This window comes from Ligilactobacillus apodemi DSM 16634 = JCM 16172 (genome assembly GCF_001434405.1).
Lineage (GTDB): Bacteria > Bacillota > Bacilli > Lactobacillales > Lactobacillaceae > Ligilactobacillus > Ligilactobacillus apodemi.
In genome coordinates this window covers 288,358-346,028 of the sequence record NZ_AZFT01000053.1, presented here as the reverse complement: position 1 = coordinate 346,028, position 57,671 = coordinate 288,358, and the positions used below count along the sequence as shown (strand labels likewise).

The window sequence follows — 57,671 nt, the reverse complement described above, 5'->3', positions numbered from 1 at the left end:
ACGTTTGTGTTCTTTGTTCTTTACTGTTTGACATTATAATTCTCCAATCATTAATTTTTATACAAACATTTTTGATAATAGTGTTTTTTTCAATACTTTTAGGTCATCTAACTCACGCTGATGAAGGGTAATCAACTCATCTAAGTGCTTAAAATACTTAGCAATTTTAATTTGCTCATTAATCGTTGGAACACGTAAATATATTTTACTTAGAGCTGGAAATTTCAAATTCCAAGTATCAGACGTCAATCCTTGAGAATTGATTCTAAATAACCAAATAACATCACTTCGTTTAAAATATTGCGCAAAGAATTTAGAATAAATATCTTCTTTTGGCTTTAAAACAGTGTATGCTGGGCTTAAAATACCATTATATGGAGAATAGCCACTTGCCCCTTGCCACATTCGCATTGAATTATACGCAATATCACCAACACGTACTACTTTATAATTTGCCTTACTTGAGCTAGAAATATCTTTTCTTTCTAATTCACTAGCCTTAATAATCCCCGAATTAATTGTTACAGAAATCAACTCACCTTTTTCTGATCTTGATGATCTTTCTTCAAAACATTCTCCTATCCTTCGCAGTTCCCAAGCGTCCGCAAAGCCTGAAAAACGTATTTCCGGGTATTTTTCATCATTTTTTGGAAACATTTTTGACAATAATGTTTTCTTTAATACTTTCAAGTTATCTAACTCACGCTGATGAAGGGTAATTAACTCATCTAGGTGCTTGAAGAATGTGCCGATTTTTTGTTGTTCTAACTTATTTTGTGGAACTGTAGTTATAGCATTTTTTACATCATTGGAATTAATAGATTCAAAAGTAGAACCTGTTACAAATTTATTCCAATATCCACTATTCTTCATTTTTTTCAATAATTGGTATATAAAGCTTGATCCTGTCAAACTTGCTACGCCTCGACCAATAACAATATCATAATCAGTAATTCCAACATCGCCTACCGGGGCTCGTACACTTAAAAGAATATTACCCTTGAATGCTTTTTTTGTAATTTGTGTAGTCCAAACTCTCGGTACTACTTTACCATCTTTTATATCAGCATTTCCTTGAACGAGGATATAGTCCTTTGGATTATTAGTATAATTAGCAGAGTTAGGAGATTGTCCCATTGTAATATTTGCAACTTCCCCCAACTTCCGCAGTTCCCAAGCGTCTGCATTATCACCCGCAAATTCCCTAAATCTAACTTCAGGAATATTTCTTTTTTCTTCTTTCATATCGTTCTCCTAACACCATTTTTGATATCATATCTCCACAAAAAATCTCATTTTACATAATTGTTAATTTTTCTAACACTATTTTTGCATAAATATTTATATTTTAGCACAATGCCTATTCTTCCTTCGTTGATTGCTCTAAAATTTCTAATGTCATTTGATCATTGTATTTGATCAAATCTAAATATTTTTTTCTAACTGCTAAAAGCTCAGCGTAAGCTTGACCTATTTTTTGTTGCTTTTCGATCGAAACTTCAGGTATGGTCAGTTGTTTTAAATTATTGATTGGGATTTTTTGAACAAAACTACTGACTCCTTGAGTTTCTCGTTCCTTTTGCCTTTTCATCTGTCGATTTTCATTAAATAAATAGATAAAAAAACGTTTATCTAACTTATCATTTAGAAACTCCACTCTTAAAAAGTTCATCGTTAATATCTTTCCAACACTCTCTGGACTTACGATCGTTGCCTGTTGCTTCATATTGTTGATTATAACGTCACCTGCTCTTAACGTAAAATCACCCTTTTGTTCTCGACCTAGGATATTATTTGGCAAAGGAGTTCTCAAAAGATCTTTTTCAAAATCTCTTTGATCATATAAATTTCCTCGATCTTCATTTCTTATCCGTGAAGAATTGATACCCTGTGTGATCTCAACAAAATCTTTTAGTTTTTTCTTCATCTATTTACCCCTTAAAAAGAAGTTTAACTAAACTACAAACGCAATTGTAATTTAGTTAAACTTCAAAGTCAACGATCAATTTAAAAATTATCTCCTATTTTGTAAAGGTTCGATCACCTCATCGATAACTTTGGTATATGCTGGCTTGAGCGAACGTAAATACTTCAATTTAGGGAGTGCTTTTTCACCATAATATTTCTTATAAGCTTCATAGTCACGGGAATTATTGAGTTCTTGTTCACCTAATTGTCTCTCTTTTCCCTTGCGATAATTCTTGACCACAAAAGCAAGTTCATCATACCCGACAAACCACTCATCGGCTACCTTTTTGATCGCAGTTGCAATCGTCTCTTTGATCATACTGTCTAAAATATTTGAAACTGATTGTCCAACATACTTAGTTGGATCGATCTGGATATCGAGCCATAAATTATTGATGATCTGCGCCAAACCTGAATTACTTTTACTTAATTCAGCAATATAATTATCAACGGCGACCTTATCTTTTTCCGGAAGTTCCTTGATATTTTTTTCGTCATCAGGAATAAGTGTCTGGATCAAAGATAAGATGTATTCATAATTGATCTCATCTGTATGAACACTTTCTAACTCATACATAATATCTAACGGGATCTCATTTCCATCTTCAGATCCATCTGTTTCGCCACGGCGTTTTAATTCTTCGATCACATTTTCATACGTTCCGGATAGCTCTTCGATCATTGACGCCTGTAAGCCATACTCTGATAAAACTTCATCCTCATCGTATTCTGAATAAACTTGGATCGATGAAAAAGTTTTATCGAACTCTTGATATGCTTTCGCAAATTTTCGCAATCTTTCAGTTGAAGAGCTTTCTATATCGATCGCATTTTCAGGATCAAAAGTCACATATTCTAAAACACTTGTCACTTTTTCATCAAATTTAGCTCTCTCTTCTTTCCAAGTTGGTGCAAGTACATAATCACCCCCACCGTTAGAATATAATTTAAGTGCGTCATCAACAGATTCTTTGAATTTATCTGGTTTTTGAAATGTTACGATCTGTCCGTAATTCTTAAAACGATCGAATAAGCGATTAGTTCGACTGAAAGCTTGGATCAAATCTTGTGGATTCATCGGTGCCCGATCAATAAATAACGTTGACAAACACGGGGCATCAAAACCTGTCAATAATCGATTTACAACGATAACTAGATCCAATTGTTCATGTCTAAAACTATAACGTTCTTTTTTACGTGCTAGACGATCATTGATATCAGCATTATATGCTTTAATATCAGCTAAGGAAAAATGCGTTTTAAATTCATCATTATATGCCCTAAGAGCCTCTTTCATCTTATCTTGATTTTCAGAACTCTCTTCTTCGTTTTCAGTGACCGAATAAGTTATCGCAAATTTAGGGAAATCTGGTAAGGTCCGTTTAACTTTTTCACTGATTTTAAGCCTTGGCTCCTCACCATTTTTGATGCGTGTCAATAATTCAAAATATTTTTGAGCGATCGGAATACTTTTGACCGTCAAAATAGCATCATAAGTCTTACCGACACCATTTTGAAAACCTAATTTTCTTCTCGAATCATTGAGGATCGACCTTAAAACTTCTATCATGTGTTCTTCTTGTTCATAGACACTATCCGGAATAGCATCTTCATCATTAGCGTCTCCAGAAATAACAGTATTCTTATACTCGACTTGAAAACCCAGCACCGCCTTATCATGGATCGCTTCTTTAACGGTATATTCGTGCAGTCTTTTGCCGTATTGCTGCTCTGTTGTTTGGGCAAGATCACCCTTTTGTTGACGTTTATTTTCTTTAAAAATCGGTGTCCCAGTAAAACCATACCATAATGAATTAACAAAGAACCTAGTTAGATTTCGCTGGCGTTCGGGTGAGACTGAACGGTGACATTCGTCAACAATAAAAGCCACATTTAAGTTTTTGATCCTGTTATATTCACGTTGATATTTTCCTTCATCAAATTTTCGTAGCATCGTATTGATCTTTTGAATAGTCGTTACTATCACTGTTTTTTCATCAGAATATAAACGTTTGATCAAATTTTTCGTGCTATCAGTTTCATCGACATCGATCACATCATTTTCAGCATATGAGGTAAAACTAGATATTGTTTGTTGATCCAAGTCAGTGCGATCAACAACAAAGATCGTCTTTTGAATTGCCGGGATCTGTAACAAATTACGTGCTACTTTATAGCTCGTCAATGTTTTGCCTGAACCAGTGGTGTGCCATACGTAACCACTTTTTTGCTCCTTACTAGCTTGTTTGATCGCTTCGATAGCATGAACTTGGTACGGACGTAATAAGATCAATGCTTTTTTAGCATCATCAATCACGGAATATTGCATTACCATTTGATGCGCCCGTGGAATAGAGAGCACGTTTTCCGTAAACTCCAGTAATTTAGTGATCGGTTTATTGTCCTTATCGACCCACTTAGTCAAAAATTGATCATTAAGCTTGTTTTCCCTTGATGCTGCAATATAGCGAGTATCACGACCATTTGAAACAACAAACATCTGTAACGTTGAATATATCCCTCTAAATTTACCTTCTTTATCATATTTTTTAATTTGTCTAAAAGCATCCATAAATGGTGCAGAGTGATTCTTTAATTCGATATGTATCATTGGTAACCCATTGATCAATAAAGTCACGTCTAAGCGCCGATCTCGATCTTCTGTCGCTACTTTATCACGAACTACTTGATTAACAACCTCGTAGCTTGATTTTCCTCCTGCAACATTATCACGCCACAAAACTTCCAGCCTGATCGTTCCGAGGTTAGCATCTTCACGCTGGACTTGAACTTTGGCTATCCCATTTTCGCCTGCGATCCATTTAGCCGCATCATAGTAACTATTAAAATTAAGTTGATTTTTGATCTGATTTTTTTCCTGCTCGGTCAATGGTACTCCATCAAGCCGAGCTACATTATTTTGTTCAAGTTTCTCAAAGAAATTCTTCCATAACAACTCTTCAGTCTTTATATCTGGCCTGTAAGTCCACTGGCTTTCCCCTTGCGTAAGTTGTTCGATCATATCATTTTCTATCTCTAATTCAGGTGTATATTTACTCATCTTTACCACTCCCCACCACAAAATTTCCATAGCTATTATAGCATAATCACACTGAAATTTAGACAAATTACAAAATATATATCGATTTTTCTTAATTTTTACTGACGCTTGGGAACTGCGAAAGCTAAGTAATATACTCACTGAGAGGAATGTACAACATCCTCAAAATGAAGAGTACACTTTGGTTTCATTTACGGTTGAAAAAGGAGTTACTCCTAAAACAGAGCGTTATGAACGTGAACAACTTGTTCGAGGAGATAAATCTGCTAAAAAATATAAAGTAACCGAGTTAGATGATATAGTCTACAATCCTGCTAATTTAAAGTTTGGTGCAATAGCACGTAATAAATATGGTAAAGCATTGTTTAGCCCAATTTACGTAACATTTGAAGTAAATGGCTTACTTGCTCTTCCTGAGTATGTTGAAAGAGTTGTTACACGACAAGATTTTATTCAGTACTCATTGCGCTATCAACAAGGGACAGTATATGAACGTCAATCAGTTAGCCCTGAGAATTTGCTATCAATAGATATTTACTTACCTTCTATTGAAGAACAAAGAAAAATCGGTCAAGTATTTGATTCTTTAGATAATCTCATTACCCTTCATCAGCGTAGGTCTAAGATTCAGCATATCTCATCTGATGCTGTAAAACTTGATTTTATGCAGTTTATCTTTAGTCACGTAAACCATCCTCATGAAGTAAAATGCTAATTACTTAGTCCAGATAGCGAACGCATGACTAAATCAACGTCTTTGTTTTCCAATTCTGCAATAATATGCAAGTATGTTTTTTGAGTTGTTGTCATACTTGCATGCCCCAATCTTCGAGCTACACTGGCAATGGATACCCCTGCAAATAGTAATAACGATGCATGCGTATGCCGTAAACCATGAATCGTTATTACAGGGATCCCCACATTTTTACAATGTCGTTCTAAGCGCTTGTTAGGTGTTGAATTCCAAACTTTACCTTTCACAAAAATCGGTTCGTCTTTTGGTAACCCCTTTAATAACTCGGTAAACTGAATCACCGTCTGCCAATCAATTTGAATTTTCCGATTAGAGGTAAAATTTTTAGTCGGCATAAACCCAGTATCATTTTTATAATCCCAGGTCTTATTAACGCGCACAGACTGATGTAAAAAGTCGAAATCATCTGGTGTTAGTGCTAGTGCCTCAGAAAAGCGCATCCCCGTTTTAGCGATCAACAAAATCATCCAATCCCAATTAATTGTCGGACCTAAATCTAAATCACTTAGAAGTTTGTGAACTTCAAACTGATTTAAAAATTTTTGCTTCTTTTCTCGGGGCGTTTTTCCCTTGATGATCGCCTTACGTGTTGGATCACGTGCGATCCAGCCTTCATCAACCGCATCTAAAATTGCTGCTTTTAATTGGTGATGAAAGTCCATTGTTGTTTGGCGTTCGTGATACTTAGCGTAATCATTTAGCAACTGCTGGTAAGTTGTCCGATTTAATTGACACATCTCCAAATCTGGAATCAACTTCACGAGCCATTGTTGTGTCATTTTGTATTTTTGCATGGTTACTTGACGGATCGCGCCTTCTTTATAAATCTTGATCCAACGAGCATAATATTCATGAAACAATTCGTGTTTAGTATTCTTAGTATTTTCCATTCTTATTTCCCCCATAAAGTATACTCATGAGGATGGCTTACGTTACTAAAGATCAGTTTTAGTTTACTACTAATTTACTAATTTTTAGCTATCAAAAATACTTCCTTACCTAAATAAGCAATGTCAATGGCAGATAACCTGTGTACTAGTGCGGGCGTTTACTCAACTTATATAATGCTAAAAATAATATGCTTGATCACAAAAAGACTAGTAGACTTCAACTACTAGTCTTTTTATCTATATACTTATTGGATCTAACTTTAAAGAGAAAAATATCGTCCTTATAACCATACAAATATATCTCTTTGCGTAAAAAAACACTCCCCACATTTCTGTAGGAAGTGTTGTCCGGTTCAGCCATATCAGTTGACCGACACCCGCATTTTTTTAATTAGCGTAATTGAAATGTTGTGTTTGACTCAAGGGATAAAGGGTGAACTGTTCACTTTCTAGATCGGCTTTATGCATATTTAAAGCTGTGATCTGACTATCTTCATACGTCTTATAATATAAGATCCCTTTATCTTTGTTATAACAAGCAGAATAGATCGTATATTCATACTTTCCTTCGCTCACTTCACAACAGCCTCGTTGTTGTTCGATCGCACTTAAAATATGGAAACCTTGACTGACACTAGAACTTTCATCTGTTTCACAAACTGAATGTGCTTTAACAAAAGCTGCTTTGACAAAACGTGAGCTCGAAGTCAAATCGCCTGGAAGACCTAAAGTTCCCATCCCACGACTGTATGCTGGTAGATCAACCGTCGGATCAAAAGTATTTTCAGGCGTTTTAGCCGATAGGCCTCGATAATTGTTCAAATTAAATAGTTGCTTATCAAACGTTGGATTATTGGTCATCACACCCACGGGATCATCATAGACTTTCATGCCATCAGCCAAAGTCTCGACCACGATCGTATTATCTTCACTGTCACTGATGATCCAGTGCAATGGAGCTAACGGTAGATCAGCACTAAATGCTTCATTGACTAAGTTGATCTTAGTCAACATTTCCTTAGCTTCAGCCACGTTTTTACATTGTCCTAAAATGTATGGAATAAATTCAAATGGAGTCACATTATCCATCGCATGATCAAAGTCATAAAAGACGGCATTGCCTTCAAAGTTCAAACCAGCCATAGCTAAGCCATGCTCGTTGACGGCATCATAAATAAGTGGCGTATTGTCAAAAACGGAAGTCAAACCGACCATTGCATAGTGTTTGCTCAAAGCCGGTAATTTTCGCAATTCAAAAACATAATTACGTGGGATGATGATCGCTTTTTCACCATAAGAGAGCTCATAATCAAAATTTCTCCCAAAATAGTGATCCTTTGTTTTAAATGATACTGCAGTACACATATCTATTTCGCTTCTTTCTGTAATTTAGTCAGAGTTTTTTCGATCCAACAAATGATATTTTGGACCCCTTGATTATCCTTTAGATCAGTCATCAAGATCGTCGCTTGTCGTTGTTTAGCTGCTATTTTAGCCCGTAACTTAGCTAGATCAACTCCGCGATATATAGCTAGATCGATCTTATTTACTAAAAACAAGTCAGCACTTAAAGTTGGTCGCACCTCACTTGCATTAGCATCGATCAAATATAGCGTTGCATCTACTGGGATCAAATAGCGACTCGGTCTTTCGATCAAAGCCTAGTTAATTTTACCACTAAGACGCAATTGATCCAACTCGTCTGCCAGCCCTATATTTAAAGGTGAGACGTAATTTAGATCCTCTACTGTAAAAACACCATCACTTAACGTGGCTAGCGAATAGCGCTCACTAAGCATCGCCTGGATACGTTTGATCAATAAAGTTTTGCCAGCACCTACTGGTCCACAAATGCCTAGTACCAAAGTTTCATTCTTAGTCATTGCTTGCCCCCATGTTAGATCACGGTCTAGCTATTTGGATTTAGCCAACTATCACCGTCTTTATGAGGATATACATTGATACTTGCACCGTGCAATAACAACTAAACGTACAATAGTTAACGTAAATTATCAAATCAGCCTGACACTCTCATGCCTTACAAGTAATAATCTACGCCATAACACCGCCTAAAAATATTCTTTGTTTTTATTTGATCTCAAAAAAACGTGTTTTTTCCTTAAATATCAAACATTTTCTTTACTCAAAAAATTTAGATTCTCCGTGCAAAGCTGTTCATTTTCGATGGTTCGTCCCCCTTTTAAAATCAAATCAAGCTAAAAAAACGCCAATTTATATAAATTAAAAAAATTTCTTGTTTCGTCATTATTTATAATAAAAATAACTATAAAATTATGAAATATAACACTTTTCAATGAACCAATTATTGGTCGTGCGCAACTTTAAAGCAATATTGCCAAAGTTACCAAAATCATTATATAATTTGATTGTTTAAAATTTTATAAGAACTTAAGATTTATCATTGGAGGGGATCTACCATGCATAATGAACAACTCTTTGATCATAAGAGTCTACAGATCTATTCTTTATTACTATTGCTACATTTACATAATAATCACATCCATAAATCTGAGCTCTGTCAAGCACTCAAGATCACTTCTCCGACCTTAAGTCAGCTGACCGAACAGATCAATGGATTTGATCCCCAGTTATTGACTATAACACGCCATGAGATCATTTTGGATCTTCCTTATAGCAGTCAAGCAGTTCAGAGTTTAAATAAACAGATCTTATCTTCATCATTACGCTTTCAACTCTTAGATCTTTACTTTAAACATTCAACGTTGACCCGTGAAGAAACAGCGCGTGCCTTAAATATCAGTTTGACTTCTACTAATAAATTGATCGGTGAATGCAATGAACTTTTACGCGAATTTAACTTAGAGATCAAACAAAATATGCTGCGTGGTACTGGATCACAGTTCTTTTATTTTTATTTTAATTTTTACTGGAACAACCATGCTAAAAGCACAGCTCTAAGAGAATTTGTTATTTCTGACCATGGTTTTAAAGCGTACGCCAAAGAAAAACTTGGTTCTCAGTTGAGCATCATTCAAAATGATCAAATCAGTCTATGGCTATCTTTACTCAGTAATAAACATGAATTGATCCAAACTTATTTTAGTAAACAAAAGTCAAGTACACTATTTTTTGAAGTTAAAGTGACTCCACTTTATCAAGCTTTAACAAATTATTTCAAGCAAAATTGGTTTTTTTTAGATCACGATCTAGCTGAATATTACAGCTATTTGACGTTTATTTTTTTAAACACTTATAATATCATCAGTTATCCGGTCACTGAGATAAATTCATTGTTTAAACATTCAAAATGTCAGCAATTACTTGAACAGGTCACGACGATCTTGACAAATAGCTATAATTTCAACAATAATTTCAATGCTTTGCGCAGCAGTCTTTATTTTACGATCAATAAGCTTTTATTGCTTGACGGTTACTATTACTCAAATACTATCCTCAATCTTGAAGCAAAAAAGGAAGCCTCGCAACCTTTCGAAGAAAAAGTTATCGCTGAGATCTTAAATATCCCGCTAGCACAAAGCTTTAACCTCAATACTTATAAATTACAAGCAATCCGTGATAACCTCAAAATGATGATCTATCCTCATAAAAACATGAAGCGCCGTTGCATCAGTATCGGAGTCGTCTCACAGCTTCCGATCGCAACGCGCTATGCATATATCACTGAGATCCAAAACATTTTAAGTAAAGGGCACAATATCTCAGTCAATGATTATCTTGAACAAGCACACTATGATCTAGTGATCACTGACTTTAATCTCCAAGATCTCGCTAGCTTTAAAGCACCGATCCTATATTTAGATGACCTAGAAGTGCCAAATAATGTAAAATTGCTCGAAGAGGCGGTCTCCCGGCTCGAAAGTGAAATGTACCAACCTTTACTTTTAAACTAACAAAATGACCTCCACTAGCGTCTAAAGCGACGTATTGGGGGTCATTTTGTTAGTTTAATTTTTGCGCTCAAAGATCATATACGCGTGCTTTCCATTATAAGGATGGCGACTGGTCAATTTGCAAAATCACTAAATTTTGTTTTTAAAACTACTTTTAGGCCTAAGTAAACAGCTAACAGCCCTAGCAACATATTAAGAGCGATGTATAACAATCCCACTACCACCTGCGAAGCATCAAATAAATTGACGATCCCATCAGCAACATCAGCAAATGAAGAAAAGGTCGTTAAACCACCACAAAAACCCGTTGAGGCCAATTTGCCAAATTCAGCTGAAAGTGTCTTTTTAAATAATCCAGCTGAGATCAACCCGATCAAAAAACAACCGCTAACATTAACGACTAAAATAGCGAAAGCCTCTGAAACACTAAGTCCGATCAAGGTCTCACAAACATAGCGCAAGGTGCCACCAAAAAAGCAACCACAGCCAACAAGCAATAATTCTGTTGATTTTTTCATTTTTCAACCTGATCCTTATCTAAAATAGCTTTCCAAGAGCTAGGCCTAAATAGACACAAACTAAGCACAACACCACACTACCACACCAATAAAGCACAGCATGCCCTGTTTTACCTTGTTTGAAGTACTTAAATAGACAAGGCTTTACCTTCTTTGCAGTTCTGGTAATAAGCTTTCTAATTGTAGGCTTGATGTATTTGGTAAGCTTAGCTCCCACTAAAGAACGCTATTTTTCGCTTTCGCTTTTTTGCTTACTTGGCGGGATAAAAATATTTTTTCTTACTCACTTTGATCACCTTTTTTGCTCCACTAGGCTCTTTACTAACAGGTAACTGTGGACATAAAGGTCCTGAATTAAAGAAATATGCTGAATTTTTTCCGTATATGATCGGGAGAAATGTAGTTGATGACCGCAATAATACTACTGAACTAGAAAAGATCTATCAAATAGCCGACAGCCAAGGCGCACTTTTGTTAAATGATAGTGGCTCTAGCTATAAGCAACCAAATACCGTTGCCCGTGAACTTACCAGCGTCATTATCAACACTAATTACTTGAACCTTTATCCTTTAAGAGATGTTCATAATAAAAAGATCATTCCTGATCCAGCATCCCAAAAATTAGTTTTGGTTTTCCCTGATACACCTAAAGATTTAGTCACTAAACGACTCAAATATGAGCAAAGAAATGATCCGATCGCACAAAAATATGGTATCAAAGTCTTTTACTCAAACCCTCGATCCAACCAGAACTTTAAAAATATCGTAACTGGTAAAAATATGGCAAATGAGATCATTATGATCGTTACTCCAGGAAACATCGAGCACGGTCTTACGCAATACCACCTCAATATCTTATCTGGCTTTGCCAATGATAGCTTGCTTTTACCACTTAAAAAAACTTCTTTAGGCAAACTGTCTCAGCAATGGGAGCCGATCCTAAAAAAATATAATTTAAGTGATAATGTTGCCCAGTTGATCCGTTATGATCGTGGTGAGCTTGAAGAGCTACGTCAAGGATTTGGTGATCTGTTAGCGCATTTTTATGAGCAACTTTTGCTCTGGCTGATCGTACTTGCGCTTAGTTTCTATTCTTTGCTCAGTTTTTTTAAGAAAAACCGCACTCAGATCGAACTAAAAAATACGTTTGGTTATTCACGCTTGCGAAATTACTATCCTTACTTAGTAATGCTTGGGCTCCAATACATCGTAATGCTAGCTTTTTATCCAGATCAAAATATTCCAAAAGCGGTATATCTTGTCGTTATTAGTTTGTTTTTTGTGCTTGAATTTTTCATCTTAAATCTCTTTATCAGTTACTTAGAAAGTGAGGCTAAAAAAAATGTCAAATGCTCTCATCTGTGTAACAGATCTGACTAAAAAATTCAAAAAAAAGTGCGTTTTTTCAGATCTTTGTGTAAATTTTCCGAAAAATCAGATCACTGTGATCTACGGTAAAAATGGTTCCGGTAAATCAACGCTCTTAAAGATCTTAGGCGCGATCGAAAACTATCAAGGTAATGTCTATTTTAACGGGCAAATGCTTCCCAAAGTTGGGTGCCACAAAGCTACTTTATATCGGCGCAAAAATGTCAGTTTCATCTTTCAAGACTATGGTTTGATCAAAGAAGCTACGATCAAAGCAAATTTAGAACTTGGAGTTGCTTATAGTAAACTCAAACATCGAGAAAAAATCAATAAGATGCAAGCAGCTTTGGCAGAAGTTGGTTTAAATTATTCCTTAAAGACTAAGGTTGCCGTCTTATCTGGTGGTGAACAACAACGGGTCGCTATCGCTCGAGCATTGTTAAAACCTGGTGAACTCATCTTAGCCGATGACCCCACCGGTTCACTTGATCTTGAAAATCGTTCACTCGTCTTTTCCTTGCTCCAAAAGCTAAAGGAAAAGGGTAAAACGATCATTATGGTCAGTCATGATCCATATTTTGAGCAGGTCTGCGATCATATCGTCAAACTTTGATACCTATTGAACTATTAAACATCTTGCCTTAAGAAATATAGTCTAAATAGAGTGTCCAACTTTATGGGTTCACTTCACACGCTTTTCAGATTTTTTGATTTAGAAAACTTGCAACATCTTCACTTTTTGAGTAAAACTTATCACAAAGAAACGAACGGAAGAGGAGCGCCGTAATAAAAGAGGCAGTGAGTTGGATACTATGAATATAAACGAATATATACTTTTAACAGCAAAAAACAATATGCTATTAAAAAACTCAGTCATTGATATCGCAACAATTATGGGACATACACCCACTCATCCTATCTCTTCACATATTTTTTGCCTAGAATTCAATTTCACTCAAGAAGATCACGATAAAATACTTTTAAAACTAAATTTATTGTCTGATAAAAAAACTTTAAATTTAGCAAAAATCCGCTCAGAACTAACAGTTGTGTCCCCGAAACATCAGAACTATTCGAAGAAATTTTTAAAGGTATGCTCAAGATATTTTTAAAACAATTTGACATACCTTTAACCATACCCGAACTAAACTAAAATAATTCAGCGCTCGTTTTTCGAGCGCTGTTTTTCATATTGCTCTAAAACACTTTTCCCGCGCTTATATTTCACTCCATCAGTAGACTCTCTAAAATCTCGCAATTCATTTTCTAACCTGTCTATTTTTGTCTTTCTAGCTATAAGATTTTGAAGTACAAAAAAACATCACGCTATCAAGTGATACATGATGTTTCAAACGTTAGCTATTTATCGATCCCAGGTGCTTGATCTAATTCAGCACTTACCATCCAAATTTTCTTTTCGATCTCAGTTTTAAAACCGATAAAGATATCTTGCGTACTGTAATCTTTTTCCTTATCGCTCACTTCGATCCCTTTTTGATATAGCTCTTCAAGATAGCGATAGCCGGCTAACAATTTACTTAAGTGTTCCGCAATCGTTTTATCATAACTTCCTGGTTCGTCTTTGATCCCCGTATGCTCAGTCATTTCACGAAGTGTTGAATATGGGGCTCCGTCAAGAATGATCAAACGCTCTGAGATCACATCAAGTTGATCATTGATCTCATCCATAAACTGATCCATCAAGGGATGTAACTTCAAAAAGTTAGTGCCACGCATATACCAATGTGTTTGATGAATGACCATCGACATTTGGCTCAAATCTGCAACAAGTTGATTCAAAACTTTTTTTGTTTCTCCATACTTCATGTAAAATTCCTCCCAAGATAAATTAGAATATTTCTACATAACTCACTATAACATTAATTTATCAGAATTTCTAAAAATTGAACTGGAAAATCAAGACGCATTTATCAAGATATTTTTCCCAATAAAATAACTAATCTTAAGCTAGTTACCCCAATAATATTTTAGCAATTGACCTAGTTCTGTCATAAAAAACATTCACTTGATCTTCTCTAGCTTGTTTGCACATCACAAAACACGCAAATTAAAGGCTCAGTTTTTGAGAACAAAGCTAAATTTAGTCCACGGCTTAACAAAATCAAGTAACATCAATTCTTCTGGCAAGATCTTGCCCACTAAGTTCTTACGTGGATCTTGATGTGGTTCTAAAATTATCTGCAATTCATTTTTATACTTACCAAAGTCATCATTTCCGATCACTACATCCCCCACTTGAAATTCTTGCCTATTATCGTGTGGTGGATTAGCAGCATTAGCATACTTTACCCTTACTTGCGTTGAACGTACCGCATTTGCTGTAATATCACCACGTCTAAAGTGCATCGGATCAGCTACGATCTTTCGCTCGAGCTCTGTTGCATTAGAGACAAATTCGATCCCTAAACTCAATTTATAGCGCTCACTAGTTGCTAACTGTGCTAATTCTTCATCTGATGCATACGCATTACCAATAATCACCGTGTCGATCAGACCGGTCGCAAACAGGTGTCTTGCTTGTAATTCAAGAGACAAATGACGATGCATCTCTAAAGTCGGCAAACCATCATTTATATCCCATGGTCCAATTTTTGCCTTTTGACTGGTCACAAAAGCGGCAGTTTTGATCCCTTGGCGCTTGAAACGTTGACTACAACTGACAAAAAAATCATAAGGCAAGGCCGAACCCGCTTGCGGATAAAAATTATGACACCCATAAATGAAAGGTTTGTTGGCCTCATACGATAAAATATTGTCTAAATATGCCACATCATTGCTCATATTGAGTTCAAGCGCTAAACCTTCAGGATTGTAACTCAGCATTGCTTCCTTACTGCCATCGAATCCTTCATCTAAGCGAATACCATCTGCACCTAATTTAGCGAAAAAGCTGAGGTCATCATAAGAAATACCTAGTTTGTCAAAAATCGTTGGTGCAATATCTAAGATCACTTCAAACCCCAGTTTCTTGGCATACCCGATGATCTCACTGAATTTTTGACTAACTTTTGTCTTATTGTTTACCTCTAGCATACTGATAAAAAGACGGGTATATCCTAATTTTGCAGCCTTTTTTAGATAACTCTGATCAGCCTGAGGATCACTGTGGTCAGGATAGATCGAAATACCTAATTCACGTTTCATCTTTTTCTCCTTCCAACTTATTCCAGCCCGTTTTGGCTAACAACTTCTTTAAACCAATACCCCGATTTTTTGATCGTTTTCAGCTGTGTATGGATATCATTAGAAATAAATCCGTAGCGATTCTTATAAGCATTGAGCCACGACCAACAATCGATCGGCGTCCACATATGATAGCCAAAACAATTAGATCCCGCCATGATCCCTTTATGCAACCAGCTCAAATGTTCACGCACAAAATCGATCCGATAGTTATCTTCGATCATCCCAGAAGAATTTTTAAAGCGCTCTTCATTAGAAACACCCATCCCATTTTCTGAAACATACCACGGAATATTACGATAATTTTCCTTGAGATCAAGCGCAATATCATAGAGTGCCTGCGGATAGATCTCCCAACCACGATCTAAATTGACTCGCCGTCCCGGTAGATCGTAGGCGTCATAATAACGATCTGGCATCCAATCTCCGACCGAATCTGGCGCAATCTCTGGCGCTTTAACGCGATTAGGATGGTAGTAATTGACCCCTAAAAAATCAACCGTATTATTTTTTAGAATTTCTTTTTCTACATCATTTGTTTCCCATAACACTTTATCTTTAGTCAGCAATTCTTCTAGTTCAGCTGGAAAATGACCATAAACTGCAGGTTCTAAAAACATTTTGTTATTCCAAAGTTCTGCAATTCTAGCTGCTTCTTGGTCTTTTGGATCATCTGAAGCTGCATAAGTCGGAGTCAAATTTAGCACGATCCCGATTTGAGCATCTTTAAGGGCTAATTTACGAAATGCTTGAATCGCTTTAGCCGAAGCGAGATTTAGATTATACGCAACTTGTACGGCTTTTTTGCTATCAACAATATTAGGATAATGGAATTGGAAGAGATATTGGCCTTCCACTACGACCATCGGCTCATTATGCGTAGTCCAAAATTTGACTCGATCGCCAAATAATTCAAAACATTTTTGGGCAAATCCAACATACAATTCGACCACTTTTTCTGATTCCCAACCACCATATTTTTGATATAGTTCAACGGGCAGATCAAAATGGTGCAAATTGATTACAGGCGTCATCTTTTCAGCGATGATCGCATCGATCACATTATTATAAAATGCGACTGCCTCTTCATTTACGGTATTTGTTTCTAAATCATCGATCAAGCGACTCCATTGGATACTTGTCCGTAAACTATTCATCCCAATTGAGCGCATCATTTTAAGATCTGCTTGATAGCTATTGTAAAAATTAGATGCTACATCGGGACCAACATGGTCATAAAATTTTTCAGGTTCAATCTCAAAGTGATAGTCAAAGACATTAGCGTGCTTTTTATTAAAACGCCCTTCACTTTGCGGGCCAGAAGTTGCGGCACCCCACCAAAAATTCTCGGGAAATTTTTTCATGATATTTTCCTTTCTATGCGATTACGCTTGCTGTTCTTTTTTCATTTCTTGTCTAGTAGCTAATGAAACAAATGGGAGATATATCACAACCGAAATAACCAAGTTAACTGCAGCTAAAATCGCTCCTGCAAAACTTTGTGTTGCTAGAAAACCACCAATGATCGGAGGAGTTACCCACGGAGGCATGACCGTAGCAACTGGGACCCAACCAAAACTCGTAGCAAAATATGCGGTAGTTACACAGACCATCGGCGTTAAGATAAATGGAATAAACATGATCGGATTTAAAACGAGTGGCAAGCCAAACATTAAAGGTTCATTGATATTAAAGATCCCAGGGGCTGCAGCTAAGTTATTTACGACCATATAAGGTTTGTTGCGTCGGCCGACTAAATAAATAGCAATGATCAGCCCGATCGTTACCCCTGTACCACCCATGTTGACAAATGAATCAATAAATGGCTTGTTTACAATATAAGGTGCTTCTTTGCCAGCAGCTAAAGCATTAGCGTTGGCTGCAATAGCTGGCGCGTTGATCGCTTGCATAAATGGATCGATCATATTGGCACCATGAAGCCCAAAGAACCATAAAAACGGTGTGATAAAGGCAATAAACAAAGCTGAACCATATGAATTTGCTAAGCCCATAAATGGTTCTTGCACTGCAGTATAAAAGGCGGCAAACATATCTTTGACACCAAAAGCGGCGATGATCGCTGCTACTAACCCAAAAATTGAAATCGTGATCATTGCTGGAAATAAGGAAGCAAAGGAAGTGGCAACTGCCGGTGGAACCCCATCAGGCATCTTGATAACTAATTTTTCATTTCCAACTAAACGAGTAAAGATCTCAGCAACTAAGATTCCCACGATCAAAGCAATAAATAAACCAGATGAATTCATCCCAGTCGTTGCTGCTCCTAAAGTGAAAAATGAAGCAACAGAGACGATTCCGGCACCGATTGGATCTTTACCGACACCTTTAGCTAAATTGTAAGCAACTAAAAAGGCGATAAAGACGGATAACACCCCAAAGGTTCCGTTCCATACAGCGGCACCAAAGCCAGTCCACGAAGTTCCACCAAAAATACTTTTCATAAAGTTTTGGAAAGCTGGGATCGGTAAGTTATTGAACATGACCGCTAAAGCCCCTAAGATCATTAGTGGCATCGTAACGGTAAATGCATCTCTGATCGCTACTAAATGACGCTGATTACCGATTTTTGATGCATATGGGATGAAGTATTTTTCCATAAAATTGATAAATTTGTCCATTGTGTCTTCCTCCTGATTCTGTCATAAATCATTTAACTTAAAAATAATCATAAAAACGTTGCTGCCCCTTTGGAAAAATTTCAGTTTCAAATTTTTTAGTTGCGGTTACTTTACCTAGAAAAAGTCCTTCTGCGAGCGTTAAGTCACCTAATAATAGTTCACTCCAACTTTGAATCGAAGCTTTTAACTCTCCCGGCTGATCGACCTTTTTACACGTTCCCTGCTCAAGTTGCCAACTGCCAATATTCCAAGGGCATTGCTCATCTTCGGTCACTTCAAGCACAATTTTTGCTTGATCTAATAAAATATGGGTAAATAATTGCTCAATATCGATAATTCGACTCATCATATAAGGGGATAAGGTACACGAAAGTTCTTGTTGTTCGCTAAAATAATGCTCAAGTATTTCATTTGCTGGACCATGATAAACGATCTCTTTAAACGACGAAATATGCGCTTTCACGTAAGTCAGCAGTTTACGTACAGCAAAATCATCTTCGTATGCGAACTCATCGATCACAAAAGTTGCTCCTTGCATCCGATAAATGAGATATCCTTTGGCAACATTTGCATCATTAAAGGCAACTGCATAAAAACGCCGGTCATAGTACTTATCTAAGCGTTCCCACCACCAAGCTTCACGGACAACCGTCCCAACTTGTCCAGGTAATAATTTTTGATAAAGTGAACAAATCGTGGGTTTTAATTGGTGCCAAGAGCCACGTTTGATGGTTCCATTGCATTCACTAGTCAAATTTGTAAAAGCTTGTGCTGAAATCCGGTACGTTTTTTGGTGGCTCGTAAATTCATAACCAAATTGGCGGTAAAAGGCTGCTGAAAAAGGTGCTAGTTGCGAAATTGCAACACCCTGCGCATAAAGATCACTTAACAGTTCGGTCATAATATTACTGATCTGCCCTTTTCCGCGATATTCAGGATAACTTGCTACATATCCGACACCTGCCATTTTGAGTCTTTGTTGAAAAAATTGGCTTTCAAAATGATTCGCCATAACCAGATTGGTCAGCTTATTTTCCTGTCTTACACCATAAGCATCAGCATGATCGTAGCGTGTTAGAAAAAGTGAATCATTTAGCAGTGATTGCGGTTTGTCGAAAGCGTATTCAACTAAATCCGCAATTTCAGCTAACGTTTGAGCGTTGCGTGCTAATTTCACATGATCACTTCTTCCTATTTAGCGGCCAAACGTTGGTAAAGCTCAACTATTTCTTTTGCCATATCATTGAAAGTAATACTTGTCATTAAGTGATCTTGGCTATGAACAGCTAGTAACGTAAGTGTCATTTTCTTTCCACTAGCTTCATCTTGTAGTAAGCCAGTCTGAGAATGATGCGCTTTTATCAAAGCCTGATCAGCAGTGGCTAATTTTTCTTTGGCTAAGGCAAAATCACCAACTTTAGCCGCTTGAATAGCTTCCATTGCATCACTTTTAGCGTTGCCCGCATTGATGATCAATCCCATTACCGCTTCTAATTGTTCTTGCTTTATTTCTTCACTCATTTGGGCTATCCTCCTTTAGTTCATCAATCCAAGCGCTGTTTTCAAAACTGCTTCACCATTCATCGTGCCATAATTTTTCATATCAATGACATCGACCGGAATACCTTTAGCTGCTAGTTTTGTTTCAAATTGACCTTTCATAAAACGAACTTGAGGTCCTAATAATAAAACATCGACTGGTTTACTGGAATCTTCTAATTTTGCATCGGCTTCTGTCGCTGAAACTGCAAAGATATCCGTTTCTAGGCCTTCATTTTCAGCTGCCTTTTGCATTTTTGTTACTAATAAACTCGTACTCATTCCCGCTGCACAAACTAACATAATTCTTTTCATGATAAACACTCCTTGTAATAAAATTAAGATATTTTTGCTTTACACTTTATATATAGCAATTTTCGTGCCAACTTTTCACCACATAAACGCCGGTATGATAAGGCTTTTAAGTTACACACAAAAAAACTAGAATTACACACTGTGCAATCCTAGTTCAATTTGATTATCTTCAAGTGTCTTAACAATATAAGCAATATCATCTTCGCTAAATTTGAATGCATATTTCTTTTCCAGTACCGCTAATTGAGTTGCCACATGTTCAAATAACTGATAGTGCTGTTGATGATAAGCTGTAACATTTTCAAATGGCGGTCTAGTTTCATTTTTCTTGATCCGCTCAACTAAAAAGGCAATATGCAAGTTTAAAGCTTGCAATACAGTATTTTCAATGATCAATTCTTGCTTTTTGCGAATCGCTTGGAGCACATCGTCAATTAAAAAGAAGAGCTCTTTGACATCAAATTGTGGCGAAAAATACTGCATTAGCGACTCTGACATTTCACTTACAGTGAGTGTACTTCCTAAGAGATCTTGAAATTCGATGATCTTATCTTTTTTAAACAGATTCATGGCCGGAATAAAAGGAATTTTTTGATAATGAAGTTCCATCGTACCAATGATCGCCACAATTTCTTTTTGCGAAATAATTTGGTCAATACGATGTTTAAAACTTTCACGCTCTAATGATTGCATTTGAATTATCTCAAATTCATCTAAGTTGACCAGCTGCGAAACGACTTCATTTAAGCGTTTTGAAACCCCCTCACCCGTAAAACAAGCAACAATGATCACTTTCTTTTGATCCTTTGGCATGGGTTCTTCCAAGTGAAGCATTGTTTGAAAGATCGAAGTAACACTGCTGTAGATCTCTTCTAGTGACCGTCCCATGATCGCCAATCGTAAACTTTCTAAAACAAGTATCGTACTTGCCATTGAAATTACGCGGGTCCGAATGCCCATCTCATGAAAAATCAAATTCCCAAAATTATTCGGGGAACCCATATCGGTCAAAATAATGAGCCCTTCTGTCAACTCTGCTCTATTTTGCTGAATATAACTTCTAATTTGACCATACATTGCTTCACTTTTTAATGTTAGTGGCATATTAAAAGCTATACCTTTACTTGTCCCCAAAAGTTCTTGGACCGTTTCTAACATACTGGAAGCGGTTGATTTTCCGTGCATAACGACTAACACTGCAACTTGACGTTCCATCGTCGGCTTGATTTCATGCGCATCCATCGTTAAAAACATCGTAATAAAACCAATTTCATCTAGTGGCATCATGATATCATAGACCTCTTCGATTCGATTGGAAAGCTCGATCGCTAGTTGAAATTCCTTGGAGTGATTTCTACGGACATCATTTAAATTAGGATGAGTGATAAGCTGCTCACTTTTTATGCGTTCAATTGTAGAATTAAGGTGTAATGCGAAGGCAAAGCGATTCTTTTCAGTGTATTCTCGCTGTAATTTTTCGGCAGCAAAATCATATAATTCATTAACCAATTGCCATAATTCATCAGAAATGATCTCTTGATAAACATTGGTATGGGAAAGTTCTTCAACATAAGTTTCAAAATATTTATCAACATCTTTTGATATCAATTCACCTAGATCGATCTCAGATAAGTTTTCGCGTCCTAGTTTTTCCAGCTTATAAGTGATCGAGTTATAAACTTCCATGTCTTTACTTGGATCTTGCCCCCAAACGACTTCTTGGGTACCTGGCTTTAAGGTCAAATAGAGATTCTTGTTATCTAAAAAAGGTGTTAGCATATCTTGAACTTCATTGACACGTAATAAGCCTTTTTGAACCACTAATGGGAGCTCATCTTCTCCGATTCTTAATTTTTCTTCGTTATCACTAGTTTGGTGATATAAAAAAGCCTTGGCACAAACTAATTTTAAATCACGTTTCAGCTGACCGATGTTTCCTTCAGCATGATAGAGTAAAAAAGCTAGCAAACTGCGCTTATCGATCGTGATTTCTTGACCTAGACGGTTAGCTTCTTGTTGTAAAAATTCTTTAATGATCGCTAATCTTTCGTCCAAAGAACGCTCCGCTAAAGCAGGCAGTTCGATTTGCATGGGAATCCGCCGGTTAAAGGTCGATAAAAACATTGAACTTGTCTCAGTTGTAGCTCCGATGATTTGGACCGAAGCTTCCTTTTCTTGACTGTCACCCAATGAGCGAAATTTTCCTTTATCAATAAAAGTGAATAACATTTCTTGCCCTTCTGGTGGCAAACGATGGATCTCATCTAGAAATAAAATCCCGCCATCAGCCTTTTCTAACAAACCAGCCCGTGTCTCTTCAGCTCCAGTAAACGCACCACGTTTTACCCCAAAAATGTGCCCAAAAAGTAATTGGGGATTTTGCGCATAATCAGCACAGTTAAACGTAATAAATGGTGCATCTTTAGCCAAAACATTGGCCTCAACGGCAAAACGATACATGCATTCTGCAAACATCGTCTTACCAGTACCTGTCTCACCAAAAATAACTGTGTGTAATCCTCTTGGCGGATATAAAATCGCTGCCTTAGATTTTTGAATCGGATTTTTCAACGAATCTTCGCGCCCAATCAAGTTATCAAAACTAATGTACTTTTTAGATAAATTCGGCATGATTTGAAATTTTACGGGACGCCCGTCAATTTTTTTAACTTTTCCCGCTTTAGTTAATTCATTCAAATAACGACTAACATTAGTCCGATCGATCCCTAAACGATCAGCCAAATCTTTAGCAGTCATTTCAGTTGCGTTTGCCAACAACATTTCTAATACTTCATCTTTTCTCGCCTTCACGATTTTCCTCCCTCTGATTGGTATAAACCAATTTAATTGTAACCCTTTTCTTTTAGATTTTCTAGTGATTCTCCTAGTAGTTTAATCATAAGAAAACTGACCGAACATTTTCTATGTTCGGTCAGTTTTAGTTCTGTCAATCTAGTTATTCAACTTTATCAGCTTTAAACCACAGCCAAACACCCTTAAGCGCAATGACTGCTGTGATAATTCCGATCCACCGTTGCCAAGTAGAATTTAATTTAAAAAACACTACCATCACCCCTAATAAAAATAATATTGCTATGAAAAATAACAACAACTCTCTTTTTTACCTTTCATTTATTTATCACCTTAGATTTTATGTTCGTAAAACTTTAGCCATTGGCTTACCTTGTGCTAATTCATCAACTAACTTATCTAAATAACGCACCTTACGCAAAAAAGGATCAGCAAGCACTTCTACTTGTATGCCACAAACTTTTCCTTTGATCAAATTTGCTTTAGGATTTAGCTTGATTTTAGCAAAAAACTCTGCTAGTGTTTGTGTGCTTGTAATAGTTTGCTCCAGCTCAGTAGTGTCAAGTTGGGTCAGCCAGCAAATAACTTCGGCTAATTCCTCTTTAGTTCGACCTTTGCGTGTGACTTTTTTAAATACGCTTGATAGATCATCACCCATTTCATTTGTTCAAGTTTCTCCATAAATTCGCCTCAAATTTCATACTATATTTAGTTTCATCATATCATAGCCCACAAATAATTAAAAAAATAGCGCTTTTTAAACATATAAAAAAGCAGCTGTTTTCCAGCCGCTTTTATAAGTTATTAGATTATTCAAACATTCGTTTGGCTGCTCGTAATAGAACCCGTGGATCCTTGTCAAAACGTGGATTTTTGACTAATTTACTTTCCGGTACTCCTGCAAAGTGGAAGGCTGCCACTTCACCTGAACGTACGGCACTTTGTTCGGTAAAGACCATTTGATATGGTTGTTCAACAAATTCACCGGTAAAGGCTAAGTTAGTTGAATGTTCTGGAATAACTTCCGGACGATCAGATTTAGCCCGATTATTGAATAAAGCTGAAGCATATGGCATGTAAACTGGAATACAGTTGATGACACTATCCATGATTGCTGCTTCTTTTTCCCGAATGTTGACTGGACCTGGATCAACCTTTGCAAGTTGGCCGATCAATTCTTGGGTCATTTCCTTACCGGTCATTTCAATATATGGCTTATCAACAAATTCACCGTGACGTCTTGGATACAAGAAATAGCCCCAAAGAACTGTTTCATTTGGCTTTTGCGTCGTAAAGTGTGGTTGATGGTGCACAACGATCGACATATTTACATCTTCATGGCCTAATGGTGTGATCGGTTCAGTAGACAAGAAGGAATTTAAAGCATTTCCTGGAACTTGAGTCGTGATTCGGGCAATTTCATTTAACAAAAGATGGTCTTTAGTCGTCAAAGTAAAGCTGACCCATTCAGAGGCCTTGCGATCAGCAAAGAATTTGTCTGGATTACCTAAATTATAGAAATGTTCAGTAGCTTGTTTCCAAAGTGACGAAGCAGCACCATAGTCCATATTTTCTGGAGCTGGCGTGTTGAAGTCACCTAGACTAGCAGAATCGGTGATCGAACCATTAGTAAAGAAGACCGCAGTATCTTCGTCAATGTCAACATGCTTCAGTTCATTAGTCTTAGTATCTAAGATCTCAAGCCCAGTAACTGTGATCTCATCTTGCATTGCAGTATCTTTGAAATCAAAGGCTTGTACCCGGCTGTTCATAATAAATTTACAACCTTGACCTTCAAGATATTTGATCAATGGTAGCATGATACTTTCAAATTGATTATAGCGTGTCCGGTTGACCCCAACTAAATGTTCAATTTGGGAGAATTCATAAATCATTTGATGCATGTAACGACGCAATTCTTGCGCAGAAGATTCCACTCGAAAGGCAAAGGTCGTTTCCCACATATACCAAAAGTTTGTTTGGAACATATGGGGATCATCCTTGAAGTATTCAGCAATCGACACATTGTCTAACTCTTGTTCTTTTTCATCCGGCATCATGACTAAACGGGATAATAACATCCGATCTAAGTTATTTAAGCCTAATTTATGGCCGTCAATAATACCTTTACCACCTTGCATTAAACGCGCCTTATCATATGTCCGATGATGGCGATCAAAATCACGAGTATCTTCGGCGGCAGTCATCCCTGGTTCTGTCACAGATGGAATCCGATCCAAGAGATCCATCAAATCAACATACGTACGGTAGTTAAGCATCCGTCCACCACGGGCAACGTAACCCTTAGTATTTTCCATTGGATGATTCTTGTTCCAATATTGTTCGGCGGCAACAGATGCTGCTGCCCCATCATTTGCACCATGGAGATCAAGGGCATAGAAAGTAATATCTTCGCCTTTCCAATGACCTTCTTGAATCAAATAAACGGCGGCTGCCATATTGGCGATCCCAGCGCCGATCATCACTGCTTTGTTCTTTAACATATCATATCACCCCATCAGTTATTCAAAATTCAACTACATTATAGTTCTCCTCGTACTATAATGCTCGACATAAGCCCTATAAATTAAACAAATTTAATAAAGTGTCGCACAAATTACTTATTTTTCCGTTGAAAAAACTAACTACCATAACTCATAGTTAGCTATAAAAATCCGTTTAATTATTTCCATATGCTGTTAAGATCTCACCTAACAACTGGGTGCCTTGTCCAAAATCTGCCAAACGGATGTGTTCATTGGGACTATGAACTTGACTGCCGGCGTAAGTTACTCCAAAAGCTAAAATTGGTAATTTGAGTGTCTTACCAAAAATTTCTGCTGGACCACCTCCAGCAGAATTAGGTAAATACTTGGTATCTTTACCATAGATTTTAGTGGCTTCTTTAAGGACTAATGCTACAAAAGGATCATTCATCTCAGAGCGAAAACCTAATTCGCCTAACCGATAATGAACTTTCAGATCCGCAAAACCATGTTTATTGAAATGAGCTTGAATCAAGGTAGCAATTTTTTTAGGATCTTGAGATGGGGATAACCGGCAGTCAAGTTTTGCTTTGGCAAGATGCGGAATCACTGTTTTGATACCACTTCCTTGATAGCCTGCATCAAGACCATTGATCGTTAAAGTTGGCTGATTAACAAGCTCAAACTTAGGATCTTGACTGATCGTTTTTCTTAAACCAGCTCGTTTTTTAACCTTCTCAAGATCAAAATCAGAATTTTTAACAGCTTTTATTTCTTGGTCTGATAGTGGTTCAATATCATCATAAAAACCTTCAACTAGCACATGACCTTGATCGTCACGAAGCGTTGCTAAGCCCCGAATAAGGCGCCAAGCAGCATTTTCTGCATATGAAGCTAAAGATGAATGTAAATCAACATCAGCCGTCCTTACTTCAACATCAAAAACACTGATTCCGCGCATTCCACCAACGATCTGGTAATTATCGCTATTATTTTTACCGCCACCTTCCCAAATACAGGCATCTGCTTTTAACAACGCTTTATTTTGGGTTACGATCTCTTCAATTTGTGGACTACCGATCTCTTCTTGACCTTCGACAAAAAACTTAACATTGACTGGTAAGCCACCGTGAGCTTGAAAGTACTTAACTATTAACAAACGCGCGATCAATTCGCCTTTATTATCTGATGCACCACGCGCAAACAGTTTTCCCTCATGAATTGTAGGCTCAAAAGGTTCGCTGTCCCACTTTTCAAGCGGTTCAGGTGGTTGAACATCGTAATGATGATAAAATAAGATCGTTTTAGTTGGATCATTACCATTAAATTCGGCAAAGACGATCGGAGCTGTCTTTGCTCCCAACTTTTTAACACATACTGCCCCAAGCTCACTAAAAATTTGAGCTAAATAATTTGCTGTCTCAGGAAGTTCTAAATTTTGAGCTGATATTGACTTAAATTTGATTAAATCAGCATAATCATTAATATGTTCTAGGGCATATTTTTCTAAAGTTTCTTCCATCAAATTACCTCTCAAAATATATTAATTTTTTTCTAAAGTATATTTAATATTAAAGTAGTTGTCAATTTATCAGTTAGCAAGATTTTCCCCAAAGATGTGTAGTTTTTCTGTGACCTTCGTGTAGTTTTCTCAAAAAAACTACACATTTCACTTTTGCTAAACAAAAAGTAGCACCACTAATTTCGGTGCTACTAAAATATTTGATTTATTTTCTATTTTCTTCAGCTTTTTGCTTTGCTTTTTTGACGAATTCATCATAACGCTCAGGTTCATAAGTCTTTAAATAATCAAGAACTAATGTATCTGGTTCATAGTCATTAAGATCTATTTTTTTATCCATCAAACTTCACCTCTTATCATCACTATCTTAATGCTAGGTGAAAGATGTTGCAATAAAATACACTTAACACCCAAATTCATGTAATAATTCATTCAAGTAGTTTGTTGCTTGCAAGAAATCACTAAGTCTGATATTTTCATCCGCCCCATGATCGTTACTCTTAGCATACCCAACACCCACACTTAAAACTGGTAAGTTTAAACCATCCCCAAACGCATATGCAGGACCAGCACCTGAGGCATTTGGCAAATAACATACTTGATCTGCACCATAGATTTTTTGAGCCACGGCGAATGCTTTTTGGGCATAACTTGAGTTTAAGTCTGTGCGAAAGCCCTTTTGCCCCACAATATAGCGCACTTTTAAATCTGCAAAACCATTTTTTTCGAGTTGTGCTTGAATGACCTTAGCAATTCTTTTAGGATCTTGATTAGGCGTTAACCGACAATCAAGCTTAGCCGAAGCAAAACGAGGTAACACTGTTTTTACCCCCGTTTCTTGGTACCCGGTTGTAATACCATTAATCGTTAAAGTTGCCCCATTAACTAATGCTCGTTTAGGGTCAGCGGTCAAAAATGGGCGCTTTAAGCCGGTTGTTTTTTGAACTTCCGCTTGATCAAATGTGTTGGTTTGCAAAATTTTTTCTTCATTTTCAGTCAATTGATCAGCATCTTTATAAAAATCTGCTATTAAAATATTGCCATTGACATCACGTAAGCTAGCTAAGCCTTGAACTAACCGCCATGGCGCACTTTCAGCATAACTTGCTAAAGAAGAGTGTAGGTCGTAATCGGCTGTTTCTACAGTCACTTCAAATGCAACTATTCCGCGTAATCCACCTGTAATCTGGAATTTTTCGACTTCATTTTTGCCACCACCTTCCCAGATACAAACATCAGCGTTAAGTTTCTCTCGGTGAGCTGCAATATATTCATTAATATGGGCACTCCCGATTTCTTCTTCACCTTCAACAAAAAACTTAACATTAACTGGTAGTTCCCCTTTTTCCTGGAGATACTGAAGCAATAACAAGCGTGCGATCAATTCACCTTTATCATCCGATATGCCACGAGCAAAAATTTTTCCATCCCGAATAACGGGTTCAAACGGATCGCTAGTCCACCGCTCTAACGGTTCAGCCGGTTGGGTATCATAGTGATTATAAAATAGGACCGTTTGGGCTTTATTGGCAGCAAATTCGGCGAAAACAATTGGATTACCACCTAATTCATCCCATTTTTCAACTCTTGTTGCACCTAATTGTTGGAATTTTTTTACTAACCACTCACTTGTTTGAACGATTCCAATATCTTGGGCGGCAATCGTTTTTAACCGTAAAAGATCATAATAATCAGCTAAATTTTCATTTACATACTCTTCAATACTCATTTGCTCACCTCATTACTTTTTACCAAATGTCTCCCAAGCTGCGACACTACCACCTTTAGAAGTCTTTTCGATCACTTTTTTAGTTGCTTCAGTTTGATAGGCTTTAACAATTTTTTGATATGTTTTATTATTAACATCACTCTTGCGTGCGGCAATCACATTTACATATGGTTTAGAATCCTTGTTTAATGGTTCTAGATAGATTGCATCCTTTTTAGGGGTTAAGCCCGCATCGACCGCTACCCCATTATTGATCACAGCAGCGTCGACCGATTGGAGTGAACGAGCAGTCTGTGAAGCATCTAGCGCCTTAATGACTAAATGCTTTTTATTTTCAGTAATATCTTTCACAGTAGGCGTGTCCCCACTACCTTTTTTCAACTTGATCAAACCTGCAGTTGCGAGCAATTTTAGAGCTCGTCCACCATTTGTTGTATCATTTGGGATCGCGATAACAGCTTTATCCTTTAATTTTTTGACACTAGTCACTTTTTTAGAATAGACCCCTAATGGTGCGATCACGGTATTACCAATGCTAGTCAAAGTTGTTTTATGTTCTTTATTGTAGTTATCTAAAAATATCTGCGTTTGAAATGAATTCAAATCAATATCGCCCGCGGCTAAAGCTTTGTTTGGCTGATTATAATCGGAAAACTTTACATATTCGAGGTTGATTCCTTCTTTTTTCAAGCGTTTTTTAACGCTATCCCAAACATCTGTATCCGATCCGACCACACCTAATTTGACCGTTTTTTCAGCCGCATTTATTTGTTGAACTGAAGTTAACCAAAATGCTAAAAATGCCCCTACAACTAAAATATATTTAAATAATTTCTTCATGATTTTTACCCCCTATTTATTGATGAGAAATTTTCTTAATAATTAAATTACTGATAAATTGACTTAAAAATACTAAGATCAAGATCAACAGAGTAGCTACAAATGTTACATCATTTTCGAAGCGATTATAGCCTTGTGAAATTGCCAAATCACCTAAGCCACCGGCACCAACAGCACCTGCCATCGCAGTTAAGCCGATCAAACTGATCATTGTTAGCGCCGAAACTCTGACTATCCCGACCAAGCCTTCTCGTAGATAAACGCGACAAATGATTCCCAAACGACTAAGCCCCATTGCCTGAGCTGCTTCGATCAAGCCCGGATCAACTTCTAATAGTGCAGTTTCGACTTGGCGTGCAAAAAAAGGAATTACGGTAGCAACTAGTGGTACTAAAGCAGCTTTAGCACCGATCGTTGTTCCCACAATAAATTGAGTTATAACTGCTAAGAGCGCAAGTAAAATGATAAATGGGATCGACCGAATCAAGTTCACAAATTTATCTAAGATCCAAAAAAGAGTTTTATTCTCATACAAGCCACCCGGACGAGTTACTACTAAGATCACCCCTAATATTAGACCTAAGCCTCCACCAAAAATTGCGGCCCAAAAAGTCATATAGATTGTCTGAATAGTCGCATCAACGAATATTTGTGGATCACTGACAACATTTGGTAAATATTTTTCTAACAAAGCTTGCATATAATGCCCTCCTCTTTAGTCACTCGTATTAAGTAGTTTGACCTTAACGCCTTTACTATTTAAATACGCTAAACTTTCGCTTATTTTCTTTTTTGAACCAACTAAACTGACGATCAGTTTTCCGACTGGAACTTGTTGCAAATATTCAATATTTCCATATAAGATATTGGCTTTGATCTCAAAACGTTGATATAAATCTGCTAAGAGCGGTTCATTCGTTACTTTTCCGGTATAAGACAATTCGACCAATGTTTCATCTGGACTCAAAGAACTATTTTCAATAACTTTATGTAAAATATCTTCTTGGCGAAAAGCTGTTGCAATAAATTTTTTGGTCAATTCAGTTTTGGGTTCATTAAAAACTTGTAACACCTCTCCTTTTTCAACGATCTGTCCATTTAACATTACCGCTGTTTTTTGACAAATTTCTTTTACAACTTGCATTTCATGCGTGATCAAAATGATCGTTAAATTTAACTTACGATTTAATTTTTGAAGTAGTTTTAAAATTTGTCCCGTTGTCTTTGGATCTAGTGCGCTGGTCGCTTCATCGCAAAGCAAAATCTTAGGATCAGAGGCCAACGCTCGAGCAATGGCAACCCGTTGCTTTTGACCACCGGAAAGCTGACTTGGATAAACATTGATCTTGTCTGTCAGGCCAACTAATTTAAGTAGCTCTTTTACTTTAGCTTGTTGCTTTTCTTTAGTAATTCCTTGATATTTAAGCGGAAATGCTACGTTTTCACCGATCGTCCGTGCTTCTAACAAATTAAAATGCTGAAAGATCATCCCAATATCTTTTCTTTTTTGCCGCAACTGCTTTTCTGCTAATTTTGTTAAATCACAACCATCAACTAAAATCGTTCCTTTAGTCGGTCGTTGTAGCAAATTGATGACTCGCACCAAAGTACTTTTTCCTGCGCCTGAGTACCCAACTATACCAAAAATCGTTCCATCCTCGATCGTTAAATTAACATTTTTTACTGCATCAACCTCATCTTTCTCATTTTCATTAAAAGTGACTGATATGTTTTTTAATTCAATCATTTGCATACTCCTTTCCCATCAGCACAAAAAAACGCCCCGTAGCTAGACTGCTACAGGGACGTTATCACGTGTTACCACCCAAATTTATCGGACATCTCACAATGCCGACCTCTACAGGTACACCGCGGAAATGCAGTAGACCCGTGAGCTATAATGGGCTCAACCCATTCTTGGCTAGCATTTGCTCACCAAGACATCTTGCTCCAAGACCATCTTCGCTTAATTACACCGTATCTATTCTCAGCAATTTATAGACTCTCTGTAATTGGCGCAAGTTAAGTTACTCATCTTATCTTCGCTCGTTTGTGTTATGTTGATTATAATCATAAAAGCAAGTTATAATAATGTCAACACTTTTTTCAATTTTTATTAATCATCTCCAAAATTCTAAATATTTGCATATTTTACCTTAACGAATTAAGATATTTTCTGAAGGAGTTGATAATATGAATTTCAAGCGTACTTTGATGTTAGGACTAACTTGCTTTAGCCTTGGAACTGTAGCTACTATCACTTATCAAGCTAATTTCTCACAAACAATCGTTAAAGCGGATACGCAAAGTTCTAGTTCATCTGTACCAGAAGTTAAAACTGTATCAAGTAAAAAATTTAAAAAAGTTAAACTTGGGATGAGCAAACGTCAAGTAGTTGATATTATTGGACAACCCACTATTGATAACTATGAAGATTCACTATGGACCTTTAGCACTAGTGATGGGCAAGTAGTCTCGCTTTACTTTAGCAAAGATTCACTGGAAAACATCACTGATAGTTCCTTGATCAGCACTAACAACAGTGTTAAAAAGTCGACTACCAAAGAAACTAAGAAATCAGCCGTCAATAAAGCATTTGCTACATACCTAAAGAAAGTTCATGAATACGCTAAAGCTGGGCAAACAGAATTTTCTTGGTCAACTATGATCAAAAAGATCACATTTGACGGTGATGATGAAGTCAAGATCCAAACACAAAACGGCTTTGCTGAAACGTCAAGCACAGAGAAAAATGACATTGCTAAAAAGCTAGCTAAAATCAGTAAATCATTTCTTCATCGCTATAATTCAAGCAAATTCGACCTTGAATTCTACTACAATAATAAAGAGATCGGTAGCAACAAAGGAAATTCATTGACAAAATTTGAATGGAAAAGTGAATCCGATACGGACGACTAAAAATATCGTTAAAGTAAAAGACGAATGAATCGCTAATATTCACGATTCATTCGTCTTTTTTAATCACCTATATAAGATTTAAATGACGGTCTATTAATCTTCTTTTCGACTGTATGTTTCAATGTCATGTAAGATAAGATTTCTAAATTCATCTTGAGTCATTGTTTCAGTTTTTTCACTACCATATTTACGTACAGTTACTGTCCCATCGGCAACTTCTTGATCACCAACAACTAAAGTATAAGGTGTCTTCATCACTTGGGCTTGACGAATCTTGTAACCCATCTTTTCATTGCGATCATCAATGCTTACACGGATTTGATGTGCCCCCAACTTAGAACTCAATTGACGCGCATAATCTAAGTGCAATTCGTTTTTAACAGGGATGATTTCAACTTGTTTTGGTGCTAACCAAGTTGGGAACGCACCTTTATACATTTCTGTTAAGTAAGCTGTAAAGCGTTCCATGGTTGAAACGATCCCACGGTGAATCATAACTGGACGGTGTTCTTCACCATCAGCCCCTGTGTATTTAAGATCAAAGCGTTCAGGCAATAAAAAGTCCAATTGGATCGTTGAAAGTGTTTCTTCGCCACCAAGTGCAGTCTTTGTTTGAACGTCTAACTTAGGACCATAGAAAGCAGCTTCACCTTCTGCTTCAAAGTATTCTAAGCCAAGATCATCCATGGCAGCTTTCAACATACGTTGGGATTTTTCCCACATTTCATCATCATCGTAATATTTGTGAGTATTTTCTGGATCACGGTAACTCAAACGGAAACGATAATCTTTGATGTCAAAGTCGTGGTAAACATCAACCATCAATTGCAGCGTACGTTTGAATTCTTCTTCGATTTGATCAGGCGTTACGAAAGTATGACCATCATTTAAAGTCATTTCACGTACACGAGAAAGACCTGTCAAGGCACCTGATTTTTCATAGCGGTGCATCATTCCAAGTTCTGCGATTCGTAATGGAAGATCACGGTATGAACGAATATGGTGGTTATACACTTGAATATGAGATGGGCAGTTCATTGGACGTAATTCAAGCAATTCGCCATCGCCCATGTCCATTGGTGGGAACATGTCTTCACGGTAATGATCCCAGTGACCAGATTGCTTGTAAAGATCTACGTTAGCTAGGATCGGTGTATAAACATGTTCGTAGCCACGTGCAACTTCTTTATCGATGATATAACGTTCGATCGTTCGACGAATCGTTGCCCCATTTGGCATCCAGTATGGTAAACCAGCACCAACTTTAGGATCAACAAAGAAAAGATCTAAGTTATTACCGATCACACGGTGGTCACGTTCATGTGCTTCTTTACGCCGTTGTAATTCAGCATCAAGATCTTTTTGCTTATAAAAGGCTGTCCCGTAGATCCGTTGCAACATTGGGTTACTTGAAGCACCTTTCCAATAAGCACCCGCAACTGAAAGAAGTTGGTAAACTTTGATCGCACCAGCAGATGCTAATTGTGGGCCAGCTGAAAGGTCAACAAATCCATCTAAAGTATGCGCTACAACTTTGCCATCGTTATCAGCAGCGATTTCTTTAACTAATTCAGTTTGATATTCATCACCGGCAACTAATTTCAAAGCTTCTTCTTCAGTATATTCAACGCGTTCGATCGGCAAGTTTTGTTTGATGATCTCGTTCATCTTCTTTTCGATCTTTTCAAAATCAGCTTCAGCCACTTGACCAGAAACATTATCTGTATCAAAGAAGAAACCGTGTTCCAAAGCTTCACCTTGACCAAACTTCATCTCAGGATAAAGGCTGTGTAAAGCACTTGCTAAAACGTTAGCGGCTGTTTGCCAAAGAACGTTCATTCCTTCGACCGAGTCTTTCGTGATGATTTCAATTTCACCATCAACGGTTAAAGGTTCGGTATAATCAACTAACTTACCGTTAAATTTACCAGCAACAGATTTTTTAGCTAAACTGATGCTAATTGATTTAGCGATATCTTCTGTTGTTACGCCAGCTTCAAATTGCTTAACAGCGCCATCTGGAAACTTCACATTGATTTCTGACATTAAAAATTCCTCCTAAATTTGACAAACAAGACGCTAAAAGACGCCCCTAGTGCTACTAAATAACACTAGGGACGTCTTTTAAACGCGGTTCCACCCTATTTCAAGGTCAATTGACCTTCTCAACTCGTCTTTAACGGAAACGAACCGGATCACCTTTGCAGTAATCGTCTTAATAAAAGTGGTAAGCGTCACGTTAAGAGACTTACAGTCAAGGTCTCTTTCCCTGAATTGATCAGCCGTTTGTCTTTTATGATTGTAATTCTTATTTAAGCACGAAATACTATAAATTTCAAGTACCTAGTACAAAGTTATGGATTTCGCCGATTTTTGCCTACGACATGATATTGTGTCGCTAAAAACTTGATGCGCTCCATGATCCGTTTAGCTTTTAAAGGTTCGGCTTCTCCCCGATTATTGACGGTCAGGTACTGTTTTTCGAGTTGTTCGAGCGAAAAATTTGAGCTAAAAAAGGTTGGTAATTCCTCTTGCATCCGATATTGTAAAATCACACCTAATACATCATCACGTAACCAACTGCTTAACGAATCAGCCCCAATATCATCGATCATTAAGACCGGTGCTTTTTTTAAGCGCTCAATATATTCATTACTCTTATTTTGTCCGATCGAACCCTTGATCTCAACGGCAAAGGAAGGGAAATGGACTAATGTTGTCTCATAGCCCTTGCTAGCCAGCTCATTTGCAATCGCAGCTAGCAAATAAGTTTTCCCCACACCAAAACTCCCTTCTAAATAAAGCCCTTTATGAAAAGTCTTAGGATCTTTTGTATAACTAGCGATAAACGCCATCGCTGCTTTTAAGGCTTCCATCCGTTCATCACTACGATCATAATCTTTAAGCTGAGCTTTTCTAACACTGCGCGGTAAATTAATCGTTTTGACCCGTCTTTCAAGTGCCTTTTGTTCACGTTGAGCAATTAATTCGGCAGTAGGAACATAGACAACTTCGATGCGGTGATTACTAACCGTCAGTGTCGGTAGGTATCCTGGGGCAAAAATTTGCTTACCTTGTGCAAGTTGCTTTTTCAAAGTTACAAACTCATATAGCTTACTTGCACTTTTCATAATGTCAGCTTGAGTCAAAACATCGTTATTTTCAGCTAAAAATGTACGCACTTCTTCATCTTTTAGGCTTTCCGTGATCAACTCTTGATAACGCTGATTCCAATTGTTATCGGTCATTTTCTTTTGTAAATTTTTTCCTAGATCTTCCATTTAGCTCACCTACCTTATTTTGATTCACCCTTTTCTAATTCAGCAAAAAGTTCATCGATCTCAGCATTTAAAGCTGCTCTTTTTTCTTTTGAGAGTCCATTTTCTTTAGCCTCGTCCTTTTTATCCGATTCAGTTTCTTTAGCCCAATCAGGTAAGGTTTCTTTTTGAATAACAGTTCTTTTTTTAGCATAATACGTTTGTTGGCGTTTATTTTTTTCCGCTGTCGCTTGTTGGTTTGCTTTACGCATATAAGCCATAGCTTCTTCGGGGGTCTGAATCTTTTCTTCGGCTAATTTAGCTGCTGCAGCCGTAAAACGATTTGCCACTTTTGATTCTAAAACTGCATTATTTTGCACAATCAAATAGTAATGCAATAAGACATTAATCACCGCATTTGGCAAAACTTGTTTTTCAACTAAATTTTTGACAGTATACTGTTCTAAATTTGTCACAAAACTATTTTTTTGCTGTTTTAAAACTTCAATAAATTCTAACGGTAAATAAGCACGACAAACATTAGCCAGAGTCTGATCATTAGCCGACAATTTTACTTCTACTGCTGGTACAGCTTCAGTTTTTTCAACCAAATCAGCTTCTTTTTTTGGATTGGCTTGCACTTGACGCGAAAATTGCGTTGCCGCTGATTTTTTTAAAACTTCTTGATCAACCTGATTAGTATTGACATCTAGCGCTTGCTCCAAAAGATGTAGCAAAGCAGGTTCATCTAGACCATACAAAAGTGCAATCGTCTTTAGAGTATCTTCACACCGGATCAATTCTTTATCTGGCACAAAAGACCTAGCAACTAAGGCCTGCAATGTCTCCATATCTAATTCAAAATCTACTCTAGCGATCATTTTTGGAGTTTTAGAAATATTTTTCTTAGTTTCTTGAGCTTGTAACAAGCTCTCGCGCCCTACCGTAAAGACATCTAATAGCGACTTAGTGATCTCTTTTGCTTGAGGATGAGTGAATTTAGCAACAATAAACTCCTTTTGTAGTTCCTCATAGCGCTCTTTTCCTAAAAAATCACATAATAAAATACTTAACAGATCATCTTGAAAAAATTCTGGTGCACTTAAAGGCGCTTGTAATTCATAAATAAACAAGCGTCCCAAATCATCTTCTTGTTTAAATGTGCGCAATAATCCTAGTGCTTCTAAACGAATTCGCGCATCATAAAAATCTCGCAAACCTAAACCTAAAATATCTAATAGATTTTTATGCATCTTGCGTTCAAGTAAATTAGGTTCGCGCGACGCCATTACAGCCAAAATGGAATAAACACCATATGCGTTAACCCCCATCAAAGGCTGATAAAGCTTTAAGACTACTTTAAACTCGGTTGAACCAATATGAGCTTTTGAACTGACAACATAGCCGTCTTTGGGTGACATCTGCTTTAATGCTCCACTCAGTGCCATCATCCCCTAACTATGATTTTTTCTTTTGGTGGTGATTATCCTCATCGCGTGCCATAAGTTCTTGCAATTCATTAGCAAATGATGCCATATCCTTAAATTCACGATAAACACTCGCAAACCGAATATAGGCGATATCATCGACATCTGCTAAAATTCCCATGACAAATTCGCCGATCAGTTGACTTGAAACTTCATTTCCACCGACAGCCCTAACTTTAGTTTCAACTTGGTCAACAATATCTTCGATTTGATCCATTGGTACAGGGCGTTTTTCAGCTGCACGCATTACACCACGTAAGATTTTTTCACGACTAAATTCTTCTCTAGCACCATTTTTCTTGATAACTAATAATGGTGCTGCTTCTACTCTTTCAAAAGTTGTAAAACGAAAACCGCAATTTTCACATTCTCTGCGCCGCCGAATTGCATGTCCATTGTCGGCGGGACGACTATCGACTACACGCGATCCATTTTGATGACAATTTGGACATTTCATATTTTTTACCTCACTGCCTATTTCTCGATTAAATTATTTATCTTAAGCCATTTTATCACTTGCGCTTGCGTTTCTTCAACTGTTCCCGAACTATCGATCACAATTGTAGCCATTTTTTTCCTTTTTTCATCAGGAATTTGACTTGCGATCCGTTTCAAGGCTTCTGTTTTAGTTATTTTATCTCTTTGCATGATTCTTTTTAACTGTAGCTCTTGGGGTAAAGAAACAGTCATGACTGCATCACATTTTCCAGCATAATTTTGCTCAAATAACAAAGCAGCATCGATCACTACCACAGGTATTTTTGCTTGTCGAGCCTGCTTCAATTGACTAGTATACTCTGCTCTGATCAAAGGTTGCATTATTTGATCTAATTGTGCCAATTTTCCCGGGTTATTAAAAACGATCGTTCCTAGCGCTTTACGGTCAAGTTCGCCATTTTGGTCGATGATCGTTTGTCCAAAACAAGCTACTAACTGTTGTAAAGTTGCGGGACGTGAAATGACTTGACGAGAAATCAGATCGGCATCCAAAATCTTAAAATCAAATTTCTTTAAAAAATTACTGATCGTAGTTTTTCCCATACCGATCCCACCGGTCAGTCCTAATACATATGTCATTTTTTCACCTGCTGGCACTGCGGACAGTAATGCGTTCCACGTTGACCCACCACGATTTTCTCAATTGGTGTCTGACACCGGGGACATGGCTTACCTGTGCGACCATAAACATCTAATTCAAATTGGAAGGCCCCGCTTTTTTCAAATGCATCAGTATAACTCCTAACAGTTGTACCACCTGCTTTGATTGCCCGCGCTAATTCTTCAATGATATTATCATGTAAAAGTTTTACTTGTTCAAAGGTCACCGCTGAACATGGCGTCAAAGGGTGCAATTTACTTTGCCATAATACTTCATCTACATAAATATTTCCCAGACCAGTTACTAAAGTTTGGTCAAGTAGCGCGGTTTTTAAAGCTTTTTTCTTTTTTTGTAACTGTTGATAGAAAACATCAACATCAAATGTTTCTGCCGTTGGTTCTGGCCCCAATTTTTGTAAGCTTTTTAATTGGTCTTCTGTTCCTGTTTTTAATAATTGCATCCGACCAAATTTGCGCACATCATTGTAGCGTAATTGCTTGTTATCTTCAAAGGTAAAGACCACATGCGTATGCTTTTCGAGCGGTTCATTTGCTGGTTTAACATAAAACTTGCCTTCCATTCGCAAATGCGAGACGACCGTCCATCCTTCTGAAAAACGCAACAATAAATATTTTCCACGGCGATCGACAGTCTCAAGTGTCTTACCTTGCAAAGTCTTTTCAAATTCAGCTACATCACCTAGGATCATCTTTTCATATAAAACCTTAACGTCTTTTACTGTTTTTCCTTGGACTAATTTTAATAGTCCCCGTCGAACTGTTTCAACTTCTGGTAATTCTGGCATAAACTTTTCTCGCTATCAAAAATATTTACAAGTTTCTAAACTTTGCGCACTTGTAAAGTATAGCTTTTCCTTTCCTTATTTAGTATCAAACCATGTTTTCCCACTAGCACTTTCAACTTTTAATGGCACGGCAAGTTCAACCGCTGAATCCATTACCTTAGGAACGAGTTCTTTTAACGTCTCCAGTTCTTCTTTAGGAGCTTCAAAAATCAACTCATCGTGAACTTGTAAGAGCATTTTGGCTTTCAAACCAGCCTTTTTCAATTCTGTTTGCATATTGATCATGGCAACTTTAATAATATCAGCCGCACTGCCTTGAATCGGTGTATTCATTGCTGTTCGTTCCGCAAAAGAACGTAAATTATAATTTTTGCTCTTGATATCAGGTAAATAGCGTCGGCGATGGAAAAGGGTTTCGACATAGCCTTTTTCACGTGCTGTTTTGATGATATCTTGCATATATTGGTGTACTCCTGGGAAAGAAGCAAAGTAAGTTTGCATGAATTCTTTAGCTTGTTTACGCGTGCTACCAATACTTTGAGCCAAGCCAAAATCACTGATTCCATAAACGATTCCAAAGTTGACCGCCTTAGCTTGCCGTCGCATATTTGGTGTTACTTCACTTGCATCATCAAGCCCAAAGATCTTCATTGCTGTACTGGCATGAATATCAGAGTCTTCTTTAAAGGCAGCTTGCATATGGGGATCCCCCGAAATGTGAGCTAAGACCCGTAACTCGATCTGCGAATAATCCGAAGCAAAAATCTCCCAATCTGGATAACTTGGTACAAAGGATTGACGAATCTTGCGCCCTTCTTCTAAGCGTACCGGAATATTTTGCAAATTAGGGTCGATTGATGACAAACGTCCAGTTGCCGTTAATGTTTGGGTGTAACGCGTATGGACCTTACCATCAGTAGAGATCACCTTTAATAATCCCTCAACATAAGTTGATTGCAATTTAGCTAATTGACGGTAAGCCAAAATATTATCGATGATCGGTGACATTCCACGAAGTTTTTCTAAAACATCAACTGCCGTAGAATAGCCTGTCTTAGTCTTCTTAACAACTGGTAATTTTAACTTTTCAAATAAAATAACACCTAATTGTTTAGGCGAATTGATATTGAATTCTTCACCTGCTTCTTGATAGATCAATTGTTCAAGTTCACTTAAGCGTTCCTTAAATTCACTTTGCATTATATCTAAACGTTCCCGATCAACGGTGATCCCCGCGATTTCCATCTGGGCTAATACTAAAGATAGTGGCCGTTCGATCTGCAAATAGAGTTCAACTTGTTCATTTTTCTTTAGCTCAACCATTAAATCATCTTCAAGGTCAGAGATTGCTTTAACTTTATGAGCTAAATGTTCAAAGTACACCTCATCTTCAGCTGGGAGACTACGCTTAGCTCCTTTACCGTAAACTTCTTCATCAGTTTTAACATCATAGTAATCATGTCGATGGGCTAAATTACCTAAATCATTACTGTTATCACTCGTATTTAATAAATATGACACTAATAACAAGTCAAAATTAATATTATTCAAAGTGATCCCTAACCGATTCAATGCTGCATAAGTCCGCTTCCCGTCGAAAACATCAATTTCGTATTTTTCGTCTTCAAAAAGTTGACGTAATTTAGGTTGCTTTAAAAGTTCAACATCTTTAGCAGCATAAAATTTATCATCGATCTTTAAACCAAAGCCCCAAAAATCAGCAGTATGATAGTTGTCATTTGCAAGTTCGAGATAAAAACTAATATCAGAAGCTTCTGTATATGAAAGATCGGCCAAATTATCTGCTGTTAGTTCACTTACGTCTAGTTTACTTACAGCTTCTTCATCATTTTGGGCATCTGAAGTCTTGTTTAATTGTGCTAAAAAGCTCTTAAAATCCATTTCTTCAAAAAAGGCAACTAAGTCTTCACGCTTAGCCCCATCCCATTTAGTATCAGCTAATGTGAGCTCAAGAGGCGCATCGGTTCTGATTGTAGCAAGATCTTTGCACATAAAGGCGATTTCTTTATCGGCGAGCAAGTTTTCTTTTAACTTAGACTTCTTCATTTCATCAATATGCTCATAGATCCCCTCGATCGTTTCATATTGTTTCAATAATTTAAGCGCAGTTTTTTCACCGACCTTGGTCACCCCAGGATAATTATCTGAACTATCACCCGTTAGTCCCTTCATATCAATGATTTGTTCTGGACGTAACCCATATTTTTCGATCACATGAGCCGGAGTATACTTTTCAATTTCAGTTACCCCCTTGATCGTTACTGCAACACTGGTTTTATCCGTAGTTAATTGCGTCAAATCACGATCTCCAGTCACGACTGTTACTTCATAACCATTAGCTTCGCCTTCTTTCGCCATCGTGCCGATAATGTCATCTGCTTCATAATCAGCCAGTTCGTAACTCTTAATTCCATAAGCAGTCAATAGTTCTTTAATATAGGGAAATTGCTCAGATAATTCACTTGGTGTTTTAGCCCGTCCACCTTTATAATTATCGTATTTTTTAGTTCTAAACGTAACTTTTCCAGCATCAAACGCAACTAAAACATTAGCCGGATCAGTTTCACCTAAAATTTTATCTAACATCAATTTGAAACCGTAAATTGCATTAGTGTGCAATCCATTATGATTTACAAAACGCTCGAGTTGATTATGCAATGCAAAAAATGCGCGAAAAGCGACACTATTGCCATCAACTAATAGTAATTTCTTATCTTTAGCCATAATATTTCCTCGTTTTCGTATTCTCTTTTATCTATTCTAACAAATTTTAGGCTAGATTAAAAAAAGCCCCTCCGCACAAAACGAAGGGGCGAAATTTAACTAGTCGCGACTCCCGCCAACACCAGCAAAGATATTCAACAAGTTAAGGAAAATATTGATAAAGTCAAGATAAAGTTGTAAAGCACCCATCAAGGCTAAATTATTGATATTAACTTGTGAACCCATTTGTAAGTACATTTGACGAAGTCTTTGTGTATCCCAAGCTGTTAAGCCCATAAAGATCACTAATCCAATAAAGGAGAAAACATAAGAGATCATTGGGCTTCTTAAGAACATGTTAATGATCGAAACAATGATCAAAGCGATCAAAGCGGCCATCGCTTGACGACCGATCCCTGAAAGATCTTTTTTAGTTGTCATTCCCATGAAAGCTAGGACCGCAAACATAACAACCGCTGCAACAAAGGCACTCGTGATATCTTGAGCAGTATAGACGATAAAGATCCCGCTAAACAAAAGTCCTTCTAACGCAGCAAAGCCAAATAATCCTAATGCACTAACTAGTGGTGAACGTTGTGATTTAAGTGATGACATCGAGTATGCCATGATCATTTGGATCACAAACACACCGATCAAGGCAATGGGATTACTCATGATACGGATCACCGTTTCACTATATGATCCAATGTAGGCAGTCAGAGCTGAAATAGCCACTGCAACACCCATGTAGCCGTACATTTTGGTGAAAAAGCTATTTACACCAGCTGTACTACCATCAAAAATTTCTGGATTATTATTCATAGTAAATTCTCCTTCTTTAAATTTTATCTACTTAAAAATGCAGCTAATCTTGTTGACGCGGAGGTCGAGCCATGATTACTGAGTCTAGGACCCGCTCATTATTACTATTCGTACCTTCCACCGAAATCATCACTACTTCTTTCATTGTGTCAACTTTGATAACTTCAAAGCTAAACGTAATGATCTCATCATGATACACCGGCATAATATAATTAGCAGAAAAATTAACAATTTCACTTCCTGGTCCTGGAAGTAACTTAGAAACTGAACTGGTAATGATTCCACTAAGTAAAACCGGTGGTACGATCGGTTTTTCGTGACCTAACCGTTTAGCATATTCATTTTGAATATACAATGGATTATTGTCATTAGTTAAACCTAAATAAATTAAGAGGTCTCTTTCTGAGATACTCTCTGTTACGGTTAACGAGTCGCCTTCTTTGATCTCAGCAAGCGTTTTTCCCAACCTATGCACATCATCAGGCATATAGCTTCACCTTCCTCTAAGTGGTCTGCCTATATAATATCACAACCGGACCTTTTGCTCAATTTTGGTAAACTCGCACTTGACCTTATTAGAAGATACCCAGTAAAATATAATCAAAATTTAAAAACAGGAGTACTTTTATTCATGAATAGCTTACGCAATCTAAAACACGCAAGCCTTGAATTTTTCTCACATGCAAAGGAATACCTTACTTTATTTTTGGTCATTGATCTCGTGATCGAATTTGGACTGGTCCCACTTTTTGGACAATTTGCCAGTTTTTTACTCACCCAAAGCGCGATTCCTTATTTGTCCTATACAAATTTTTTAACCATCATCACCCAACACCCAATAACTGCACTCTTATTATTTAGTGAACTTTGTTTGCTGATTTACTGTGTTTTCTTACAATTCTACGTTTTTTTATTTGGAATAGTCCGAATCAAACAAGGAAATTTTTCTTTAAAAGGACTAGCCATTGATTTACGTCAAGCGATCCGCGCTCCACGAATTACAAGTTTTATTTTCTTTAGTGTTTATTTCTTATTGATCATCCCGTTTAGTGGTATCTTTTTTAAAAGTCCACTGCTTAGTAAAGTCGTGATCCCTAAGTTTATTTTAGAATTTCTACTGCAAAAGCCCCTTTATTTGAGTTTGATCGCTACCTTTTACTTGCTGGTCTTTATTTTAAGCATTCGCATGCTATTTGTTTTACCTTTGATGTTTTTCCAAAAACTTTCCTTACGCCAAGCCTTAACAACCAGTTTTTCTATGACAAAGAAACGTTTTTTCTTTTTTTGTCGAAAAATTTTGTTATTAGCCAGTGTTAGCACCGTAATTTACTTGACCTTTTTTGGACTACTTTATGGCTTACAATACTTACTTGATCGTAGCCCTGCTTGGTTGGCTTTTTTAGGCGCAACCTTGAATCTATCCCTACTTCAAGTCGGTAATTTAGCAATTTCAATTTGGAGTACCGTTATTTTTGGCACAACTATGATTTTACCAAAGATCAACGTTCCTACAGTAGCTGTGGTCAAGCAAAAATCTTGGCGTTTCACCAAGCCTTTGATCGGATTTTCCTTGATTTTGTTTCTTTTAAGTAATGCCTTTTACTTTGCAGATACTCGGTATAAATTACCCTTGATCATCTCTCATCGTGGAGTCAATAACGAAAATGGGGTTCAAAATACCTTACCTGCGCTCAAGAAAACAGCAGCATTAAAACCTGATTTTATTGAAATCGATATCCAAGAAACTAAAGATCAGCAATTTGTTGTTATGCATGATACTAATCTCGAAAATCTTGCGGGAATCAATGTTAGCCCCCAAGAATTGACTTTAGCTGAATTGACTAAAATTACGGTTGCTGAAAATGGTCATCAAGCTAAGATCGCAAGTTTTGATGCCTACTTAGCTAAAGCCAAAGCATATAAGCAAAAGCTACTTATTGAGATCAAAACTACCCCAAACGATTCTCCTAACATGCTCACCGACTTTGCTAAAAAATATGGTAAGATGATCCAAGCACGTCATCATCAAGTACAATCCTTAGACTATAATGTGGTCACCCAAATCAAAAAATATGATACTACGATTCCAGTCTACTACACTTTACCGTATAACTTTATCTTTCCACACACTCCGGCCAACGGATATTCAATGGAACAATCTACCTTAAACGATTCATTCGTGACCCAAGCTAAATTAGCATCTAAGCAAGTTTATTCTTGGACTCCAAATACTGAAGATGAATTTACTAGCGCAATGTTTTTAAACGTTGATGGTGTGATCACTGATAATGTCTCTGGCGTTAAAGAATTTTACCGCTCATTGACCCAAGATGCTAGTTATGCTAAGCGACTACTAGATTATACGGCCCTATTGCCAAACTAATTTTAAACACAAAAAAGTCCATGCAAAAAATCTGCATGGACTTTTTTACTGCCTAGTTATTATTTAAGCTAAGGTCACTGAGTAATTTTTCATAAGCATATTCATACTTTTGAATATCACCAGCACCCATAAAGACAACGACATCATCATGATAGTCAAGTAATGGTGACATATTTTCCAAAGCTAAAACTTCGCCACCCTTAGTGATTTTTTCACCTAGGTCTTTGGCAGAAACTTTACCATCATGCTCACGGATCGAACTAAAGATATCGGTCAAATAAACTTTATCCGCTAAATCTAAACTTTTAGCGAATTCATCCATCAGTGCGATCGTCCGACTAAACGTATGTGGTTGGAAGACAGCAATGATCTTTTTATCAGGATATTGTTGCCGCGCTGCATCTAACGTAGCTGTGATTTCGGAAGGATGATGCGCATAATCATCAATGATCACCATATCAGCAACCCGTTTTTCAGTAAAGCGTCGTTTAACACCCTTGAAAGTCAAAAGTTCTTTTTTGATTTCTTCTTGATCAACTTTTTCCATATGTGAAACAGCGATCACGGCTAAACTATTTAAAATATTATGCTTACCAAACATTGGAATATCATAGTTACCTAAGAATTCATCCCCAAGGTAAACATCGAAATTTGAGCCTTTAGTTGTCCGCTTGATGTTTTCGGCACGCACATCATCATCTGGCTCTGTTCCGTAGTAATAAACCGGAACATCAGCTTTCAAGTTGCGCAAATACTTATCTTCGCCCCAAACAAAAAGACCTTTTTTTGTTTGTTTAGCCAAAGTCTCAAAGGCATCACAGACGTCATCGATCCCAGTAAAATAATCCGGATGATCAAAATCAATGTTTGTCATGATCGTATAATCTGGGTGATAAGCCACAAAATGGCGGCGATATTCATCAGCTTCAAAGACGAAGAAACGTGCATCTGGTGTACCTTTACCAGTACCGTCACCAACTAAAAAGCTTGTTGGTGAAACTCCACTCAAAACATGAGCTAATAGTCCGGAAGTACTCGTTTTACCGTGAGCACCTGCGACACCGATACTAGTCGTTTCTTCGATCAGCATCTCAACAACTTCTGGATAACGCATGACTTTGAGACCCATTTCATGCGCTTTTTTAATTTCTTCTTGATCATCATCAAAGGCATTTCCCGCTACTATCGTCATCTGGTCTTGGATATTTTTTTCATCAAATGGGAAAATTTCAATTCCTGCCTGTTCTAAACCACGTTGGGTAAAAGTATATTTCTCAATATCTGAGCCAGCGACTTTACAACCCTTATCATTTAAAATTAGGGCCAACGCACTCATACCTGTCCCCTTAATGCCTACAAAAAAATATGTGGTGTCCATATTCATGGTAATATCCTCTTTTCTTAATTAACGGTCAAAATAAGTTTACCATAGATATCTTAGCATTTAAAAGACTTACTACCTTGAATCAGCCTAACTTTCTTCAAAAATAATATTTTTTAGGACTTAAGATCAGCGACCGTAGAAATACCACACCTAAAAGATGATCTAAACTTTGCCTAACTCAGCTTACTATCCTAAACTAGCTAATAGCTATGATGACTAAACGTGGCTGTGACATAAGTCTTTTTTCATCCAAGACAGCTACGCTTTGCTAGCTGGATCACGTTTTGTAAACTGCTCAAAATTTCCTAGGAAATATAAATTTATCTGCAATGCAACGGACTACAGGTGGCGACTTTTCATTGAGCAGACCAAGTACTTGTAAACACCAAGCTCTCGAAGCCTTTTTGAAAAGACCTGCGAGATAATTTGGTCAATTCATATATGGTCTCTTCTTGTTCTTTAGTGAGTCGAGTTTGTTTAGCTAACGATAGCCTTGAGAGCTCTGATTTTAAGTTCTCGATCGCCTCTGAGATCTCTTTAAATTTTACTGAAAGTTTAGTGAGACGATTTATTTTATTATACGCTTTTTGGGTCGCTTTTTTGCTGTGTCATTATCTAACGAGTCGTACAATTTAGTAAGTAGCTCATTAACATGAAATATGCTGGTTTCTTTGTTTGAGCTCTATTGACCCAAGAGAAGATACCCAAAAATTCTTAAAAAACTCATTTGGGCAAAATTTTTCAGTTGATCAATTGATATTTTTTGAAAAATTTGTGGGCACTGACGACACAATGATCAGTCATATCTAAAAAATCTCCGCTATCAGCCATAACATACATCGCATAACCGCAAAAACCACCACCAAGCGTACCTACCATTCCAAGTTTTAGATTAGCTACAGTTGAAGGGCTCAAAGCTGGCATCACGATCAGCAAGCGTTTGTCGACCCATCTTAAGTAGCCTTTAGCAAAGGCTTCTTTGACCCATAGCGGTGGGGTTTTGTCATGTGGACTCACTTGCCACACCTCAACTATCTTGCATGCAATTTAGCCTTCATCTTACTCACCTTCCTAAAAATTACATGAATTAGGTGTTCCACCTTGACCATAAGGACCACAATTATGTGCTCTGAAGTTTCGTGTAGCACCACCATTTAGTTGTTCAGCTGTGGGGGACCTTACCCAAGCCACCAAACAAGCCTACAACCGCCCCACCTACGATCATTCGTTGCTCGCCATCAGACAGTTCTTGATGATCAGTGTACATGTATGAAAAGTCACTCATCATTTTCAGCTACTTAGTTTAAAACATTTTGACTTCAACTACCATAACCGTAGCAGATTTTTCTCAGCACATGCATTTTTTATCCTATTTGGGCATTTATTTATCAAAACTGGAACTCCTTGTAATAATTGTTTATCACTTAAATATATTACGCTATTTTTTATCCACCCCTTCAAGCGACTTAATGAAAATCATATAAATATTAAAGGCTATAGCATCCTCTCTAACTATTAACTAAGTTAGCGTAATAGCCACCTTTATTCAGTAATTCTTCATGATTCCCGTATTCCACTATCCTACCACTATCCATGACTAAAATATTATCTGTTCGTTTAGCAATCGCTAGACGATGTGCGATAAAAATAATTGTTCTATCTTCTAGCGAAAGTAAATTATCAACTAATGCTTTTTCAGTAATTGTGTCTAATCCACTTGTTGATTCATCAAATATCAAAACTTTTGCAGATGATAATAGCGCTCTTGCAATCGTTATCCGTTGCTTTTGTCCACCAGATAATGTGTTTCCATTCTCATCAAGCAATGTATCATACTGAAGTGGCATTTTTTCTATCTCATCTGCGATCATAGCTAAACGACAAGCCTCCGATATATCTTTTTTGGAAACTCCGGATTTATTCCCTAAAGTCAAATTTTCCATAATAGACCCTGAAAAGATATATGGCTCTTGCGAAACATAATTAATATACTTTCGCAAGAAATGCTTATCTACATTTTTCACTTGCGATCGACCAATAGTTATGATTCCCGAGGTAGGTTCAAAAAAATTAACGATCAGCTTAACTAAGGTAGATTTCCCAGAACCACTCATACCTACAATTGCTAATTTTTCATTTGATTTAATAGTTAAATTGATATCATCTAAAACATTTTTTCCATACCCATAGCAATACGATACATCTTTGAATGTTATCTCTCCTTCTAACTGGTCATCTGACAATTGATGACAAGAATCACCGAACTCAGTTGGTACAAAAAGAATTTCATTTAACCTATTATTTGCCACTTGTGCACTTTGAAGCTTAGGCTGTAGATTAATTATATTTTGTAACGGTCCAGTAAAATATGCCACCAAAGCACTATATGCCATTAATTGCCCGACCGTGAACTTCTCTTCGATCACCATTTGTGCACCGATCCATAAAATGACTACATTGAGACTTAATTGTACGAAAATTTTTAGTGACTGTTGTAATAGATCCATCTTAGTATACGCTAAATTTTTACCCAAAAAATCAATAAATTGGCTATTTATTTTCTCATATCTATTATTTTCACTATTTAGAGCCTTAATAGTTTCTATCCCTTTAATATCTTCAATGACTGATGAGCTCAGAGTTGCATTGCTTTTCATTTGCTCAACATTCAATTTTTCAAATTTCTTTGTAAATGCCAAGATCACTATTAAGTAAATAGGCAAACAAATTAGAGTAACAAAAAAAAGGAGCTTATTTTGAATTGCTAAGATTCCTCCCATAACTAAAACTATTCCTACATCTAAAAATATAGAAATCACTGCACTCGCCAATGCATCAACTATCTTATTGGCATCATTAAACCTTGAAACTATGTCCCCTGTTTTTCTAGTTACAAAAAAATCCATTGGTAATTCAAAAATATGACGAATATATCCTAAAATAATTTCAACTGATAATCTTTGACCTAAAATTATCAGTAAAAAATCACGAATATAAACAAACATTGAATTAAATATATATACCACTAATAACCCACTAGCAATTATTGGCAAAATACCGTTTGCTTTTTTGGGAATATATTCATCTATCAATATTTGTAAAAAATACGATCCCAAAATACTGATAAAAGTTACCAACATTGCTGCTGAGACGATCTTCATGAGCAATTTCCATTGTTTTTTTAAATTTCTAAACAGCACCAATAGTCCCCGTTGATTTTCTTTTACAGGATCATATCCATCATTTGGCGTAAATAAAAGAGCAACACCACTCCATTCTTTTTCAAAATTTTCACGTGACATCTTAATAACACCAATATCTGGAGCAGGATCAGCTAATAAAATACTCTTCTCATCTGCCTTCAAAATTACATAATAATGCAGTAAAGCCCCATTCTTTATTACATGTGCGATAAACGGATAGGATAACTCTGAAACTTCAAATAATGACATATCAGCTTGAATAGCTTGTGTCTCAAGCTTAAATTTTTGTGCTGCCTTGACCAACCCCAAGGCAGTCGTCCCTTCCAAATCTGTTTTAGCTAAATCACGTAAACGAGCTAAAGACACTTTAGTTCCATAACACTTTAATATCATAGATAAGCACGCAACTCCACAATCCATCTCATCTACTTGTGCTGTATAATATTTATAGAATTGACGCATATTTCCCCTCCTCGTACGGTTTTATCCCCTACTATTTTCCCTATGCTGTAGCAATTTTTTGATTACTTTACTGGCCCGCTTAGAATAATATTCAACTTTTCCATTAACAAAAACGACCTTGTGTGTCCCAATATTCATCAGATAGATATTATTTTCATTTACCAAACATGAACTCAAGATCCTCCATAAGCTTGCGCTACTTTTTGTAGCCTATCAGAGATTTCAAAGCTTCCATCTGTCGTATCTAAACATAGCCGATATGAGTAGGTAGTTGTCTTTATGCAAACGATATCATCTAACTTTTCCGCATAAAGACACGTTCCTCTTCGGCAATAAAGAATTATTTGTTTGGCTCTATTTGCCAATTCTAACTGCTCAACAGCCTGTCAGATCACATTGTTCAAGCGACTTTGAATGATATCTCTGCCTTTTTTAAATCAATACAATCTAACACCGTAACGTTATTTTCAAAGATCAAATAACTCCGTAAAATATCTATCGTACTTAAGATCAACTTGGCCTGTTTGTCAAACATTTTTATTTTTTGAGCGAGCTTTATTCCTCTTTTTCTTCCAAAAACACCAGTTGCAAAAGTGTAAATACTGTCTACTCTTTGTTCTTGGATGATATGGCTTAATAATGCATATGGATCAATAAAGATCCCACCTAGCTGTAGCTTTACGTGGACCTGTTCATCTTGAATCATGATCGCAATTTTGACTAAGTTCCCCATATCCGCCTCAAACTCTGGATCTGCACATACAAAAACTTGATATTTCATAAACATTCCCCTTATTTATTCAACTCATGTGTTAACTAAATTAAAATCTATTGTGCTATAATTACTTTGTGCAGTAGATGGCATTGTGAAAAAAGCCACTAATGCATATATTTCGCCTGTTTTGTGGCGCCCTTTTGCCCCCCCTAATCTCCTTGATTTTTTTCTCTGAAATGGTTGTATATTTTTTCTTCATTATTATTTCTCCTTGGAGGTGAATTCCTATGTTTTATCTTGTGATAGGATATGTTTCTTTATTTTTTCAAGGTCTTATCATCACGTTATTATTTAACCAATTAAATGTTATCTCTTTGCAACGAAAATTTATTGTGCTTCTAAGTATATCCACGTGTTTTACTTACGGGTGGTGGGGCTGCTTGATATATACCATTATATTTGGCATGATCATTAGTCACCTTTCGCAAAAAAAGATCCCCATTCTATTAAGTATGTTCTACGTCTCGTACCTATTAGTCTCGACTGCCATTATTTATCAATTATTGGACAACGTTTTAGCTCTGATAGAGGGAAATTACACCTTAATGATCATGATAGAACTGCTCGTTTTACCTTGGATCGTCTTTTACCTTCAAACATCTCTGCTATACTACTTCAAACGTTACTTGGTCTACTTTGCGAATCATATTTTAGCTAAATATCGCTTTCAAGCAGCTATTTTGGATGTGACTTTGTTAAGCTATATCTATCTTCGCTTTTCTGACCTGCCTAATAAGTTACTTATCGCCAGCATTATTTTGGTAGTTATTGCAGCCTATATCTACTGCATCACACTATACTCACAAAAACTGGCAATAAAACTCGCTCAAGCAGAACAGCTACAAAATTTGATCGAATATACCACCCAGATCGAAGAGTTATATGATAAACTACGCCGTTTCAAACATGACTACAAAAATATTTTGCTTTCCCTAGAATATTGCCTGGATAATAATGATCTTGCTGGGGCTAAGAAAGTTTATCACCAAGCGATCGCACCTACCAGATCGATCATTTCCCCAGAACTGCAGCTCATCAGTCAATTACAAAATATCAGTGACCCAGCACTTAAAGGGATCTTATCCAATAAATTGGCTTTAGCTCTCACAAAAAAACTCCGTGTCACTTGTGAAATAGCCCAAAAGATCAAACTTGATCCACGTGTTACACAATTAGATATGGTTCGGCTCTTATCGATCTTTATGGATAATGCGATCGAGGCCGCCTGCCAAGTCAATAAGGGCTGTTTAGACTTTGCCTTTTTTGAACATGATAACGAACAATTCATCGTTATCCGCAACAGTACCAAATATGAAAAAATAGAGCTTCAACTTCTAGATAAAGTTGGTTATACTACTAAAAATAGCCAAGGTCATGGTTATGGGTTAGCCAATGTTTCGGCTATCTTGCGTGACTATCCCTTTATCAGCTTAAACACCAGTTCCAGCCATTATATATTTCAACAAGAATTGATCATTACAGGAGGTTTATCAAGATGAACATTGCTATTTTAGAAGATGAATCCATCCATATTTATCGCTTAACAGAGATCATCAGCTCGCTTTTAAAAGATCTAGGTGTGTCTAGCTATGACTTAAAAACCTTCAAAGATCCCCAAGCACTACTAGCCGAGCTTTTTATTCCAAGCAATCAAAATATTTATTTTTTAGACTTAGAACTCAAAGGTGATCAACAACAAGGTTTAAAAGTTGGCCAACAGATCAGAGACTATGATAGTCAAGCTGCCCTGATCTTTTTTACTTCACACGCCGAGTTGATGCCCTTGACCTATAAATATAAAGTAGCTGCCCTAGACTTCATCGCCAAAGATAGTCTAACGATCTTAGATAGCATCAAAGAAGACTTCAAGTTAGTGCTAAATAAGCGTCAAAAAAACACATCTGAAATGTTTGCGTTGCAAGTAGGCAATCATTTTATCGATCTTGAATTTGCGAAGATCTGCTTTTTTGAGACCCACTATTCAAATAGTCACGCTTCGATCTTGTGGCTAACTGATAATCGTAAACTCCAGATCGCTAAAAATCTCCATGAGTTAGAGCAACTCGAGCCACGACTCATCAGAGTTCATCGCAGTTTTTTAGTCAACTTGAAAAATGTTGAAGTCGTTGATAACTCGCAAAAATTGCTCTTCTTTAAAAATGGACTTTCTTGTCCGATATCGCGCCGTAAATTAAAGTTATTACAAACTAAAAACAAGGGTAGCTACTAAGCTCGCTGCCCTTGTTTTTAGTTTCTATTTACTCTGTTCAAAACCGGCATCAAACCCGTGGAAGACATCATCGCGATGTGTCCAAAATGAAAAACTAGCGAGCACTACCAACAAAATGACCCCAACTAAGGCTAACTTCGCCTTTAAACTCTTCTTGTATCCCATTTTAATCATCTCCATCTTTTAAATTTTAAAATACCGATGACTTAAATTCCACTTACTTCGCCAACCTAATTGGTAACCATAGCCTTTCCAGAGCGCTTTTTCAATATCATAACCGCCCTTGATCTGATTTAAATCAGTGATAACTTGAAATTTATTCATCTTAGTCCCTCCATAACCTCTACTTTGGATAGTTGTTGAACCCTTTGTCAAAGCCGCTCATAATGTCTTTCCGATGTTTGTATCCTGAAACCCCAATTTTCCATAGCATACTGTAATACCATCCAGGGACACCACCACCAACTATTGAACTAGTGGCTTTTGTATCCAATAGTTTGAAACTTTCCAATTTATCCATTAATGTCTCCTCCTTTTCTATCCACCTTCATTCTACTACATAAGCTTTGCTTAAGGGACCCTATTTCAGTAAACGGTATTATTTTTGCAGTAAATGGTCTATTTCAAAAAAATTATTTTTTTAGGGTTACATATCGGCAACTCATTTCGTTATTAGTAGTGTAAGGGCGATCGGTTCACTTTGGCAAATATTTCCCGCCGTTATGCACTTTTCAAAAGATGTTTTTTACAGATTTCAAAAAATAAATAGCTAAAAATTGGATAAAAAGAGACCTAGGGGAGACCCTGAGAGAGACCCCCAAAGAGTCGGGCTAGGTGGTTTAGAATAGTGTATGATTTAAAACGTTGGAAGTTCCAGCGCTTTTTTTATTTTTACTTGGGTATGATATACTGAAAACAATCAAACAAGGCTAGCCACTTCCTAGATCGTCTACGGGCGCTAGGAAACTTTTTTATTTTCTGATGTATGCTATAATGCTGTTAGGGTTTCTCAATCGATTATTTTACCATGTTTATAAAACAGTCCTTTGACGTCTTGCGATCGTGCAAGGCGTTTTTATTTGCGTCGTTGGGATGTGATCGTCCACAATTGGACAACGTGCATCCCTGAGACGTGATATAATACGTTTAACATGAGTTCCAAAGGTGGAACTTGCTAAGAAGGCTCTTACGATCGTGCAGAGGGCTTTTTGCTTATTTTGGAAAGCGTTCGGCTAGTTTCTCATTAGCAAACGTGATCAATGCTTCTAAGTCTTCCTTGGTGGCTACTCTGCAGTAACTGCGTGCCATGGATCTTTTAGCAAGATAGTATTTGCGTTCCTTGTTCTTTTCGTTCCAACGGTTGGAAGCATCACGTTGCGCCTTGGTCGTTTTCATTGTCATTAGTGTAACTCCTTACTTGCATTCGTATATTAAATATAATATACTTGAGTATGAAAAAAGGCACTAAGTAGCTGCAACTACTTAGCGCCAAGCGTGGTTTAAGGCTTAAAGTTTCCTAGCTAGTCGCGATTGTTAAAATCGTGATTAGCTTTTTTTATTATCCAATAGGCACGCGCTACGTTTATTACCAGTCTTGCTAAACTGAGTATTAAAGGCGGTGCTACTGAGATAATAGCAACGATTAACACCGTGGAACCTCCAGCCTATCCGAATTATCATAACTTTAGCCTCCCTCCGCGCGGTTTAGTAATTGAGAAGTGGCCAAGCCTTAATAATTCCCACTAAGCCACTTGTTAGGTTTGCAAGTCCTAACTCGTGACTATGTCAATATTATGTATTACATTTCATATAAAAACAAGCACTTTATTCTTGGCTTATGCCAGTAGAATAATCAAAAAGGGATATACCAGCAACTAAGCTAGTGCATCCCTTTTAATGTATATGGATATATTTAAGCAATTGATACAGTTGGCTATTACTATGTGGATAAAGACCTGCTAATTTACGCAAAACGTTCGGCTAGAGTCTTGAATTTTTGACGTGAGATCGGACATTTCAGACCATTAACAAAGGTCGCAGTAGCGTTCAACTTATCTAACATATAGACATTTCCCGGGTTAAGGAGATAACTCTGATGACTGCGCCAGAGACGAGGATTTTCTTTTTCTAAAATACGCAAATTCTTAGGGACTTGGAGCGATCGTTTATCCATAAGCCACAAAACAGCAGCATGTGTATTAGAGCAATGCGACTCCACATAACAGATCTGTTCAAGCTCGACTTTGATGACTTTCCCCCTGCTTTTAAAGCAAAGCTCCGTAGCTTTCTCAAGCTCTTGCAATGCAGCCATCAATTCTTGATACCATGTTTTAGCATAACAAAAAATAACTGCAGTTACCTGTAATTGATAGCGATACATCCAATAGCAAAGCTCTTTTTGATCAACTAAGAAAATAAATTTTTGACTTGGATCCAACTGCTGACGTAACTTACAGGTTGCCAAAGTCTGTTGGCACAACTTCTGGGTCAAAACTACGATCCAGACTTGCGCTGACGTCTTCTCTAAAGCCTGAAGTTCATCACAACAAGGTACTTTCGCCAGATAATCTTTTAACTTGGCATTTGAATCTAAAGGTGCTGTCGGTACAAAATACATAACCTCCATTTTTCATTCCCCCTTTAGCGTAATTTTAACGCAAAACTATCCCCGTGGGTAAAATATTTTGAATGAATTTTTCTTCATTGCTCTCCATAATAATTACAAGGCAATAACACTGAACCTTCTAAAATTAAGTTAAACAACTCCGTTCCCGGAACTATTACTTGAACAACATATACTCCATTTCCTTCATAAATATCCCTCACGTAAGTCCTTCTTTTACATCTTTTCAGTTTACTAACCTCTTCTGCTATCAATCCATCAACATTTTTGTGAAATTTCTTACCTTTCCTATAATTCCAATTTCTTATTGGTCTATTACTTAAAAATTCAAACCTTAGCATTATTTTAATTAAGTTATATTCTTTCCATTGTTTATCTAATCTCTCAAATAATAATTGGTCTTCTTTACCAAATAATAATATTAGTTGCAGTAATTCTGTTACTGCTCTGATTGTTGCATACTCTAAATCTAAAGATGTTCCTGCTCCATATAATGGATATTTCCATTTTTTACCTTTAGATACACATAGTATCGTAGGTATAGAATAAACATTGTGTATTCTAATTAATCTAACTTCTGTACCAGATGTTGCCTCAATTGACCCTATTAATACTCTAATATTATATGGTAATGTTTTCTTATCAACCTCCCAACAATCACAATCATCATAAATTCCCAAACCATATCTTATTAATACTTTTGAAATAGAATCACGTTCTATAACTTCATTTAATGCATGTAGTACCGCCTCTTTTTTTGTTGCCCCAATAGCATAACCATTGTCTGATCTATAGCCAGATATATCACTATCGTCATTATTATCTTTAAAATTTACATCATTCAATACACATGGATAATAAAAGCTTTCATTGTTATTTATCCCTAAAAATTTATCAACTTGCACGTAAGCTGATTGTCTATGTAACAGGTTTATAGGATAGCTATTGACTCCTAAAGATTTCAGTTGTCTTTTTAAGTTCTGCGCCGAAAAAATTATCTGTTCTCTATGCCTTTGCGAATTATAGTAAAAGTGTTCAATCGTTTCAAATATTGCACCCACTAATGGTTCGTCGCCTAATCCTTTTCCATTACCAACCGCAATTACTTCCTTCCTTTTTTTAAAATTCCACGATAAATTTTAAACTTATGATCATTTGTGCTAAATTCTTGTTCCTCGTATGTATAACCTTGTTCTTTTACCCAATTTAGGGCAAAGTTCTTAGCTTCTTCCGTCGAAAATTCTCTCTCAATATTAAGCATCTTTATTCCCCCTAATTTATAAAAGCTCGTAACAAAACTTGTTACGAGCTTTAAAACACTAATACTTAACAACTTTTGCACCGCTTACCATCAGATCATTTAGGCTTACACATTTTTTATTCTCTAGCATTTCAAAAAATTGCTTTTGCTTGTCTGACAAAGATGCAAAGCCACGTCCGATGCGTTTACCATTGATTTCTGTCCTTGCTGAGCCCATATTTATCACCTCCTTTAATTTGCAGAATAGTAATTCTTCATCCCTTGGTTCCACTCATAACGCGATAAGTAATATAGCGCTACACAGGCGATCGAGAAATACACAAGTTCTTTAACACTACCATCCCCTTTTATAATTTCGACCGGCATATTAGTGACTGTTAGTACAGGAACTACAAATGTAAAAACTAACTGAATAATAGTCGGAAAAAACACTTTTGGTCTACTGAGCATACTCGTTAAGTCTTCTATCACACCACCTAATGAACTTGCTTTAGCTAGCCAAAAATTAAAACATATGCATATCCTATTCAATAAAAAGATCATCATTACACCCATGATCAGAGCCCATATGATCATAAAAACTTTTATGATCCCTAAAGTATAATTCTGGAGCAAATAAATAAATACCGCTGTTGTAACAACTAACTCTATCAAGCTAGGCATATCAAAACCAACTAACATCACCGACCAGTACGGATCT

57 protein-coding genes (2 of these 57 only partly in view) are annotated in these 57,671 nt (G+C 36.9%); 9 read left to right on the top strand and 48 right to left on the bottom strand.

The window, feature by feature from the left end:
• The 4 genes from FC32_RS06940 to FC32_RS06925 all read right to left on the bottom strand — a co-directional run.
• Positions 1-34 carry the 5' end (the start) of a type I restriction-modification system subunit M gene (locus tag FC32_RS06940; RefSeq protein ID WP_025086971.1) on the bottom strand. 1,577 nt of this gene lie to the left of the window's left edge, so 34 of the gene's 1,611 nt are visible here — the first part of the coding sequence; it begins with the start codon at positions 32-34; its stop codon lies off the left edge, out of view.
• 23 nt (positions 35-57) lie between these two features.
• Positions 58-1,245 (bottom strand): restriction endonuclease subunit S, encoded by a 1,188-nt coding sequence (locus FC32_RS06935; RefSeq protein WP_025086972.1) that lies wholly within the window; start codon positions 1,243-1,245, stop codon positions 58-60.
• 115 nt (positions 1,246-1,360) lie between these two features.
• Positions 1,361-1,927 carry a restriction endonuclease subunit S gene (locus FC32_RS06930; RefSeq protein WP_025086973.1) on the bottom strand — a complete coding sequence of 189 codons (567 nt, stop codon included), beginning with the start codon at positions 1,925-1,927 and terminating at the stop codon, positions 1,361-1,363.
• Positions 1,928-2,014: 87 nt separating this feature from the next.
• Positions 2,015-5,029: a type I restriction endonuclease subunit R gene (locus tag FC32_RS06925; protein ID WP_056957344.1), complete on the bottom strand. Its 3,015-nt coding sequence runs from the start codon at positions 5,027-5,029 to the stop codon at positions 2,015-2,017.
• Between the two features lie 181 nt (positions 5,030-5,210).
• Here FC32_RS06925 and FC32_RS06920 point away from each other — a divergent pair, with 181 nt between their 5' ends.
• Positions 5,211-5,744, top strand: coding sequence for a restriction endonuclease subunit S (locus FC32_RS06920; protein WP_025087060.1), 534 nt, complete (start codon positions 5,211-5,213; stop codon positions 5,742-5,744).
• Here FC32_RS06920 and FC32_RS06915 read toward each other — a convergent pair.
• The 4 genes from FC32_RS06915 to FC32_RS06900 form a co-directional block, all read right to left on the bottom strand.
• Positions 5,741-6,673: a site-specific integrase gene (locus FC32_RS06915; RefSeq protein WP_025087061.1), complete on the bottom strand. Its 933-nt coding sequence runs from the start codon at positions 6,671-6,673 to the stop codon at positions 5,741-5,743. The genes FC32_RS06920 and FC32_RS06915 overlap by 4 nt on opposite strands.
• A gap of 387 nt (positions 6,674-7,060) precedes the next feature.
• Entirely contained in the window at positions 7,061-8,038 is a 978-nt protein-coding gene (bsh, locus tag FC32_RS06910) for a choloylglycine hydrolase (protein ID WP_025087062.1), read from the bottom strand.
• A 2-nt stretch (positions 8,039-8,040) separates the two neighbouring features.
• The gene (locus FC32_RS06905) at positions 8,041-8,331 is read right to left on the bottom strand and encodes a P-loop NTPase family protein (RefSeq protein ID WP_025087063.1); all 291 of its coding nucleotides are present in this window, start codon (positions 8,329-8,331) and stop codon (positions 8,041-8,043) included.
• Between the two features lie 3 nt (positions 8,332-8,334).
• Positions 8,335-8,556, bottom strand: a complete 222-nt coding sequence (locus FC32_RS06900; RefSeq protein WP_025087064.1) for a P-loop NTPase family protein — start codon at positions 8,554-8,556, stop codon at positions 8,335-8,337.
• Positions 8,557-9,111: 555 nt separating this feature from the next.
• Here FC32_RS06900 and FC32_RS06895 point away from each other — a divergent pair.
• Positions 9,112-10,566, top strand: a complete 1,455-nt coding sequence (locus FC32_RS06895) for a helix-turn-helix domain-containing protein (RefSeq protein ID WP_025087065.1) — start codon at positions 9,112-9,114, stop codon at positions 10,564-10,566.
• A 113-nt stretch (positions 10,567-10,679) separates the two neighbouring features.
• On the opposite strand, the gene FC32_RS06890 is transcribed toward FC32_RS06895, so the two are convergent.
• Positions 10,680-11,084, bottom strand: coding sequence for a fluoride efflux transporter FluC (locus tag FC32_RS06890; RefSeq protein ID WP_025087066.1), 405 nt, complete (start codon positions 11,082-11,084; stop codon positions 10,680-10,682).
• Between the two features lie 384 nt (positions 11,085-11,468).
• On the opposite strand from FC32_RS06890, the gene FC32_RS06885 reads away from it, so the two are divergent.
• The 3 genes from FC32_RS06885 to FC32_RS06875 all read left to right on the top strand — a co-directional run bounded on the left by FC32_RS06885 (position 11,469) and on the right by FC32_RS06875 (position 13,564).
• A complete protein-coding gene (locus FC32_RS06885) occupies positions 11,469-12,464 on the top strand; it encodes a hypothetical protein (protein ID WP_156399013.1) in 996 nt (331 codons plus the stop codon).
• Entirely contained in the window at positions 12,427-13,065 is a 639-nt protein-coding gene (locus FC32_RS06880; RefSeq protein ID WP_056957342.1) for an ATP-binding cassette domain-containing protein, read from the top strand. The genes FC32_RS06885 and FC32_RS06880 overlap by 38 nt, the downstream gene beginning before the upstream one ends.
• Before the next feature lie 190 nt (positions 13,066-13,255).
• Entirely contained in the window at positions 13,256-13,564 is a 309-nt protein-coding gene (locus FC32_RS06875; protein WP_025087068.1) for a hypothetical protein, read from the top strand.
• 247 nt (positions 13,565-13,811) lie between these two features.
• Here FC32_RS06875 and FC32_RS06870 read toward each other — a convergent pair whose 3' ends face one another.
• The 16 genes from FC32_RS06870 to FC32_RS06800 form a co-directional block, all read right to left on the bottom strand.
• Positions 13,812-14,279 carry a Dps family protein gene (locus FC32_RS06870; RefSeq protein ID WP_025087069.1) on the bottom strand — a complete coding sequence of 156 codons (468 nt, stop codon included), beginning with the start codon at positions 14,277-14,279 and terminating at the stop codon, positions 13,812-13,814.
• A gap of 249 nt (positions 14,280-14,528) precedes the next feature.
• Positions 14,529-15,617, bottom strand: a complete 1,089-nt coding sequence (locus FC32_RS06865) for a DUF871 domain-containing protein (RefSeq protein WP_025087070.1) — start codon at positions 15,615-15,617, stop codon at positions 14,529-14,531.
• A gap of 17 nt (positions 15,618-15,634) precedes the next feature.
• Entirely contained in the window at positions 15,635-17,020 is a 1,386-nt protein-coding gene (locus tag FC32_RS06860) for a glycoside hydrolase family 1 protein (protein WP_025087071.1), read from the bottom strand.
• A gap of 21 nt (positions 17,021-17,041) precedes the next feature.
• Positions 17,042-18,295, bottom strand: coding sequence for a PTS sugar transporter subunit IIC (locus FC32_RS06855; protein ID WP_025087072.1), 1,254 nt, complete (start codon positions 18,293-18,295; stop codon positions 17,042-17,044).
• Between the two features lie 37 nt (positions 18,296-18,332).
• Positions 18,333-19,472: a GNAT family N-acetyltransferase gene (locus tag FC32_RS06850; protein WP_025087073.1), complete on the bottom strand. Its 1,140-nt coding sequence runs from the start codon at positions 19,470-19,472 to the stop codon at positions 18,333-18,335.
• 14 nt (positions 19,473-19,486) lie between these two features.
• The gene (locus FC32_RS06845; protein ID WP_025087074.1) at positions 19,487-19,816 is read right to left on the bottom strand and encodes a PTS lactose/cellobiose transporter subunit IIA; all 330 of its coding nucleotides are present in this window, start codon (positions 19,814-19,816) and stop codon (positions 19,487-19,489) included.
• Between the two features lie 15 nt (positions 19,817-19,831).
• Complete coding sequence (locus tag FC32_RS06840) at positions 19,832-20,149, bottom strand: PTS sugar transporter subunit IIB (protein WP_025087075.1); 318 nt, start codon at positions 20,147-20,149, stop codon at positions 19,832-19,834.
• A gap of 132 nt (positions 20,150-20,281) precedes the next feature.
• Entirely contained in the window at positions 20,282-22,960 is a 2,679-nt protein-coding gene (locus tag FC32_RS06835; protein ID WP_025087076.1) for a sigma-54-dependent transcriptional regulator, read from the bottom strand.
• Positions 22,961-23,300: 340 nt separating this feature from the next.
• Positions 23,301-23,618: a DUF2200 family protein gene (locus tag FC32_RS06830; RefSeq protein ID WP_025087077.1), complete on the bottom strand. Its 318-nt coding sequence runs from the start codon at positions 23,616-23,618 to the stop codon at positions 23,301-23,303.
• Positions 23,619-23,769: 151 nt separating this feature from the next.
• Entirely contained in the window at positions 23,770-25,464 is a 1,695-nt protein-coding gene (locus FC32_RS06825) for an oleate hydratase (protein WP_025087078.1), read from the bottom strand.
• Between the two features lie 175 nt (positions 25,465-25,639).
• Positions 25,640-26,968 carry a M20/M25/M40 family metallo-hydrolase gene (locus FC32_RS06820; RefSeq protein ID WP_025087079.1) on the bottom strand — a complete coding sequence of 443 codons (1,329 nt, stop codon included), beginning with the start codon at positions 26,966-26,968 and terminating at the stop codon, positions 25,640-25,642.
• A gap of 205 nt (positions 26,969-27,173) precedes the next feature.
• Positions 27,174-27,308, bottom strand: a complete 135-nt coding sequence (locus tag FC32_RS11070) for a hypothetical protein (RefSeq protein ID WP_257575780.1) — start codon at positions 27,306-27,308, stop codon at positions 27,174-27,176.
• 63 nt (positions 27,309-27,371) lie between these two features.
• Positions 27,372-28,697, bottom strand: coding sequence for a M20/M25/M40 family metallo-hydrolase (locus FC32_RS06815; protein WP_025087080.1), 1,326 nt, complete (start codon positions 28,695-28,697; stop codon positions 27,372-27,374).
• Positions 28,698-28,709: 12 nt separating this feature from the next.
• Positions 28,710-29,537, bottom strand: a complete 828-nt coding sequence (locus tag FC32_RS06810; protein WP_025087081.1) for a MetQ/NlpA family ABC transporter substrate-binding protein — start codon at positions 29,535-29,537, stop codon at positions 28,710-28,712.
• Between the two features lie 16 nt (positions 29,538-29,553).
• Entirely contained in the window at positions 29,554-30,237 is a 684-nt protein-coding gene (locus FC32_RS06805; RefSeq protein ID WP_035459754.1) for a methionine ABC transporter permease, read from the bottom strand.
• 15 nt (positions 30,238-30,252) lie between these two features.
• Positions 30,253-31,284 (bottom strand): methionine ABC transporter ATP-binding protein, encoded by a 1,032-nt coding sequence (locus FC32_RS06800; RefSeq protein ID WP_035459757.1) that lies wholly within the window; start codon positions 31,282-31,284, stop codon positions 30,253-30,255.
• Between the two features lie 446 nt (positions 31,285-31,730).
• Between FC32_RS06800 and FC32_RS06795 the strand changes: the two genes are divergently transcribed.
• Positions 31,731-32,456 carry a hypothetical protein gene (locus FC32_RS06795; protein ID WP_025087082.1) on the top strand — a complete coding sequence of 242 codons (726 nt, stop codon included), beginning with the start codon at positions 31,731-31,733 and terminating at the stop codon, positions 32,454-32,456.
• 93 nt (positions 32,457-32,549) lie between these two features.
• Here the strand turns inward: FC32_RS06795 and thrS are convergent, their stop codons facing one another.
• From thrS to FC32_RS06750, 9 genes are all read right to left on the bottom strand, one after another.
• Positions 32,550-34,502: a threonine--tRNA ligase gene (thrS, locus tag FC32_RS06790; protein ID WP_025087083.1), complete on the bottom strand. Its 1,953-nt coding sequence runs from the start codon at positions 34,500-34,502 to the stop codon at positions 32,550-32,552.
• 308 nt (positions 34,503-34,810) lie between these two features.
• Positions 34,811-35,737, bottom strand: a complete 927-nt coding sequence (gene dnaI / locus FC32_RS06785; protein WP_025087084.1) for a primosomal protein DnaI — start codon at positions 35,735-35,737, stop codon at positions 34,811-34,813.
• Positions 35,738-35,751: 14 nt separating this feature from the next.
• A complete protein-coding gene (locus tag FC32_RS06780) occupies positions 35,752-37,164 on the bottom strand; it encodes a replication initiation and membrane attachment family protein (RefSeq protein WP_235804342.1) in 1,413 nt (470 codons plus the stop codon).
• Positions 37,165-37,171: 7 nt separating this feature from the next.
• Positions 37,172-37,657 carry a transcriptional regulator NrdR gene (gene nrdR, locus FC32_RS06775; RefSeq protein ID WP_025087085.1) on the bottom strand — a complete coding sequence of 162 codons (486 nt, stop codon included), beginning with the start codon at positions 37,655-37,657 and terminating at the stop codon, positions 37,172-37,174.
• Between the two features lie 17 nt (positions 37,658-37,674).
• Positions 37,675-38,277 (bottom strand): dephospho-CoA kinase, encoded by a 603-nt coding sequence (gene coaE / locus FC32_RS06770; protein ID WP_025087086.1) that lies wholly within the window; start codon positions 38,275-38,277, stop codon positions 37,675-37,677.
• Positions 38,274-39,104 carry a DNA-formamidopyrimidine glycosylase gene (gene mutM, locus FC32_RS06765; protein WP_025087087.1) on the bottom strand — a complete coding sequence of 277 codons (831 nt, stop codon included), beginning with the start codon at positions 39,102-39,104 and terminating at the stop codon, positions 38,274-38,276. Before mutM ends, coaE begins: the two co-directional genes overlap by 4 nt.
• Before the next feature lie 75 nt (positions 39,105-39,179).
• Positions 39,180-41,849 (bottom strand): DNA polymerase I, encoded by a 2,670-nt coding sequence (polA, locus tag FC32_RS06760; RefSeq protein WP_056957341.1) that lies wholly within the window; start codon positions 41,847-41,849, stop codon positions 39,180-39,182.
• A gap of 99 nt (positions 41,850-41,948) precedes the next feature.
• A complete protein-coding gene (locus FC32_RS06755; protein WP_025087088.1) occupies positions 41,949-42,650 on the bottom strand; it encodes a Bax inhibitor-1/YccA family protein in 702 nt (233 codons plus the stop codon).
• A gap of 43 nt (positions 42,651-42,693) precedes the next feature.
• Complete coding sequence (locus FC32_RS06750) at positions 42,694-43,137, bottom strand: FAS1-like dehydratase domain-containing protein (RefSeq protein WP_025087089.1); 444 nt, start codon at positions 43,135-43,137, stop codon at positions 42,694-42,696.
• A gap of 144 nt (positions 43,138-43,281) precedes the next feature.
• Between FC32_RS06750 and FC32_RS06745 the strand changes: the two genes are divergently transcribed.
• Positions 43,282-45,033: a glycerophosphoryl diester phosphodiesterase membrane domain-containing protein gene (locus FC32_RS06745; protein ID WP_056957340.1), complete on the top strand. Its 1,752-nt coding sequence runs from the start codon at positions 43,282-43,284 to the stop codon at positions 45,031-45,033.
• Between the two features lie 52 nt (positions 45,034-45,085).
• Here FC32_RS06745 and murC read toward each other — a convergent pair whose 3' ends face one another.
• The 5 genes from murC to FC32_RS06725 form a co-directional block, all read right to left on the bottom strand.
• Entirely contained in the window at positions 45,086-46,417 is a 1,332-nt protein-coding gene (murC, locus tag FC32_RS06740) for a UDP-N-acetylmuramate--L-alanine ligase (RefSeq protein ID WP_056957339.1), read from the bottom strand.
• A gap of 741 nt (positions 46,418-47,158) precedes the next feature.
• Positions 47,159-47,434 carry a hypothetical protein gene (locus FC32_RS06735; protein ID WP_235722498.1) on the bottom strand — a complete coding sequence of 92 codons (276 nt, stop codon included), beginning with the start codon at positions 47,432-47,434 and terminating at the stop codon, positions 47,159-47,161.
• A gap of 145 nt (positions 47,435-47,579) precedes the next feature.
• The gene (locus tag FC32_RS11065) at positions 47,580-47,702 is read right to left on the bottom strand and encodes a hypothetical protein (RefSeq protein WP_257575769.1); all 123 of its coding nucleotides are present in this window, start codon (positions 47,700-47,702) and stop codon (positions 47,580-47,582) included.
• Positions 47,703-47,925: 223 nt separating this feature from the next.
• Complete coding sequence (locus FC32_RS06730; RefSeq protein WP_025087090.1) at positions 47,926-50,082, bottom strand: peptide cleavage/export ABC transporter; 2,157 nt, start codon at positions 50,080-50,082, stop codon at positions 47,926-47,928.
• 400 nt (positions 50,083-50,482) lie between these two features.
• Positions 50,483-50,863: a hypothetical protein gene (locus FC32_RS06725; RefSeq protein ID WP_025087091.1), complete on the bottom strand. Its 381-nt coding sequence runs from the start codon at positions 50,861-50,863 to the stop codon at positions 50,483-50,485.
• Between the two features lie 539 nt (positions 50,864-51,402).
• Here FC32_RS06725 and FC32_RS06720 point away from each other — a divergent pair.
• Together FC32_RS06720 and FC32_RS06715 are read left to right on the top strand one after the other, a co-directional pair.
• A complete protein-coding gene (locus FC32_RS06720; RefSeq protein WP_056957338.1) occupies positions 51,403-52,356 on the top strand; it encodes a sensor histidine kinase in 954 nt (317 codons plus the stop codon).
• Positions 52,353-53,087 (top strand): LytR/AlgR family response regulator transcription factor, encoded by a 735-nt coding sequence (locus FC32_RS06715; protein WP_025087093.1) that lies wholly within the window; start codon positions 52,353-52,355, stop codon positions 53,085-53,087. Before FC32_RS06720 ends, FC32_RS06715 begins: the two co-directional genes overlap by 4 nt.
• 24 nt (positions 53,088-53,111) lie before the next feature.
• On the opposite strand, the gene FC32_RS10580 is transcribed toward FC32_RS06715, so the two are convergent.
• From FC32_RS10580 to FC32_RS06695, 9 genes are all read right to left on the bottom strand, one after another.
• The gene (locus tag FC32_RS10580) at positions 53,112-53,252 is read right to left on the bottom strand and encodes a hypothetical protein (RefSeq protein ID WP_155891449.1); all 141 of its coding nucleotides are present in this window, start codon (positions 53,250-53,252) and stop codon (positions 53,112-53,114) included.
• Between the two features lie 18 nt (positions 53,253-53,270).
• Entirely contained in the window at positions 53,271-53,411 is a 141-nt protein-coding gene (locus FC32_RS10575; RefSeq protein ID WP_155891450.1) for a plantaricin NC8 alpha peptide precursor, read from the bottom strand.
• A gap of 19 nt (positions 53,412-53,430) precedes the next feature.
• On the bottom strand, positions 53,431-53,607 hold the full coding sequence (locus FC32_RS10570) for a hypothetical protein (protein ID WP_155891451.1): 177 nt from the start codon (positions 53,605-53,607) through the stop codon (positions 53,431-53,433).
• A 692-nt stretch (positions 53,608-54,299) separates the two neighbouring features.
• Positions 54,300-54,488, bottom strand: a complete 189-nt coding sequence (locus tag FC32_RS06710; protein ID WP_051533650.1) for a hypothetical protein — start codon at positions 54,486-54,488, stop codon at positions 54,300-54,302.
• Between the two features lie 562 nt (positions 54,489-55,050).
• Positions 55,051-55,713 carry a LytTR family DNA-binding domain-containing protein gene (locus FC32_RS06705; RefSeq protein ID WP_025087095.1) on the bottom strand — a complete coding sequence of 221 codons (663 nt, stop codon included), beginning with the start codon at positions 55,711-55,713 and terminating at the stop codon, positions 55,051-55,053.
• A gap of 74 nt (positions 55,714-55,787) precedes the next feature.
• On the bottom strand, positions 55,788-56,813 hold the full coding sequence (locus FC32_RS06700) for a YcaO-like family protein (RefSeq protein WP_081780062.1): 1,026 nt from the start codon (positions 56,811-56,813) through the stop codon (positions 55,788-55,790).
• Positions 56,813-56,971: a hypothetical protein gene (locus FC32_RS10565; RefSeq protein ID WP_155891452.1), complete on the bottom strand. Its 159-nt coding sequence runs from the start codon at positions 56,969-56,971 to the stop codon at positions 56,813-56,815. The genes FC32_RS06700 and FC32_RS10565 overlap by 1 nt, the downstream gene beginning before the upstream one ends.
• Before the next feature lie 58 nt (positions 56,972-57,029).
• Positions 57,030-57,188 (bottom strand): hypothetical protein, encoded by a 159-nt coding sequence (locus tag FC32_RS10560; RefSeq protein ID WP_155891453.1) that lies wholly within the window; start codon positions 57,186-57,188, stop codon positions 57,030-57,032.
• Between the two features lie 14 nt (positions 57,189-57,202).
• Positions 57,203-57,671, bottom strand: partial view of an ABC transporter permease gene (locus FC32_RS06695; protein WP_025087097.1) — the 3' portion only. 302 nt of this gene lie beyond the right edge of the window; 469 of the gene's 771 nt are visible here — the last part of the coding sequence; the start codon falls outside the window, past its right edge; its stop codon occupies positions 57,203-57,205.

Excerpts from the sequence above, each read along its gene's own strand:
- FC32_RS06755 (WP_025087088.1), bottom strand. The coding sequence starts at position 42,650 with ATGAATAATAATCCAGAAATTTTTGATGGTAGTACAGCTGGTGTAAAT.
- FC32_RS06865 (WP_025087070.1), bottom strand. The coding sequence starts at position 15,617 with ATGAAACGTGAATTAGGTATTTCGATCTATCCTGACCACAGTGATCCT.
- FC32_RS11065 (WP_257575769.1), bottom strand. The coding sequence starts at position 47,702 with ATGAGTGACTTTTCATACATGTACACTGATCATCAAGAACTGTCTGAT.
- FC32_RS06860 (WP_025087071.1), bottom strand. The coding sequence starts at position 17,020 with ATGAAAAAATTTCCCGAGAATTTTTGGTGGGGTGCCGCAACTTCTGGC.
- FC32_RS06800 (WP_035459757.1), bottom strand. The coding sequence starts at position 31,284 with ATGATTGAATTAAAAAACATATCAGTCACTTTTAATGAAAATGAGAAA.
- FC32_RS10580 (WP_155891449.1), bottom strand. The coding sequence starts at position 53,252 with ATGGGATACAAGAAGAGTTTAAAGGCGAAGTTAGCCTTAGTTGGGGTC.
- FC32_RS06930 (WP_025086973.1), bottom strand. The coding sequence starts at position 1,927 with ATGAAGAAAAAACTAAAAGATTTTGTTGAGATCACACAGGGTATCAAT.
- FC32_RS10560 (WP_155891453.1), bottom strand. The coding sequence starts at position 57,188 with ATGGGCTCAGCAAGGACAGAAATCAATGGTAAACGCATCGGACGTGGC.
- FC32_RS06830 (WP_025087077.1), bottom strand. The coding sequence starts at position 23,618 with ATGGGTGATGATCTATCAAGCGTATTTAAAAAAGTCACACGCAAAGGT.
- FC32_RS11070 (WP_257575780.1), bottom strand. The coding sequence starts at position 27,308 with ATGGATAAAAAAATAGATCTTAATGACTATGAACCAGATACATTAGTT.
- FC32_RS06840 (WP_025087075.1), bottom strand. The coding sequence starts at position 20,149 with ATGAAAAGAATTATGTTAGTTTGTGCAGCGGGAATGAGTACGAGTTTA.
- FC32_RS06710 (WP_051533650.1), bottom strand. The coding sequence starts at position 54,488 with ATGACAATGAAAACGACCAAGGCGCAACGTGATGCTTCCAACCGTTGG.
- FC32_RS06805 (WP_035459754.1), bottom strand. The coding sequence starts at position 30,237 with ATGCAAGCTTTGTTAGAAAAATATTTACCAAATGTTGTCAGTGATCCA.
- bsh (WP_025087062.1), bottom strand. The coding sequence starts at position 8,038 with ATGTGTACTGCAGTATCATTTAAAACAAAGGATCACTATTTTGGGAGA.
- FC32_RS06715 (WP_025087093.1), top strand. The coding sequence starts at position 52,353 with ATGAACATTGCTATTTTAGAAGATGAATCCATCCATATTTATCGCTTA.
- FC32_RS06935 (WP_025086972.1), bottom strand. The coding sequence starts at position 1,245 with ATGAAAGAAGAAAAAAGAAATATTCCTGAAGTTAGATTTAGGGAATTT.
- FC32_RS06900 (WP_025087064.1), bottom strand. The coding sequence starts at position 8,556 with ATGACTAAGAATGAAACTTTGGTACTAGGCATTTGTGGACCAGTAGGT.
- FC32_RS06825 (WP_025087078.1), bottom strand. The coding sequence starts at position 25,464 with ATGTTAAAGAACAAAGCAGTGATGATCGGCGCTGGGATCGCCAATATG.
- FC32_RS10565 (WP_155891452.1), bottom strand. The coding sequence starts at position 56,971 with ATGCTTAATATTGAGAGAGAATTTTCGACGGAAGAAGCTAAGAACTTT.
- FC32_RS06720 (WP_056957338.1), top strand. The coding sequence starts at position 51,403 with ATGATCATGATAGAACTGCTCGTTTTACCTTGGATCGTCTTTTACCTT.
- FC32_RS06885 (WP_156399013.1), top strand. The coding sequence starts at position 11,469 with ATGATCGGGAGAAATGTAGTTGATGACCGCAATAATACTACTGAACTA.
- FC32_RS10570 (WP_155891451.1), bottom strand. The coding sequence starts at position 53,607 with ATGGATAAATTGGAAAGTTTCAAACTATTGGATACAAAAGCCACTAGT.
- FC32_RS06820 (WP_025087079.1), bottom strand. The coding sequence starts at position 26,968 with ATGGAAGAAACTTTAGAAAAATATGCCCTAGAACATATTAATGATTAT.
- FC32_RS10575 (WP_155891450.1), bottom strand. The coding sequence starts at position 53,411 with ATGAATAAATTTCAAGTTATCACTGATTTAAATCAGATCAAGGGCGGT.
- dnaI (WP_025087084.1), bottom strand. The coding sequence starts at position 35,737 with ATGGAAGATCTAGGAAAAAATTTACAAAAGAAAATGACCGATAACAAT.
- FC32_RS06745 (WP_056957340.1), top strand. The coding sequence starts at position 43,282 with ATGAATAGCTTACGCAATCTAAAACACGCAAGCCTTGAATTTTTCTCA.
- FC32_RS06815 (WP_025087080.1), bottom strand. The coding sequence starts at position 28,697 with ATGAGTATTGAAGAGTATGTAAATGAAAATTTAGCTGATTATTATGAT.
- FC32_RS06890 (WP_025087066.1), bottom strand. The coding sequence starts at position 11,084 with ATGAAAAAATCAACAGAATTATTGCTTGTTGGCTGTGGTTGCTTTTTT.
- nrdR (WP_025087085.1), bottom strand. The coding sequence starts at position 37,657 with ATGAAATGTCCAAATTGTCATCAAAATGGATCGCGTGTAGTCGATAGT.
- FC32_RS06845 (WP_025087074.1), bottom strand. The coding sequence starts at position 19,816 with ATGAGTGAAGAAATAAAGCAAGAACAATTAGAAGCGGTAATGGGATTG.
- FC32_RS06895 (WP_025087065.1), top strand. The coding sequence starts at position 9,112 with ATGCATAATGAACAACTCTTTGATCATAAGAGTCTACAGATCTATTCT.
- thrS (WP_025087083.1), bottom strand. The coding sequence starts at position 34,502 with ATGTCAGAAATCAATGTGAAGTTTCCAGATGGCGCTGTTAAGCAATTT.
- polA (WP_056957341.1), bottom strand. The coding sequence starts at position 41,849 with ATGGCTAAAGATAAGAAATTACTATTAGTTGATGGCAATAGTGTCGCT.
- FC32_RS06725 (WP_025087091.1), bottom strand. The coding sequence starts at position 50,863 with ATGAAATATCAAGTTTTTGTATGTGCAGATCCAGAGTTTGAGGCGGAT.
- FC32_RS06925 (WP_056957344.1), bottom strand. The coding sequence starts at position 5,029 with ATGAGTAAATATACACCTGAATTAGAGATAGAAAATGATATGATCGAA.
- coaE (WP_025087086.1), bottom strand. The coding sequence starts at position 38,277 with ATGACATATGTATTAGGACTGACCGGTGGGATCGGTATGGGAAAAACT.
- FC32_RS06730 (WP_025087090.1), bottom strand. The coding sequence starts at position 50,082 with ATGCGTCAATTCTATAAATATTATACAGCACAAGTAGATGAGATGGAT.
- FC32_RS06870 (WP_025087069.1), bottom strand. The coding sequence starts at position 14,279 with ATGAAGTATGGAGAAACAAAAAAAGTTTTGAATCAACTTGTTGCAGAT.
- FC32_RS06705 (WP_025087095.1), bottom strand. The coding sequence starts at position 55,713 with ATGGAGGTTATGTATTTTGTACCGACAGCACCTTTAGATTCAAATGCC.
- FC32_RS06750 (WP_025087089.1), bottom strand. The coding sequence starts at position 43,137 with ATGCCTGATGATGTGCATAGGTTGGGAAAAACGCTTGCTGAGATCAAA.
- mutM (WP_025087087.1), bottom strand. The coding sequence starts at position 39,104 with ATGCCAGAATTACCAGAAGTTGAAACAGTTCGACGGGGACTATTAAAA.
- FC32_RS06780 (WP_235804342.1), bottom strand. The coding sequence starts at position 37,164 with ATGATGGCACTGAGTGGAGCATTAAAGCAGATGTCACCCAAAGACGGC.
- FC32_RS06915 (WP_025087061.1), bottom strand. The coding sequence starts at position 6,673 with ATGGAAAATACTAAGAATACTAAACACGAATTGTTTCATGAATATTAT.
- FC32_RS06880 (WP_056957342.1), top strand. The coding sequence starts at position 12,427 with ATGTCAAATGCTCTCATCTGTGTAACAGATCTGACTAAAAAATTCAAA.
- murC (WP_056957339.1), bottom strand. The coding sequence starts at position 46,417 with ATGAATATGGACACCACATATTTTTTTGTAGGCATTAAGGGGACAGGT.
- FC32_RS06795 (WP_025087082.1), top strand. The coding sequence starts at position 31,731 with ATGAATTTCAAGCGTACTTTGATGTTAGGACTAACTTGCTTTAGCCTT.
- FC32_RS06855 (WP_025087072.1), bottom strand. The coding sequence starts at position 18,295 with ATGGACAAATTTATCAATTTTATGGAAAAATACTTCATCCCATATGCA.
- FC32_RS06810 (WP_025087081.1), bottom strand. The coding sequence starts at position 29,537 with ATGAAGAAATTATTTAAATATATTTTAGTTGTAGGGGCATTTTTAGCA.